The 48,534-nt window shown below is 43.0% G+C and carries 41 protein-coding genes, 1 tRNA gene and 1 other RNA gene (1 of these 43 running past the window's edge); 11 read left to right on the top strand and 32 right to left on the bottom strand.

Annotation, left to right across the window (positions count from 1 at the left end; all coding sequences use genetic code 11):
* Positions 1 to 152: 152 nt before the first annotated feature.
* From RLN88_RS04795 to RLN88_RS04770, 6 genes are all read right to left on the bottom strand, one after another.
* Positions 153 to 482, bottom strand: a complete 330-nt coding sequence (locus RLN88_RS04795) for a discoidin domain-containing protein (RefSeq protein ID WP_350220246.1) — start codon at positions 480 to 482, stop codon at positions 153 to 155.
* Positions 483 to 684: 202 nt separating this feature from the next.
* Positions 685 to 4,218: an FG-GAP-like repeat-containing protein gene (locus RLN88_RS04790; RefSeq protein ID WP_350220245.1), complete on the bottom strand. Its 3,534-nt coding sequence runs from the start codon at positions 4,216 to 4,218 to the stop codon at positions 685 to 687.
* Between the two features lie 28 nt (positions 4,219 to 4,246).
* Positions 4,247 to 9,088: an FG-GAP-like repeat-containing protein gene (locus tag RLN88_RS04785; RefSeq protein WP_350220244.1), complete on the bottom strand. Its 4,842-nt coding sequence runs from the start codon at positions 9,086 to 9,088 to the stop codon at positions 4,247 to 4,249.
* A gap of 29 nt (positions 9,089 to 9,117) precedes the next feature.
* Positions 9,118 to 11,301 (bottom strand): tetratricopeptide repeat protein, encoded by a 2,184-nt coding sequence (locus RLN88_RS04780; protein ID WP_350220243.1) that lies wholly within the window; start codon positions 11,299 to 11,301, stop codon positions 9,118 to 9,120.
* The gene (locus tag RLN88_RS04775; protein WP_350220242.1) at positions 11,273 to 13,687 is read right to left on the bottom strand and encodes an O-linked N-acetylglucosamine transferase family protein; all 2,415 of its coding nucleotides are present in this window, start codon (positions 13,685 to 13,687) and stop codon (positions 11,273 to 11,275) included. Before RLN88_RS04775 ends, RLN88_RS04780 begins: the two co-directional genes overlap by 29 nt.
* Positions 13,688 to 13,699: 12 nt before the next feature.
* Complete coding sequence (locus RLN88_RS04770; protein ID WP_350220241.1) at positions 13,700 to 14,854, bottom strand: TIGR03032 family protein; 1,155 nt, start codon at positions 14,852 to 14,854, stop codon at positions 13,700 to 13,702.
* A gap of 74 nt (positions 14,855 to 14,928) precedes the next feature.
* Here RLN88_RS04770 and RLN88_RS04765 point away from each other — a divergent pair, with 74 nt between their 5' ends.
* Complete coding sequence (locus RLN88_RS04765) at positions 14,929 to 15,429, top strand: GNAT family N-acetyltransferase (protein WP_350220240.1); 501 nt, start codon at positions 14,929 to 14,931, stop codon at positions 15,427 to 15,429.
* A 20-nt stretch (positions 15,430 to 15,449) separates the two neighbouring features.
* Here RLN88_RS04765 and RLN88_RS04760 read toward each other — a convergent pair whose 3' ends face one another.
* Positions 15,450 to 15,920: a hypothetical protein gene (locus RLN88_RS04760; protein ID WP_350220239.1), complete on the bottom strand. Its 471-nt coding sequence runs from the start codon at positions 15,918 to 15,920 to the stop codon at positions 15,450 to 15,452.
* A 211-nt stretch (positions 15,921 to 16,131) separates the two neighbouring features.
* Here RLN88_RS04760 and RLN88_RS04755 point away from each other — a divergent pair, with 211 nt between their 5' ends.
* A complete protein-coding gene (locus RLN88_RS04755) occupies positions 16,132 to 17,271 on the top strand; it encodes a cystathionine gamma-synthase (RefSeq protein ID WP_350220238.1) in 1,140 nt (379 codons plus the stop codon).
* Positions 17,272 to 17,372: 101 nt separating this feature from the next.
* On the top strand, positions 17,373 to 19,640 hold the full coding sequence (locus RLN88_RS04750) for a patatin-like phospholipase family protein (protein ID WP_350220237.1): 2,268 nt from the start codon (positions 17,373 to 17,375) through the stop codon (positions 19,638 to 19,640).
* Here the strand turns inward: RLN88_RS04750 and RLN88_RS04745 are convergent.
* The 3 genes from RLN88_RS04745 to ald form a co-directional block, all read right to left on the bottom strand.
* Positions 19,618 to 20,328, bottom strand: a complete 711-nt coding sequence (locus RLN88_RS04745; protein WP_350220236.1) for a LytR/AlgR family response regulator transcription factor — start codon at positions 20,326 to 20,328, stop codon at positions 19,618 to 19,620. The genes RLN88_RS04750 and RLN88_RS04745 overlap by 23 nt on opposite strands.
* Positions 20,325 to 21,356, bottom strand: coding sequence for a sensor histidine kinase (locus RLN88_RS04740; protein WP_350220235.1), 1,032 nt, complete (start codon positions 21,354 to 21,356; stop codon positions 20,325 to 20,327). Before RLN88_RS04740 ends, RLN88_RS04745 begins: the two co-directional genes overlap by 4 nt.
* 144 nt (positions 21,357 to 21,500) lie before the next feature.
* A complete protein-coding gene (ald, locus tag RLN88_RS04735) occupies positions 21,501 to 22,613 on the bottom strand; it encodes an alanine dehydrogenase (RefSeq protein WP_350220234.1) in 1,113 nt (370 codons plus the stop codon).
* 267 nt (positions 22,614 to 22,880) lie between these two features.
* Here ald and RLN88_RS04730 point away from each other — a divergent pair, with 267 nt between their 5' ends.
* Entirely contained in the window at positions 22,881 to 25,286 is a 2,406-nt protein-coding gene (locus RLN88_RS04730) for a thiamine pyrophosphate-dependent enzyme (RefSeq protein ID WP_350220233.1), read from the top strand.
* Here the strand turns inward: RLN88_RS04730 and RLN88_RS04725 are convergent.
* Positions 25,280 to 26,116, bottom strand: coding sequence for a hypothetical protein (locus RLN88_RS04725; RefSeq protein WP_350220232.1), 837 nt, complete (start codon positions 26,114 to 26,116; stop codon positions 25,280 to 25,282). The genes RLN88_RS04730 and RLN88_RS04725 overlap by 7 nt on opposite strands.
* 82 nt (positions 26,117 to 26,198) lie before the next feature.
* Here RLN88_RS04725 and RLN88_RS04720 point away from each other — a divergent pair, with 82 nt between their 5' ends.
* The gene (locus RLN88_RS04720; protein ID WP_350220231.1) at positions 26,199 to 27,155 is read left to right on the top strand and encodes a LuxE/PaaK family acyltransferase; all 957 of its coding nucleotides are present in this window, start codon (positions 26,199 to 26,201) and stop codon (positions 27,153 to 27,155) included.
* Between the two features lie 230 nt (positions 27,156 to 27,385).
* Here the strand turns inward: RLN88_RS04720 and RLN88_RS04715 are convergent, their stop codons facing one another.
* From RLN88_RS04715 to RLN88_RS04700, 4 genes are all read right to left on the bottom strand, one after another.
* Positions 27,386 to 28,543, bottom strand: a complete 1,158-nt coding sequence (locus tag RLN88_RS04715) for a sigma-54-dependent transcriptional regulator (protein WP_350220230.1) — start codon at positions 28,541 to 28,543, stop codon at positions 27,386 to 27,388.
* Between the two features lie 24 nt (positions 28,544 to 28,567).
* Positions 28,568 to 28,926, bottom strand: an RNA gene (gene rnpB, locus RLN88_RS04710) — RNase P RNA component class A.
* Between the two features lie 9 nt (positions 28,927 to 28,935).
* Positions 28,936 to 29,334 (bottom strand): hypothetical protein, encoded by a 399-nt coding sequence (locus RLN88_RS04705; protein WP_350220229.1) that lies wholly within the window; start codon positions 29,332 to 29,334, stop codon positions 28,936 to 28,938.
* Positions 29,335 to 29,394: 60 nt separating this feature from the next.
* Positions 29,395 to 33,801, bottom strand: coding sequence for a translocation/assembly module TamB domain-containing protein (locus RLN88_RS04700; protein WP_350220228.1), 4,407 nt, complete (start codon positions 33,799 to 33,801; stop codon positions 29,395 to 29,397).
* Between the two features lie 104 nt (positions 33,802 to 33,905).
* Between RLN88_RS04700 and tsaD the strand changes: the two genes are divergently transcribed.
* Genes tsaD through RLN88_RS04680 form a run of 4 tightly spaced genes read left to right on the top strand, consistent with a single transcriptional unit; the run spans position 33,906 to position 36,255 of the window.
* Entirely contained in the window at positions 33,906 to 34,907 is a 1,002-nt protein-coding gene (gene tsaD, locus RLN88_RS04695; protein ID WP_350220227.1) for a tRNA (adenosine(37)-N6)-threonylcarbamoyltransferase complex transferase subunit TsaD, read from the top strand.
* Between the two features lie 26 nt (positions 34,908 to 34,933).
* Entirely contained in the window at positions 34,934 to 35,401 is a 468-nt protein-coding gene (smpB, locus tag RLN88_RS04690) for an SsrA-binding protein SmpB (protein ID WP_350220226.1), read from the top strand.
* Positions 35,398 to 35,907, top strand: a complete 510-nt coding sequence (locus RLN88_RS04685; protein WP_350220225.1) for an HNH endonuclease — start codon at positions 35,398 to 35,400, stop codon at positions 35,905 to 35,907. The genes smpB and RLN88_RS04685 overlap by 4 nt, the downstream gene beginning before the upstream one ends.
* Positions 35,908 to 36,255 (top strand): hypothetical protein, encoded by a 348-nt coding sequence (locus tag RLN88_RS04680; protein ID WP_350220224.1) that lies wholly within the window; start codon positions 35,908 to 35,910, stop codon positions 36,253 to 36,255.
* A 58-nt stretch (positions 36,256 to 36,313) separates the two neighbouring features.
* On the opposite strand, the gene RLN88_RS04675 is transcribed toward RLN88_RS04680, so the two are convergent.
* From RLN88_RS04675 to RLN88_RS04620, 12 genes are all read right to left on the bottom strand, one after another.
* Positions 36,314 to 36,775 carry an ExbD/TolR family protein gene (locus tag RLN88_RS04675; protein WP_350220223.1) on the bottom strand — a complete coding sequence of 154 codons (462 nt, stop codon included), beginning with the start codon at positions 36,773 to 36,775 and terminating at the stop codon, positions 36,314 to 36,316.
* Positions 36,776 to 36,783: 8 nt separating this feature from the next.
* A complete protein-coding gene (locus tag RLN88_RS04670) occupies positions 36,784 to 37,404 on the bottom strand; it encodes an ExbD/TolR family protein (RefSeq protein WP_350220222.1) in 621 nt (206 codons plus the stop codon).
* The gene (locus RLN88_RS04665; protein WP_350220221.1) at positions 37,404 to 37,706 is read right to left on the bottom strand and encodes a hypothetical protein; all 303 of its coding nucleotides are present in this window, start codon (positions 37,704 to 37,706) and stop codon (positions 37,404 to 37,406) included. The genes RLN88_RS04670 and RLN88_RS04665 overlap by 1 nt, the downstream gene beginning before the upstream one ends.
* Before the next feature lie 21 nt (positions 37,707 to 37,727).
* Complete coding sequence (locus RLN88_RS04660) at positions 37,728 to 38,558, bottom strand: MotA/TolQ/ExbB proton channel family protein (RefSeq protein WP_350220220.1); 831 nt, start codon at positions 38,556 to 38,558, stop codon at positions 37,728 to 37,730.
* A 140-nt stretch (positions 38,559 to 38,698) separates the two neighbouring features.
* A tRNA-Ser gene (locus RLN88_RS04655) sits at positions 38,699 to 38,786 on the bottom strand.
* A gap of 92 nt (positions 38,787 to 38,878) precedes the next feature.
* Positions 38,879 to 39,943, bottom strand: a complete 1,065-nt coding sequence (locus RLN88_RS04650; RefSeq protein WP_350220219.1) for an asparaginase — start codon at positions 39,941 to 39,943, stop codon at positions 38,879 to 38,881.
* A 6-nt stretch (positions 39,944 to 39,949) separates the two neighbouring features.
* Positions 39,950 to 40,720 (bottom strand): TatD family hydrolase, encoded by a 771-nt coding sequence (locus RLN88_RS04645; protein ID WP_350220218.1) that lies wholly within the window; start codon positions 40,718 to 40,720, stop codon positions 39,950 to 39,952.
* Positions 40,717 to 41,334 (bottom strand): polysaccharide deacetylase family protein, encoded by a 618-nt coding sequence (locus RLN88_RS04640; RefSeq protein ID WP_350220217.1) that lies wholly within the window; start codon positions 41,332 to 41,334, stop codon positions 40,717 to 40,719. The genes RLN88_RS04645 and RLN88_RS04640 overlap by 4 nt, the downstream gene beginning before the upstream one ends.
* Positions 41,331 to 42,518: a PP2C family protein-serine/threonine phosphatase gene (locus RLN88_RS04635; RefSeq protein ID WP_350220216.1), complete on the bottom strand. Its 1,188-nt coding sequence runs from the start codon at positions 42,516 to 42,518 to the stop codon at positions 41,331 to 41,333. The genes RLN88_RS04640 and RLN88_RS04635 overlap by 4 nt, the downstream gene beginning before the upstream one ends.
* Positions 42,515 to 42,769, bottom strand: coding sequence for a hypothetical protein (locus RLN88_RS04630; protein WP_350220215.1), 255 nt, complete (start codon positions 42,767 to 42,769; stop codon positions 42,515 to 42,517). The genes RLN88_RS04635 and RLN88_RS04630 overlap by 4 nt, the downstream gene beginning before the upstream one ends.
* Positions 42,766 to 43,875, bottom strand: coding sequence for a glycosyltransferase (locus RLN88_RS04625; protein WP_350220214.1), 1,110 nt, complete (start codon positions 43,873 to 43,875; stop codon positions 42,766 to 42,768). Before RLN88_RS04625 ends, RLN88_RS04630 begins: the two co-directional genes overlap by 4 nt.
* Before the next feature lie 36 nt (positions 43,876 to 43,911).
* The gene (locus tag RLN88_RS04620) at positions 43,912 to 44,814 is read right to left on the bottom strand and encodes a hypothetical protein (protein ID WP_350220213.1); all 903 of its coding nucleotides are present in this window, start codon (positions 44,812 to 44,814) and stop codon (positions 43,912 to 43,914) included.
* Between the two features lie 2 nt (positions 44,815 to 44,816).
* Here RLN88_RS04620 and ruvC point away from each other — a divergent pair, with 2 nt between their 5' ends.
* Entirely contained in the window at positions 44,817 to 45,371 is a 555-nt protein-coding gene (gene ruvC / locus RLN88_RS04615) for a crossover junction endodeoxyribonuclease RuvC (protein ID WP_350220212.1), read from the top strand.
* A gap of 6 nt (positions 45,372 to 45,377) precedes the next feature.
* Here ruvC and RLN88_RS04610 read toward each other — a convergent pair whose 3' ends face one another.
* Entirely contained in the window at positions 45,378 to 45,686 is a 309-nt protein-coding gene (locus tag RLN88_RS04610) for a type II toxin-antitoxin system RelE/ParE family toxin (RefSeq protein ID WP_350220211.1), read from the bottom strand.
* On the bottom strand, positions 45,683 to 45,910 hold the full coding sequence (locus tag RLN88_RS04605) for a hypothetical protein (protein ID WP_350220210.1): 228 nt from the start codon (positions 45,908 to 45,910) through the stop codon (positions 45,683 to 45,685). Before RLN88_RS04605 ends, RLN88_RS04610 begins: the two co-directional genes overlap by 4 nt.
* A gap of 341 nt (positions 45,911 to 46,251) precedes the next feature.
* On the opposite strand from RLN88_RS04605, the gene RLN88_RS04600 reads away from it, so the two are divergent.
* Complete coding sequence (locus RLN88_RS04600) at positions 46,252 to 46,749, top strand: hypothetical protein (protein ID WP_350220209.1); 498 nt, start codon at positions 46,252 to 46,254, stop codon at positions 46,747 to 46,749.
* Between the two features lie 3 nt (positions 46,750 to 46,752).
* Here RLN88_RS04600 and RLN88_RS04595 read toward each other — a convergent pair whose 3' ends face one another.
* From RLN88_RS04595 to RLN88_RS04585, 3 genes are all read right to left on the bottom strand, one after another.
* On the bottom strand, positions 46,753 to 47,151 hold the full coding sequence (locus tag RLN88_RS04595; protein ID WP_350220208.1) for an HIT family protein: 399 nt from the start codon (positions 47,149 to 47,151) through the stop codon (positions 46,753 to 46,755).
* Positions 47,151 to 47,621, bottom strand: coding sequence for a transcription elongation factor GreA (greA, locus tag RLN88_RS04590; RefSeq protein WP_502880097.1), 471 nt, complete (start codon positions 47,619 to 47,621; stop codon positions 47,151 to 47,153). The genes RLN88_RS04595 and greA overlap by 1 nt, the downstream gene beginning before the upstream one ends.
* A gap of 115 nt (positions 47,622 to 47,736) precedes the next feature.
* Positions 47,737 to 48,534 carry the 3' portion of an NAD(P)-dependent oxidoreductase gene (locus RLN88_RS04585; protein ID WP_350220207.1) on the bottom strand. The gene runs 144 nt beyond the window's last position, so 798 of the gene's 942 nt are visible here — the last part of the coding sequence; the start codon falls outside the window, past its right edge; it ends in the stop codon at positions 47,737 to 47,739.

The raw sequence follows: 48,534 nt of genomic DNA, 5'->3' as shown, positions 1-48,534 counted from the left end.
GGCGAGTGCAATAACGCAAAAAGCGTTACCAGCTTAGTGAGTATCTTCATTAAGGGTTAGGTTATAAGTGGAATGATGCCTAGCTGAAAACATCAATCGGGTTCAAACCTAGTACCGCTTTATGATATTTACAAATTTCTTATTTTATTGAATTAAGAAATTTTCATTGTGAAAAAGAGAATACGACTGGCGATAAGGGATTTATTGTTGATTTCAGTCACAAGTGTGATCCAATTGTTCTCATCCCAATACTCCACATAAAAACCATTCGCAACAGAGAATGTATTTATAGTGATACTAGATACGGAGTAAATTCCCTGCAAATCCACCTCTATTGATTGAGGTGTCCCAACCTGAGAAACCCAGCGCGTATCGGCATCTCCATCTACGGCATTTGATGCCTGATGGCTACCGTGTGTGGAAGTAACAGTCACCGGCTTATTTAGCGCAAACGTTGGTTTGGGAGAAGGTAGTGGAAACAAAAAAATATGTGAAAAGCAATAGAAGTAGGGTCCGCAGGTAGTTCAAAGGTGAGTAACCAAAATGCTACAATAACAGATTTAAACTTAGCGAAAATAATATTTATCAACAACTGAAGTTAGTATCTACAAATAAAATAACAATAGGATAAAACAAAAAAGGGTGCTCATCTGAGCACCCTTTTTTGAATATGTCTGTTAGAAATTAATCTTGCTTGATCCAGCGCTGTTTGAGGGTCTTTCCTCCCACCTCAATCTCCACGATGTAGATTCCAGGTTCCTGATTGATCATCGATATGGATCGGGACCACTTACCGTTTCCTTTGGAATCAACTATTTCATGAATAGTCCTGCCTGAAAGGTCCGAAACCCGAATCTGCATATCTCCCTGAATATTGTTGTCAATTCTCAAGTTGATCACATTTTTACCCGGATTAGGATACAGTCTGATCAAATCCTCATCTCCTATTCCTGTCACTTCAGGCTCTACGTCATTGACGGTCAATGTAAAGGCTTGAGCAACAGAGGCTCCTTCATCATCAATAGCTTTTACATTGATCCTATATTCTGCTTGTGATTCGAAATCCGGAGATTCGAGTATCAGTAACCTATCTCCATCTATTACAAACTTGGAGTTGTCCACATCATTCTCTCCATCACCGGCCGTCATAAACAAAGTATGTGTATCGTTTAGATTCAAATCCTCTACACTTACTGTAGCTACCTGTGAGGCAATCTCCAGGTTCTCGTCAAACGAGGTTTCATCCAAAGAGATACCGGAAGGTGCTACGTTATCATTTTTGAATACCATCAACCCTGTTGGGAAATCTGCTTCAAAATTGTACTTACTACTAAATGCATATAAGAACTCAGAAGCATTGTTATTTACCACCACATCCAGATCATCATCACCATCTACATCGATAAGATCAAGGGTATATTTAGAATAAGAACTTGGAGCAAACGGCATAGCCGCTCCCCCAGTTTCAAAATCCTGAGCAAGTGTAAAATTACCATCACCATCATTCAGGTGAAGCTTCATCCTTAGGCTATGAGTAACATCCTCTGTTTCGAAAATAATATACTTACTGTAGTCAACGGAAACCAGATCCTGATCTCCATCTCCGTCCATGTCCGCTATGGCTAATGCAAAAGCGGCACCATACTCTCCATAGCTACCACCACTGCTGTAAGTGTTTTCTGTATTCAGAATTAACACCCCTGCACCAAAACCTCCAGAACCCCTCATGTATGAATAAATACCATCTTCTCTGGCTACAATCGCATCCAAATCACCATCTTCATCAAGATCACTTATTGCAATACTTAGGTTACCGCTGCTATCAGCTCCCGAAGAATAAAAGGCACCCACTGAAGCAATTGATGAATCAAAGAAATCATCTGCCCCATAAATAATTCCACTCTCTCCCGCATATGCAAGGAGCACCACATCTTCAAAACCATCTCCATCGATATCTCCTACTACTGCGTCCCTTACACCCGAAGTACCATTGTCTGGTAGAGATATGGAGCTGGCGGCTAAACCAAGGCCGGTGCCTTCAAAAGCATATGCATTACCGCTTCTCACAAGAACAGCATCGTCAATGCCATCTCCGTCAAAATCACCGGAAATCAATCGTTCATTATTGGAAAAGGAATTGTATGGGGCGGAAAGACTTGTATCGGAGGTGAATTCACCACCGATATTTTCAAGGATACGCATCTCCTCTCCACCGCAACACTCTCCACCTCTCACGATGGCTATCAAATCCACATCACCGTCTCCATCTACATCATTAAATTCAAATGCGGATGCGGTGTATCTACTAAGATCATAAATAGGCTGGGGAACGAACACCCCGTCAGACACCTGCTTATAAAGGATATTTGCGAAATAGCTATCGAGCGGGTCTATCTCAATCACCCCAGGGCCACCGCCGAAGTTGAGGTTGCTAACCACAAAATCATCATCTCCGTCATTATCAACATCTGCTACCGCAAATTTCGCAACTCCCTTATCGCCAAAAAGTTGTACGAAGGATTCATTCAGCGTTCCCTTTCCCGCCTCAGCCTGATTGACAATTGTAACAACCTGATCAACTGTTGTGGTTGATCCATCCAAAGTGATATCAAAGGAAATATTTAACGTGCTGCCAAGTGTTTCCCAGTCTAGCTGGCTTGCCGTGGTAAGCTCAAAGGTCGATGCGTTAAAGCTGAATAAGCCTGCATCGTCACCGCCAAGAGTGACTGTGATATCCTGACCAAAGGCCTCTATGAAGCCAACTTTGGTACCCGCAGGGCTATTTTCAGCTACTACTGCATTTCCTACAAATTTTGGAGATGGAGGCGCAAAATTATTGAGATAAATTCTGGAGGAGTATGTACCAGCAACAACAATATCATCTTGATCATCCCCATCAAAATCTCCCAGAACCATGTCGATTCCGTATGTGCTAAAATCACCGAAAGCACCATTGTTTCCATTATATTGATCTAGCAGGTAGTATGAAAACTGATTGTCCTCTACTCGAAGTAGTGCTGGGATCCTACTGTTTAAGGATACTAAAATATCCAAATCCCCATCCACATCCACATCTGATAATTCAAGATCTCGCAATGAATAATCATAGTCCATTTGAAAACTATCTTCCTGACTGGCAGTAAAATTGTTTTGACCTGAACTGGCACCCCTAAAAAGCCTTATTTCTGAATAGCCATCGTAACTATGTGAAGTAACAATATCTAAAGTTTCGTCACCATCTACATCAGCAACAGCGATTTCTTCAAAGTCAAAATACCGACCATTGACTAACTCTAACTCAATACCATATTTAGAATCAAAAACGGGATCTCCCTGAGAATCCAATGTATTTATGATTACCTTCAACTTGTCATAATCATACGGCCCATAAGGTCCATACCCACCACCTGGTGAATAAACATAAGCATAGTAATACTGGTAAAACTCAGAAACAATCAGGTCTTTATCCCCATCATCATCAATGTCAGCAATTACGATCTGATCGATATCATCAGAAGCGCCTGTGGGAATTGTAGTTGCACTAGAAAAACTACCACTTCCGCCATTTTTCACCACATATAGGCTAGTGCTATTGCCAGTTGTCCATACAACATCATTATCCCCGTCTGAATCAATATCAGCAACCACCATGTCGCTTATTGAGGTTGAAGCGAGATAGCTACTGGATGGGAAATTCCCATATCCATCATTAAGAGCTAGTCGAATTGTACTGCCATCGTAAAAAGCAATATCAGATATATCATCTCCATCAAAATCTCCTACCACAAAGTCACTGGTCATTCCAGTAAGCCCTGATTGATATGAGTTCGAAAATCCGGAAGAATAATTACCATCAAGGATGTATCCTCCTGAAGAGGTAGATAAGATAATCTCAAGATCTGAATCGGCATCCAGGTTGGCAGCCTCTCCCTGATTAGAATTCCCCGAAAAGGCATTAACTCCACTTTTCTTAAAAAACAAAGGATCTGTCTGGGCGGAAACTGCACTCGCTGCTAAAATCGAACCTGCGGCCAGGACTCCTTTTAAGCCAAATTTATCGAGCTTCAAACGATGCTTCTCCACATTGTAGATAAGGGCATCCTTTTTCCTTCTTGATAGTGTATCAAACCTTCCGGAGGAAATACTTTTCTCCAATCGGCTTTTCAATTTCAGGTATTTCTCCCTGGCTAGCTTAGCGGTAATTTGGTAGATATTCATTTTGTATAGTTTCTATTAAAATGCTCAATTATTCTTTAATCCATCTTTGCTTCATCGTGGCATCATTGACCTTGATCTCCACAATGTAGATCCCGGCTTCTGCATTGGCCATGTCCAGATTTGGGATAGACCATTTATTGGATCTTTTCTCATCCGACATAGCAAACACTGTTTTACCGGACAAATCAATTACCCTCAGTTCCAGCTTGCCTCGCTCCTGATTATCCAAAGAGATCGAAATGCGATCCTTGCCAGGGTTCGGGTAAACGATGAAGTTATGATTGGAATCTTCCAGGCCTAGCACCTCATTCACTGTGAGGGTGAAAGACTGGGTCACAGATGCCCCATCCTGATCAATCGCTTTGATGTTGATGTTAATAGTGGCCCCATCATTGAATTCAATGTTGCGGATCACTTTCAGCTTGTTGCCATCAACCACAAAATTGGAATTCCCGGTATCGTTTGTGCCATTTCCTGATGCCATGAATACAACATGTGTATCAGATATGTTCGGGTCTGTCACGGTCACTGTGGCCACTTCTGAGCCCAGGGCCAATCCTTCATCAATGGTGGTAGACGAGAGATCGATGGCTGTAGGTGCTGCATTTATGTTCTTGATTACATATAGAGCGTAAGTATCATAATCCTGATATACGATATCAAAATCATCATCACCATCTACGTCCATCAATTCAAGACTGCCATAAGGTGCGGCCATCAATGCAATTGACCCTTCAGTGAAATCACCATCTCCATCGTTCATCCAGTTGGAAACTATATCATAGGCCATGGAAGATGGCTCAGATATATAATAGAATTTGGAAAGGACCAAATCGATGGAACCGTCTCCATCCAAATCCCCGGCTTTCAATTCTCCGTGATATTCTCCTCCGGTAAGTGTAGAAGAAGCCAATGAAAAGTTGCCATCTCCATCATTTAGATGAATGTCCAAAGAAGAACTTCCATCTTCATCAGAAGTTATCATTGCAATATCGGGTGATCCGTCATCATCAAAATCACCTACTGCGATACCGCTCACACCATACTCCGTATCGGTGATTGCAGTAGCATACCCTGTTGAAACAAGCCCGGATGATGTACCGGAGAAGATGAGGTCATCTCCATTGCTCACTCCCAGGAATAGATCGTCAAAGCCATCCCCATCAAAGTCACCAACTGCAACCCCATCAATTGTCCCGGCAATGGCTCCTGATGAAAGTGAAATGGTGCTAATATTGAAAGGTCCTTCCTCTCCTCCAAAATCAGAATTTTTAGTTAAAATCTCCATTTCATAGCGACCTACCACAGCCACATCCTGCTGTCCGTCCCCGTCAAAGTCCCCGCTAACGATCCCTACCAGACTGGAGACGTATGACACTGTCCCATATTGACCTATGCCAAAATCGCCGTTTCCAAATAAATAAACATTATTCCTGTTTTCTTCTCCGCCGATGATATCCATATCTCCGTCATTGTCGAAATCAATGAATGCTGCTTCAGTAATCCTAAAGGAAGGGTTACCGCCAATTGGATTGTCTGCAAAGGTTCCCTGGCTTTGAATAAACACACTGTTTGCATATTTACTATCCAACACCACATCTTCACCCCCTGCTAGACGACCACCGCCCGAATTATCAGAGGTTGATTTTAGCAAATCCTGATCACCGTCCAGATCGATATCCGCAGCGAAGATTCCCCTTGGCTCCTGCAAGCCAAATAAAGGAAGCCCTTCACTGGCAAACGTTCCCTTTCCATTTTCAATCAGGTTTCGAACTTTCAATTCGCCAGCTTCTACCCGGGAGATTGTACCGTCAGATAGTGTGAATTCTACTTTCAGATCACTACCGGTTTTTTCCCAGTCAATCTCTCCTGCAACTGTAATTTTTCCTTGTGCATCTACTGAAAACAAATCATTGTCATTATCCCCATCATTGAATGCGATGGTGGCTTCATCACCAGGATTTGGATCTCCAAAATCCACTCTTCCAAGGTAGGTTCCTGCCGGGGTATTTTCATTTACGATTACCTCACCATCAAATCCGTAAAGGAATGGTGCGACATTTTGATTACTTGCCACAGTCAATGCATAGCTGTCTGTGCTTTCATTCCAATACCCAATTAAAATATCCAAATCGTCATCACCATCCAGATCTGCAGCTGCCATTGAGTAGAGATATCCCGTGGTGTCCACATTTATTCTTGGCCCAGGGGATAGGTTATTTTCTCCACCATTGACAAATAGCTGTGCTATGTAACCATGCTCATCACTATCAAAATTTAGGAGCACATCTACGTCCTCATCCCCATCAAAGTCACCCACCACATATGGGTTGTTATCGTCTACGTCACCATATAGGTAGATGTATTCATAACTATTGAACGATCCACCATCATTAGTATGAATACTTATATAACGCTCACCTACGGCCAATATATCATCATCTCCATCATTGTCTGTATCTGTAAAGGCAATGCCGTATTTATAATACAACTCTATTCCCCCTACGTAAGAAAATGTACCCCCGCTATTCCCGTCGAATAAATAAATGTAATCGCCATAGTCTGCTAAAACAGCCATATCCAAGATTCCATCACCGTCTCTATCACCAAGTGCGAATTGTTCACCTCCAGAAAATCCGGAGATTTCCAAATCGGCATCACGCGAAAACTCACCACCTTCATTCTTGAAAACCTGAACCATATATCTATCCTGGGAGAAGATGTCTATATCCCCATCCCCATCATAATCCACCAACTGTACACCATAGCTATAATTATCTGTATTCAGGTAAGCATCATAAGAGAATCCACCCTCGCCATCACCTAAGTATAGGTACAGGTAGCTATCTTCGGCGGTCACTATGTCCAAATTTCCGTCCCCATCTATATCCGCCACATCAAAGCGGTAGGCTTCACCGATGTAAGAGACACTGCTAAAGTCATTGTTCAAGAAGTCATCTACCAGGTAGAGATCACCGCCGGAATTGCTATCGATGTACAATAAATCCAGGTTTCCATCTCCATCTATGTCAATGATTTTCGAATGATAAATATCTTCTCCACCTTGACCCGAAAAAAGGTTTTCTCCCATCTCAAATGTTCCAAAGCCTACCTCTGGGGAGTTTTCCAAGTTTAGGGTCAAGGCTTTGTTGATAGGTGTAGAGCCGTCAGTAGCACTGACACGCACCCTGAATTTTTTCTGGGTTTCAAAATCAAGGGTTACCCCATCTGCAGCAATCAGTTGGTTTCCATTTACAATTTCAAATTTCGAATTGTCTGCATCGTTGGTGCCATTGCCTGCTACCAAAGAAAACGTCACAGAACCCGACACGTCGGTTCCACTGCTATTTACAGCGATTAACAGAGCGGCCGGTCTTCCGTTTTCCGCACTTAGCTCATTAAAGACCGCAGTGATTGCATTTATTGCTGCAGGGGAAGGATCGAAAACGTTCAGATATAACTGTGTTCCATCATAGCTTCCTTGTATCTCCGAGCCAACAATTAGATCATCTAACCCATCTCCATCAAAATCCCCAACACTAAAGTTGAAGTCTGAGGAAGAGAAGTATCCATAGTCTATTCCAAAATCCCCAAAGCCCTGACCATAGGACAGGTCGAATGCACTATTAATCTGTATCTCCTCTCCTACCTTATTGGTGCTAAGCAGGTATGGAGCTGAGTAATAGTTGGCATATAAAATGTCTTTGTCCCCATCACCATCAAAGTCTGTCAGTTGGAGGTCTGTAGAGCTGCCGGATGAAAACCTCATTTCATCGGTAGCAATAAAATATGGATTGTTAGTGCTGTGGTTTCCGGTCAGGATGTTTACGAATCCGTCATCATCGTATTCGCCCCCGATGATCCTCCTGGCTGTAACTAAATCTTCAAATCCATCCCCATCCAGGTCTTCAAGTATCAACTCCTGAACTTGTGAATATTTCTCACCAAATACTGTAAGTGTCTGGGCAACCGAGAATACAGGTGTGGCTCCTGCACCGGATCCATTGCCGGCTGTGTTATTGTGAACCTGAACAGTCTCAAAGTTTGGTCCATTTTCCCGCACCAAAACCAGGTCGGTATCCCCATCACCGTCCAAATCTGCGAAGGCAATATTTAAAATACTGTATGACGAACCAACGTTGGAAATCCCCTGACTTGCGCCAAAATTTCCACCACCGTCATTTAAGTTAAATCGTACATCATCATAGTAATAACCTCCTGAATCTACCCAGGCAATGTCATTATCTCCGTCTCCATCAATGTCTACAATTTCAAAATCCAGTAAACTTCCAGTGGCAGAAACGATGAAATCCGAGGCAGCACTAGAGAAATTTCCATAATCGTCATTTATTACCACGTAGAGTGAATTCCCATCTTTGAACAGAATATCTGGAATATCGTCACCATCCAGATCGCCAATTATAAATTCTTCGTTCATTGCGGAAATTCCCGCAATACACATAGAACCAGTTGTGAAGCCGCTCGATGCATCCCCCTCGAAAATCATCCCTCCGCTATAGGTGGACATTACTACTTCCAAGTCCGAATCGTTATCGATATCCACGACAACCGATTGGTTCGCTTTGATCGAAGCTACCTGAACACCCGCTTTTTCATATATACCAGCTTGCTGGGCAGAGGCGGCTGATACTGTAGCAAAGGAACCTGCAGCTGCCATGGCTCCTTTAACAGAAAAGCCAAGACCTTCCAGCCTTAGCTTATATTTTTCTACCCTGCTTATTAAAAGGTTTTTCTTTCTTCTATTCAGTTTGTGGAACTCACCTGAAGAAATATTTTTCTCTAAACGATTTCGAAATTTATAATATTTCTCTTTTGCTGCGTTTAGGGATTGAAGGTAAAAGTTATTCATGGTAGCAAGTTATTATTCGGTTGTTTTTTTCACATAAAAGATTTCAGTTCCAGGGCAGTACCTACATTAAAACTTTTAGGTGGTGACCCCTTTCTAAATTTTATCAGTGCTTTCAGATAAGCTTTCTCCAGATATCTAACCTGGAGCTCCGTATCAAAAAGAACCTGATTGTCAGCAGCTTGCAGTTTTAATCTTATCTCTTCTAAATCGGCGGTATTCACTGCAAGTTGTGAAGACAGTGTAATATAGTCAATCTTGGTACTACTTATCAAATTTCTCAGACCAGAATAATGAAGTAAACTGGAACATAATCTACTGTTATGATTATTTCCTTTTAGCGTAATAATTGGGACACCCATCCTTAATGCTTCAATGCCTGTAACATGGGCATTGTATTTGAAATTATCCAGGAATAGATCAGCATGTTTGAAACGCTCCCAATGCTGCTTTATGGGCAGGGGCTTTGCTATGATTATCCGCTGAGGGTCTACATTGTGCGTTTTGGCGGTCTTATGTAAAGAATCCTGAAAAGAATCATTGCCCCCATCATAAAGCCACAAGACTGAGTCTTCTGTTTTTTGAAGGATGTTCATCCATGTTTCAAAGGTTTCGGGATCAAGTTTTTTAGGATGGTTGAAGTTGGCAAATACAAATTTATCTATCGGAAGCCCATGCTCTTCTTTCGAGGTGTTTATTTCATCATCAAATGGAAAGGGACTATTGATCAACAACGAGCAAGGCAATGTGATGATTTTTTCCGTAAATGCTTTGCGCAATTCATCATCTATCATGTATTCATCAGTGAAGATGTAATCGACGAAGCTTGCGCCCGTTGTTTCATGGGATCCGATAAATACCATCTGAATAGGTGCGGGCTTCATGGCAAGAATATCAAATTTCATGGAGCTATTATATCCGGCCAATGCCACCAATATATCCACACCGGTCCTGTTTATCAGGTCGGCTATTTCTACGGAGGTCATCTTAGAAACGTCATGATAGAAATCCACCGAGTCCCTAATATCCTTATTGACAAAATCATCCGTGTGAACAAGCGAGAAGGCATGAACCTCAAATTTTTTGCTGTCGTGATGATCAAACAACGTGCGAACGAGTGTGCCCCCCGGATGAAGCCTCAGGTTTGGAGACAGATAGCCAATTTTCACTTTCTTACCTCCCCTAACTGAATGGTCATACTTTACATTAGGATATAACCTCTTGGTATTCCGTTCTAGCTTAGCGGCATACTTTTCCGCTACCCTCCGGTACTTCAAAGGATCTATTTTGAAATAGCTCAATGTATATGGAACAATGTCAAAGACGGGGTTTTCACTCGCTAAAAATTCATCAATGATCTCATTGAGATCGCTCAAATCCTTTCCATATTCAGACCAATCTGCAATACCCTGACGGGCAATAATCTGGTGTAACCGAATCCCACTTCGATAGGTAGAGTCTCCAAATTTGAGTCCCTTTTCATATACCTGAAGTGCCTTATGAAAATCCTTGAAATGAGAACTATAAATTTGTCCAAGGTTATAATAGGCTAAAGACAATGACGGGGACACATCGATAGCCTTCAGGTAAAATTCAACTGCTTTTTTCTTCTTTCCAGATTGCTCATACAGCCCCGCAAGATTGCTATAGGCATTCCCCTCCTTGGGATGGTATTTCAGTAGAGTTAAATAATACTTTTCGGCCTGTCCTCTTTCTTCCCTTTTGTAAAGAATATTGGCAAGGTTATTCAGGGCTGCTTTGTGATCCGGCTTCAGCGATATAGCCTTTTTATAATGTTGAATAGCCTCATCAACCTGCCCAAACTCAAACGCAGACCTGCCAAAGTGAAACCAATACTGTGGATTCTTGATTTGATCAGGGGGTAGATCAACTTGCTTAAATGTTTGATATGCAGATTTAAACTCACTAAGTCTGCTTTGAATAATGGCAAGGTTGAGGAGGAGGTCAGGAGCCTGACAATGGTTCATCCCCTCCTTTAGTACATTCTTTGCCTCTACCAATAGGCCCTGATGCACAAACACACGTACCTGTATAAGGTATGCTCCCCTCCGCTCCGGAAAAAGCTGAATAAGCTCCTTTGATCGCTCAACTACCTGATCATATTTCCCACCATCGACAAGTGCAGAAAGACGATTGATCTCTTGAATGTATTCTCCGGTATCCATTTTAGACTCTGAAGTCGTGAGGCTGCTCACCACTTTGGTGTATTTCCCACATCTTGAGGTAGGCTTTTTCCAAGTTACGGGTTGCTCCTGGAATATCAAACAATGGGGAGCTTGCTTTTGCAGATTGTAACCTCTCCCTAAAAACCCCAGTCTTCCCTCCTGAGCCAATTTCAATGGCTTTTTTCACATAGGCATCCAGATTATCAACCACAAGCTCAGGGAGACCAGCTGTTTGCACAAAGGAAGCACCCAGCCTGGCATTGACGGATTCACCAACAATTGTGAGCACAGGCACATTCATCCACAGAGCTTCCAGAACGGTGGTGTGACCATTGTAGATGGGTGTATCTAAAAATAAATCCATGAGCCCCATTCTACTGTAATGGTCTTTGTAGTGCTCTTTTCCGCAAAATTTAATTCGGTTACCCTCAATTCCTTTTTTTGCAAAATAGGCAATAAGATTGCTCTGCACGAGGGTTTGATCAGCATTATATAACCAGAGGTATGCCCCTGGAACATGAGATAGAATCTGAGCCCAGGCGTCCACCACCTGGCGACTCAGCTTTCTGGTATGATTTAAACACCCGAAAACAAAGGCATCTTCGGGTAGGTCATAGTCCTTACGGCTAACCACCTTTTCTCCAGGCTTCATCTCTGATCGCAGAAAATGTGAATCTGGAAGGTAGGCAATGGATTCACTAAAATACTTGCGGTGGCTTTCTGTGAGCACCATCTCATCTTTGAGAACGTAATCGAAGAAATCCCCCTGAAGGGACCCGTGCCAGTCCATGGTCAGTACCTGCACAGGGGCTGGTTTCAGGGCGGGAATCTCCATCTTCATCCCAAAATTGTACCCTGATAAGCTAACAAGTATATTGATGCCATCGTCATTGATTTTTTTGGCCGCATCTTCAATCTTCAGATCACTCAGGTCGGCAAAGTGATCCACCGTTTGCCTGATCTGCTGTGTCATGTCATCTTCTCTCATGGCCAGGTTGTAGGCATAGACTTCAAACTTTTCCCGATCATGATATTTAAACGTATCGATAATGAGGTGGGCAGAAGGGTGCATGACAAAAGATGGACAGATATATCCTACCTTTAGTTTACCCTCTGTTTCACTTTGATAAGTAAAATTCAACTCCTTCCTCAAGCCTGAAATACGCTCAATCAGATTTCCGGTATACTTTTTCAGCACTGCCGTTACCAGCTCATGACTAAAAGGGAAATACATGAGGTTATATGTTGGTATTTCCTCTTCCTTCTTTTCTCCTTTTACAAACCATTCCAACTGCTGAGCTACTGTCGCAAAAATCTCATCGTATTTATCTACCCTCCCAATTTTAGAATACAATAGCTGAAGTGTCATATTTGCCCGCAACGAATACTCCGGGTGCCTGTTTATTTCCAGCAAGCGCTCCTCCGCCAGCTCCAGCTTTTGAACAAAGTCAGCAACAATGCCGCACATGAAGATGGCTTCCCACGCGTATCGATTTTTCTCTGTGATCAATAGCAATATTTTTAAGGCCATGTCAAACCTTTGCTCCTGCATATAAATCTTTCCCAACTTCACATATGGTTCTTCACTTTTTGATCCGCTTTTTATCAGCTGATTAAGAATGCCAACCCCTTTATCCTTCTCTCCTTCACGATATAAGTTGTATGCCAGTGTACTTATATATTTAGGATTATTTGAATCTAAGCGAATTGATTTTTCAAGGAGCTCGATTGCTTTCTTATTGTTATGACGGGATGACTCTATTACACCTAAGTTGTAATAGGCCAGGTGGTTGTTAGGGTCAATTTCAAGGGTCCTTTTATAGAATTCTTCGGCACGGTTCTCATCACCCATTTTCTGAAGGAGTCCGGCCTTATTGCAATAAGCCATCGCAAATTGGGAATCCATTTCAATTAACTTCTCATAGACCTCCAGTGACTTTTTGTAATCAAAAAGCTGCTGATAGAGATTTGCCAGATTGTTGAGACCTTGTTTATGCCTGGGATCCAATTGCAACAGGTGCTGATACATAGATACAGCCTCCTGATATTTGCCGGTTTCTTTTAGAGCCCTGGCCGTATGAAATACTACTTTGGGGTTCCCTTTATTCTCTGAAACAAGGGCCTTTAATCCTTCAAGCGCTTCATCCAAATTCCCCATTTTAATAAGCGCCCTGTTTTTCTGAAGCCTCAACTCTATGGACTTTGGATTTATTTCCAGGCCTTTGTCGAAAAATTTTATTGCTAAATCAAATTTTCGCTCCTGATAATATGACTGGCCGATCATGTAAAAACTCTCCCAGTGCTTTGGGACAATTTTTAAGATTTCGTTATAAAGCTTCCGAGCTTCATTGAACTTACCGGAAGCATGAAGATCAACTGCGGTTTGGTAATAGGAATTAATGCTTACCCTTGACATCAATAATAATCATTATTTCGTCTCGCCACTTTGCTCCATGTTCTCATACGGTCCTGATGCCCGCTTGTCCTTCTGTGGGTCTTGCCAGAAAATTTTGCGCGGTGTTATGATGGCCCTGGTGTGCATGTCCCCCAAAGTGTTCAGGATGTTTGGCCGCTGTATTCCTGGTAATATGTGCACATCATAAAGTTCCTTGACGGCATTCTTGTATTCAAGAAGACCCTCTACTCGCCTGGTTCTCAGATTTACAATTGCCACTCCGGCAATCGGGTTTTTGGATGCGATGGGCATCTTACCAAAATCCTTGCTGTCCTCCCGGATCTTTGACAAACCAATAAACAAAAAGTTTTGATAGAAGGACATTCCCCTGGCAAAGCCCGGTACATCACATATCTTCTCATTGGATTTGGACGGCACATGATATTTCCAAAGTTCACCATCCGCTGATTGGAGATAGAAAATATCATCGCCCACCAAACGCGGACTATGAGGCATGGCAAGTCCTTCCAAAAGAATCTCCTGAGTATCCACATCCATGAGGATACCCCCCTTCAGCTTATTGTCTCGCCATCCGCCCGGCTTATCCGATTTGCCAAGTGCCGTTACATATTTCGGCAAGCCATTTTTCATGGTCATTCCATTGAGGTGGCACCTATCTCCAGGGGTCAATTCAGAAATGAAATCTGGTTTCCATTTGGGGAGAAAACTAAACCTGGCATCTAACTGAGCAATACACGAAAACTGGGTAATGACCGCCCATAGGCCACCCTTACCGTAGCTAATATCATGAGTATCCACTGTGCCGGTGAAGTGCGTAGATCTTGGCAAATAGATTGCGTCGTAGACGTTCTGCTTGTTCGGATAGGATTTTGCCGCATTTTGAGACCTGTGCGTCAATACTATTTCGTTCAAACAGGCAATCGCCAAATGTTTGTCATGAGATGCCACGCCCATTGGCTTTCTGAAATTGCGAGGCAGCTGAATTAACTGCTGCTCATTTTTAGGACTAAACATTACCACTTTGCCTGTTTGGTACGTGCTCAGTACCAGGCTGCTTTTAAGTGCATGGAGGATTTGGGCAAAAGATTTGGTATGCTGATAAACGAAGGGGTTTTCCTGATCAATTGATTGTGTATTGTCTAAAGGTGCAGATGAATTGTTATCCATTAAATATTTATTTGGTGATTACGAACGACGCAAACTAAAATGTTTTTTAATAATTTGGCTAAAACAAAAGGAAAATGGCTCAAGAAATTACACTGGAATTTGTCTGGAAAAATGTAAGTGAAGCAACTAAGAAGAAGGTGGTCAAATTTTGGATGGATGAAAAAGCCATTACTAAAAAGGAAGATGCTGAAACCCGGGCCAATGAGCTACTAACAGTGGCCTATTTTGACAAGAAGGTAGTAGGAGTAGCTACAGGTGTGGTCACTCCCCACCCTCAACTCAAAAGCAATATTGTATTCTACAGAACTTACATCAGTGAAAGTCACCGTGGCAAAAAAGTAGCACAGCAGCTGTTCATAGAGTCCTACAAACATCTAAACTCCAACAAAGAACTCAAAGAGAAGGGTGTTTTGGGAATTCTTATTGCTTTTCAGAGCCCAGTACTTGTCGGCAATTACATCAAAGACCAAAAACCGGTGTTGGAAGAATTCAATAATCTGACTTTTATAGGTGTCGACAAAAACGGCATTCCTCTACGAATTTCTTATTTTGATGACGTCAAAATAAAGATGTAATTCACTGCCAATTCAAAAAATTAATGACTCTCGCCATTTTCAATATGGTGGCCTTTGACCCAATCGAAGCGATTGAATTCCAATAGCCTCGTCTCTGAAGCATCATTAAATATCTCTTCGATCACGATGAAATGACGATGGCCATCTTCTTCAAGGTAGCCGAGCAGAATGTATTCCCATTCATTGCCGTCCCACATAAACTTCAGGAGGTGTGTGGAGATGATTTCCTCGCCATGATTATAGTCCGCAATCAGCTTTGCCTGCTTTGCCTCGTCTGTAACAGCATGGGCCGTCTGCTCCCACACCTCATTGTGAGCGATATACGCATGGATAGTCAGGTCGCCATCAAGCTTAGTGTGATCGTGCTTGTGCTTAATCTTGAAGTGATCGAAAGAATGAACCTGCGGTTCGCTCACATAATAGCCGCTGTAAAACTGGGCTAAAACAAAATGGGAAATGGAAAACAGTAATACGGTGGTGATTATTCTCATTGCTATTCAAATTTTAGACAATTATTGAATAGCTGGCTGATGGGGCAAGAATATAAATATTCAGAGAGATGCCACGACTTTATCTACATTTTCATATCTCTGTTTCGACAAAACCAAGAATTCATTCAATGAAACTTCCCACCAGATGGATTTTCTACCGCGGAACTTAATTCATAAATTCACCTTTCTCAGCAATCATACCATACACCTAATGAAATTCGGAACCAAAGTACTACACGCCGGTATAACACCAGACCCCTCTACCGGTGCTATCATGACTCCCATTTTCCAAACCTCCACCTACGTGCAGGATGGTGCCGGAAGGCACAAGGGCTATGAATATGCCCGCACAAAAAACCCTACCAGGAGTGTGCTTGAGAAAAATATCGCTGCGTTGGAAAATGCCACGTTTGGCAGATGCTTTGCCTCCGGAATGAGCGCCACAGAAACAATCATAAAAACACTAAGGCCAGGTGATGAGGTAGTAAGCACCGATGATTTGTATGGCGGCAGCTTTCGGTTGTTTACTAAGATTTTTCAGGAGTTTGGCATCAAGTTCACATTTGTGGACATGCGTGATTTGCAAAAAGTGCAAAATGCAATGACGGATAAAACCAGGCTTGTGTGGATTGAAACGCCAACAAACCCCATGCTCAACATCATCGATATTGAAAGGGTAAGTGAGATTGGCCACAGCCATGGAGCTAAAGTGGCTGTGGACAACACGTTTTCCTCCCCCTACCTGCAAAATCCTTTGGATCGTGGAGCGGATATTGTGATGCACTCTGTCACCAAATACATTTCAGGACACTCAGATGTGATCATGGGATTTCTGGGAACGAATGATCCTGAGATAGACGAAAAATTTGGGTTCATTCAAAACTCAAGTGGTGCCGTGCCAGGACCACAAGATTGTTTCCTTGTATTAAGAGGGATTAAAACCCTTCACCTGCGCATGCAGCGGCACTGTGAGAATGGTGAAAAAGTAGCCCACTACCTGAGAAGCCATCCAAATGTGGCTAAAGTTTTCTGGCCGGGTTTTGAGGATCATCCAAATCATGAAATTGCCAAAAGGCAAATGAGGGGCTTTGGAGGTATGATCTCTTTCATCCAAAAAGAGGATACCATGGAAAAAGCGAAAGAAACACTCAGTAAATTCAGACTGTTCAGTCTCGCCGAATCCCTGGGTGGTGTGGAGTCCCTGGTTGGGCATCCCGCCACTATGACTCATGCGAGCATCCCTAGGGAAAAAAGACTTGCAGGTGGCCTCACGGATTCGATGATCCGGTTGAGTGTTGGGATTGAGGATGTGGAAGACCTCATCGATGACCTGGAACATGCACTGAAATAAGGCATATGTAGAAAACACCCCGCAGATAGTAGCTATATTCGGCGTTTAAGATATAGTTTTAGATGAGGCTATCAGCCGCTTAAAGATTCGATAGACAAAATATGACCAGACTCAAGCAAGCACTAAATCAGATACTTCACTCGCTGATGGTTCAGCTTACTTTTCACCATTTTAAAAAGAACCTGGCCCTGCTTGCCGTTTGGATAATCATTATCGCTGCGTTTTCCGGTGGCCTGGGCAAAGTTTATGGCATTCATTATCTCTTTCTGGATCCGGAGTACCTGGGAAAAGTCAGCTTCTGGAGCTTTTTCATCGTCGGGGTTGCATTCGGAAACCTGATCATGGCCTGGCACATTACCACCTACATCCTGGATGGTCACCGTTTTAGATTCATCGGGGTGCTTCAGCGGCCGTTTACCAAATTTTCAATCAACAACAGTTTTATTCCCCTCCTCACCCTGATCGCCTACATCATCTTTTTGATTCTCTTCCAGGTAGACAATGGCCTGGCCGCTACATCAGACATTCTGCTATTCGTAGTAGGTCTGGTGGCAGGAATTGTGGCAATGCACCTCTTGATGATCCTGTATTTTCGATTTACCAACAAAGACATATTCATCTTTCTTGCCGGGTCTCTGGACAAAAGACTTAGAAAAAGTGCACTGAGCCGAGACCGGGTGATGAAGCGGCTAAGAGAAAATAAAGCAGACCGGTACAATGTGACCAACTACCTGGACCTTAAGCTTAAAGTGAGATCTACAGAGCACATTGTCCATTTCAAAAACAAGGAAGCGATCGTTCGGGTGTTTGACCAAAATCATTTCAATTCTGTGGTGGTAGAGCTCTGCATCATCGGCGTGATTCTCCTGCTGGGCTTCTTCATGAACATTGAGTTTCTGCAAATCCCGGCGGCAGCCAGCGCATTGTTGATATTTGCTATAGCTGTAATGCTCGTAGGCGCAATCAGCTATTGGTTTAAGGGGTGGGGCCTCACCTTTGCATTGGGAATCTTCATTTTGGTAAATACAGGGGTGAAGACCGGTCTAGGAAAGGGGATCAATGAAGCTACCGGCCTAAACTATGATGCCGTCAAAACTCAATATTCGATAGAGAATCTACAGGCCATACACTCTAAGGAGCAGTACATCCATGATCGGCTTCACATGCTGGAGACCCTGGAAAACTGGAAGGCAAAATGGAAAAACCCAAAGGATCAGAAGATGGTCTTCCTCTGCGTGAGTGGTGGAGGCCAAAGGGCCGCACTCTGGGCTGTCAACTCACTTTTGAATGCAGATAGTGCCCTAAATGGAACCCTGATGGATCAGACTTTTTTGATCACCGGGGCTTCCGGGGGAGTGATCGGGGCAGCATACTATCGGGAAATGGCCCGATTGAACAAACAAATTTCGCTTTCAGGAGAGGGTAAGCAGCTCCTTACCAATATGGGCAAAGACAATCTGAATCCGGTGATTTTCGGCTTGTTGGTCAATGACCTCTTTTTCAAAATCCGGACACATGACTATGCCGGACGAACCTATCCTATAGACAGGGGATATGTGTTTGAGCAAAACCTAAACAAGAATCTTGGCTACACACTTGACAAGCAGCTCGATGACTATCGACCATTGGAGGAATCGGCTGAAATCCCAACCCTGATCATGTCCCCTACCATTGCCAATGACGGAAGGAAACTGTATATATCCACTCAGCCCATATCATACATGAGCACCTCATCCAGGGTGCTGGAAGATAAGGCATCCAAGGTACGAGGCGTTGATTTTCAGGCATTATTCAAAGCGAACGAACCGGAAAAACTGAGCTTCCTGTCTGCATTGAGAATGTCTGCTTCATTCCCATACATCACGCCCAACATCAGCCTCCCCGCAGAACCACGGGTAGAAATCATGGATGCCGGGATTTCGGACAATTTCGGAGTGTCAGATGCGATCCGGTTCATCAATGTATTTGAAGATTGGATCACGGAAAATACAGGGGGTGTGGTGTTGCTGGTCGTTCGCGATACCAAGCCAAATGCCCCGGTGGAAAAACGCCCCAACCCATCCGTGATAGACCGACTTACTTATCCTATCGCAAGTGTTTACAACAACCTCACCAACATGCAGGATATTAATAACGACCTTAGACTAGAGCAAATGAGGGACTGGTTTGATGGTGAAATGGATGTGGTAGAAATCGCCTACGACTCATTTGAGAGAGACAAGGCCACCACGGATGTGGAACGTGCATCACTCAGCTGGCACCTTACCACCAAGGAGAAGCAGCACATTATAGAAAATATCAATATTGAGAGCAATAAAGCGGCAATAAAGCGGCTACAGGATTTACTCAAAAACTCATCAAATCCTTAAACCTTGAGGTCTGTCTCCTGCTTACCTCTACCTCCGTTCCGTCCTTGAGATATAGCCGAATGGTTCCACTAAACCATGGCTCAATTTTATCGATCCACTTCATGTTAATGATCTGTTGCCTGTTGGCCCTAAAGAATGTTTTCGGGTCAAGTCGGCTTTCCATATACTGGAGTGTCTTAGGGATCATAGGCTTGTGTTCATTGAAATATATGCGGGTATAATTGTCCCAGATTTCAAAAAGCCTTACATCTTTCAAGGTCACAAACCAGCATTTTTCGCCATCCTTTACAAAAACCTGGCTGTTCTCATTCAGCATATCCTTTGGCTCATCACTTTTCTCCAGGTTCTCACGCACTTTCTGCAGTGCCGTGGATAGTCGATCTTCAGTGATCGGTTTCTTTAGATAGTCGAGGGCATTGTATTCAAACGCCTTGATGGCGTACTCACTATATGCCGTGGTGAAGATGACCTGAGGAACCTCATCCAGCATTTCAAGCAATTCAAACCCATCTTTACCGGGCATTTGGATATCAAGAAATATCAAATCCGGTTTAAGCTCTTCAATCAATTTTTGGGCTTCATCCACATTCTCAGCCTCACCTATCACCTGCACGTCCTTGTAGTTTTTGAGCAAAAACTGTAGCTCCTGACGAGCCAATCTGGTATCATCAACGATTACTGCCTTCATTTTTCCATTGGTAATTTTAATCTTGAGCGAACCATATTTCCTTGCTGGGTAAGCTCCAAATCCGGTTCACTATCAAATAGTATTCTAATTCTTTCAGTTGCATTTCTCAACCCAATTCCATTCCCCAGATTCTTCTTCAGCTTTCCAGTATTGCTAACCTCCAGCACTAAATCCTGATCTTCCTGATCTACGGAAATCAGAATATCACCTCCATTTTTCACCTGTGAAATTCCGTGCTTCACAGCATTCTCAGCCATCAACTGGATGAGCATCGGGGGAATTTTGCAATTGTTTAGCGCTTCGTTTGTCAGTATTTCATAGTGCAGGCGTTTTTCATAATGGATGCTTTCAAGTTCCAGATATTTGTTCACAATTTCAAGCTCGTCCTTTACTGTAACCTTCTCATTATCATTGAACTGGATCGAATATCTCAGCAGTTCGGAAAGGTGTGAAACCATGTCCCTGGCCTTCATATGGTCTTCCAAAATCAGCGCCCTGATATTATTGAGCGCATTAAACAGGAAGTGGGGATTTATTTGGGCTTTCAGGGCGATTAGTTCAGCATCTTTCACGGCAGTCTGCAACCGCCACTTTTCTACTTCCTCCTTTTTATAATTTCTAAAAAAGTAGATGATCAGATAAACTGCCGTCCACAGACAGAAGTACACAAAGGTCTGAAAGGAGAAGAGAAGGAAAACCGTAATGCTGAATTTTTCAACCTGGATGAGTTCTGTGGTGAGCATGGTGTAGCCCACCACTATCCCATTTGCAAGAAGAGAGAGAATGATGAGTGTCGGGAGCAATCGGAGTATCAGCGTTTGAATTTTTAGCTTCAACCATCCGTCCAGCTTCATTTTGTACCTCAGCAAGTGAGTGGAAAAAAACATCACAATGGCACCAAAAAATTGTGCGACTATTACCCAGATATCCACCGTCTCATAGAATATCAGCGCAATGATGACACCAATCATTCCGTAGACAAACCATCCAATGGATTGAAAAAGCCAATATGTGGTATTTCGCGTCATTGCCAATATTTCTAAACACAAATAAAACAGGAAGAAGGTCATCCCACAGCTTCTTTGAAGCGAGTGGTCATAAGCTGCCCATGAATGGAAATAAAAAAGCCCACTCACCGATGATGAATGGGCCTTTTTGCGATTTTCTAGCTCTTACAAAAACCTCTCAACTGGAGTATATGGCATATCGAATGCATCCGATACTCCTTTGTAAACAATCTCTCCATTGATCACATTCAAGCCAAGTTTCAACTCCTCATTGTCAATGCAGGCTTGCTTCCATCCCTTGTTTGCCAATTGAATAGCATATGGAAGTGTGGCGTTGGTCAATGCCAATGTGGAAGTGTAAGGAACTGCTCCAGGCATGTTGGCCACACAGTAGTGAACCACATCATCTATGATATAGGTAGGATCCTGGTGAGTAGTTGGCTTGCAAGTCTCGATACATCCACCCTGATCCACTGCCACGTCTACAAGGACGGTTCCCGGCTGCATTTCCTTCAGCATATCTTTCGTAATCAGGTGAGGTGCCTTTGCTCCCGGGATCAGTACCGCCCCGATAATCAAATCGTGTGAAGAAATCAACTCCCTGATGTTGTACTCGCTGCTCATGAACGTGTTCACGTTGGCAGGCATTACATCGTCAAGGTACCTTAATCGTGATAGGTTGAGGTCCAGGATGGTGACATCTGCACCCATACCTGCCGCCATTTTCGCGGCATTCGTTCCTACCACACCACCTCCAAGTATCATCACTTTGGCAGGCCTTACTCCCGGCACTCCACCAAGAAGTATACCTCGTCCTTTCAGTGGTTTTTCAAGGTATTTCGCTCCTTCTTGCACGGCCATACGTCCCGCCACTTCAGACATTGGCACAAGCAGTGGAAGAGATCGATCTTCCTTTTCCACGGTTTCATATGCGAGGCAAACTGCACCACTTTCAATCATTGCCTTGGTAAGCGGCTCATAGGAAGCAAAGTGGAAATAGGTGAATATCAGTTGATCCTTTCTGCAAAGCTTGTACTCAGGCTCTATTGGCTCCTTCACCTTGATGATCATCTCAGCTATACCATAAACCTCCTCAATAGTAGGGAGAATTTTAGCTCCAGCCTCTGCATATTGATCATCTGTAAATCCACTACCTTCTCCGGCTGTAGCCTGGATGTATACTTCATGCCCTCTTTTGGTGAATTCTACTACTCCGGAAGGAGTAACTGCCACCCTGTTTTCGTTGTTTTTAATCTCTTTTGGAACGCCTATTATCATCTTGAATAAAGTTATGGGATGGCAAATATAGGTAGTGCTTTGTAGAGAAATCCAATCATTTAGAAATACGAAATATCAGCACTAGAATAACAAATTTTAAAAGAATTATATTCTATAAAACGCATAAAATAGAAATATTATTCCGATATAAAATCAATAATTGATTAATACTAGGATTTTATACGGAATCAAAAATTTCAAAAGTATGTTAGTTTTAGTATTTTTGAAGGCATTCAACGTCATTAAAAGATCAAACCCCATCTGAATATGAGCAACGAAAAAAGTAAAACCACGCTTCCCGTATCCAAAAAGGAAATACTTCAGGATTACAAGCTTGCTGTTGAAAGTAGGGAAGCGAGTCTCATAGGCAGAAAAGAGGTCTTTATGGGTAAGGCTAAATTCGGGATATTCGGTGATGGCAAAGAGGTTCCTCAGATTGCAATGGCCAAGTATTTTCAAAATGGCGATTGGCGTTCGGGATACTACAGGGATCAAACCTTCATGATGGCCATCGGCCAATTAAACACTCAGCAATTTTTCGCCCAGCTTTATGCCCATACTGACGTGCAGGCTGACCCAGCTTCGGCCGGAAGGATGATGAATGGTCACTTTGCCACGAGATACCTGAATGAAAAAGGTGAATGGCTCACTCAGACTGATAAGAAAAACAGTAGTGCAGACATCTCTCCCACCGCAGGACAGATGCCACGTCTTCTCGGGCTCGCCTATGCATCCAAGCTATATAGAGGCAACAAAGACCTTAGAGAGTTTGAAGATTTTTCTATCAACGGAAATGAAGTAGCGTTTGGGACGATCGGTAATGCATCAACGTCCGAAGGGCACTTTTGGGAGACTATGAATGCGGCCGGCGTACTGCAGGTTCCCATGGTTATGTCAGTTTGGGATGACGGGTATGGCATTTCCGTACCTCAGAAATACCACACTGTCAAAGAAAGTATTTCAGAAGCTTTAAGCGGCTTTCAAAAAACCAAGGATAAACCCGGATTTGAAATCCTGACCGTGAAAGCCTGGGATTATGTTGCACTCCTAGACACCTACAAAAAAGCTGTTGATATCTCAAGGAAAAATCACATCCCTTGCCTGATCCATGTAATAGAAGTAACACAGCCACAAGGTCACTCCACCTCGGGATCGCATGAGCGATATAAGCCGAAAGAAAGATTGGCCTGGGAGCAGGAATACGATTGCATACTGCAGATGAGAAAGTGGATGGAATCAGAAAAAATCGCCACCAGAGAGGAGCTGGACCAGCTTGAAAAAGAAGCAAAACAAGCTGCAAAACAAGCCAAAGATCAGGCATGGAAGGAGTACATAGGAGAGATAAAAAGGGATGTGGAAGAAGCCCTCAACCTCATAGATAAAGCAGGCATATCGTCAGCAAAAAAGGATCAAATACAGAAAATTACCAGTGAGCTACGAAAGGAATTGAATCCGGAAAAATCTCATTTAATAAGGGCAGCAAAGAAAGCACTAAGAATCCTCAAGAATGAGAACTCTACAGAAAAGCAAGCACTCGTCAGCTGGCTAAAAGATAAAAGTGAAATATACGCCCGGCAGTATAATTCTAAGCTATACAGTGAGTCAGCAGATTCTGCATTGAAAATCGAGACTATTCCTGCTCAGTATTCAGAGAACAGCGAATTGGTAGACGGCAGGGAAGTGCTAAATGCTTGCTTTGATCATCTACTAAAGACCGATCCTCGGATATTCGCCTTTGGAGAGGATGTTGGAAAAATTGGGGATGTAAACCAGGGCTTTGCCGGACTGCAGGAGAAATACGGAGAGTTGAAAGTGACTGATACAGGCATCAGGGAGACCACCATCATCGGCCAGGGAATAGGTGCAGCAATCAGAGGCCTTCGTCCTATCTCAGAGATCCAGTATCTGGATTACCTCCTTTATGCTATTCAAACGCTTTCGGATGACTTAGCAACACTCCAGTACAGAACTTACGGAGGTCAAAAAGCCCCATTAATTATCCGAACCAGAGGTCACAGGCTTGAGGGTGTTTGGCACTCAGGGTCACCCATGGGAATGATCCTCAACTCATTGAGAGGAATGTATGTGCTAACTCCAAGAAACATGACGCAGGCCGCTGGATTTTATAATACCCTTGTAAATTCTGATGACCCGGCATTAGTCATCGAATCACTCAATGGATATCGCCTTAAGGAGAGGGTTCCCGATAACCTGACGGATTTTAAACTTGCTCTTGGCGAGCCGGAGATCCTTCGGGCAGGAAACGATGCTACTGTGGTGACCTATGGATCTACCTGCAGAGTGGTAATGGAAGCAGCAAACCAGTTGGCTAATGAGGGAATTGAAGTAGAAGTGATCGATGCTCAGACATTGATCCCATTTGATAGGCCACAAACCATCGTGAAGTCGCTCGAAAAGACCAACCGTCTGGTAGTGGTGGATGAGGATGTAGAAGGCGGGGCTTCTGCTTATATTCTTCAGCAAGTACTGGAAAGGGATAATGGCTACTTCCACTTGGACTCTAAGCCGCTCACCATTGCCGGCAAGAATCACAGGCCGGCATATGGAAGTGACGGGGACTATTTCTCAAAACCAAGTGTAGAAGATGTGTTTGATAAAATCTACGAATTGATTTCAGAGGCTAATCCACATGATTATCCCCCGATTTATTGAGTGATATCTGCCAACACAAAGTCGGGAGTAAAAATCTCGTTGCTTTTGATTCCGGCTCTGTCATAAACGTAGAACTTGGCACGAATAACATCATCCTGAAAAGCCAACCTCAATACTGTTGACTGAATGGCATAGGTGATTGTTCCACTTTTTCCGTCAGGATCATACAGCGGTATTCTCCCATTAAAAACACCAATATCACAAAGCTCTGTACCAAAAATTTCCTGATAATTTAGGGGCAAGTAGGACTCGCCAACCTTCCTTTGAAATTCGATGATAAAATTGAAGTGAGTCTCATTCCGAATTACTGGTATAGTAGAAGTGATTACCTGAGGCCCGGTTGATGATGTTATTGTAGTTCCACTAGCAAATTGATAGGAAGTAAGCGTAGTACTACTTAAGAACGTACCATCCTGATTTGCTAGTCCCGGACATAGAAATGGAATGTCATTAACATCTTCAGAGAACATTTCTCTTGCGAAAGCCAAAATCGGATAATCAGAATCGGATGGCTCAACAGTCAGTGTATTGTTAGAGAGATTTCTTGGAATGAAATTTTGGGTGATCAATGGTGCCGTAAAAATCGGTGGCACCAAATCAGCAAGGTTTTCTATGTTAGCTACGGTATCCCGTGAATCTATATAAACATCAAATTCATTGAATGGAGGGAGTACATCTTGCCCCTCAATGATGCCTATATCACCATTGCCGTCTTCAAAAGAAAATGAAAGAATCAGAGAATCTGTCAAATTTCCATCATAAAAAACCAGATCTTCAAAAGTCAGTTTTGGAGTATCGGGGAAAACATCTTTTTCATAACATCCAGTCATGAAAATGATAATTATTAGAGGACTTAAAACCTTTAGAAATCGATTCATATACCTTTAAACAAAAAAAATCATTTTACCCCTAATGAACTTTGCGGAAGAATTCAAACGTAGGATTTTTGAGATAAACGAAAAAAACATAGTCGATAGTTCGTTAGATGCCTTTGAATTTCAATATAAGAAATGTGCCATTTATCAAGAGTACTGTAATTATCTAAAAATCAATCCCAAGAAAGTAAAAGCCATCAATGACATCCCTTTTCTCCCCATCGAATTCTTCAAAAGCCATACCATAAAAAGTGGGAGATGGAAAGAATCAAAAGTATTTAAAAGTAGCGGAACCACATCTACCGGAAGAAGCAAACATTTTGTTAAAGATTTGAATCACTACCAAACTTCTTCCATTCAAAACTTTGAAGAAATTTTTGGTTCAATTTCCGCTTTTAAAATTGTGGCCTTGCTCCCATCCTATCAAGAGCAAGGAGACTCATCTCTCATTAGTATGGTTGATTATTTCATAAAAAATGCTGCCGATGGGTCGGGATATTTTCTTGATTCAGAAATCTCTGATCTACTAGAAAACAAAGAAAAGAAATTATTGATCGGGGTTTCTTACGCACTCTTAGACCTTGCTGAAAAAAAGATACCAGCACACAATGCGGTAGTAATGGAGACCGGAGGAATGAAAGGACGTAGAAAGGAAATGACCCGGACTGAACTGCATCAGGTCCTTAGAGATTCTTTTGGTGTAGAAGAAGTCTGGTCTGAATATGGAATGACAGAACTACTCACTCAGGCTTATGGAAGGAATGGATATTTTCAATTCCCAAAGTGGGCTAAATGTCTGATTAGAGATATCAATGATCCGCTTTCTTACCTGGAAGATGGCAAAACCGGCGGGATCAATGTGATTGATCTGGCCAATATTGATACGTGTTGTTTCATTGAAACCAAAGATTTGGGACGAATTGTAGACAATACTTTTGAAGTCCTGGGTCGTTTCGATAATAGTGATATTCGTGGATGCAACTTGCTGATTTAGCGAAAAGGATGAAATATTTTAGCAAAATCCATGTTGTATAGTAGATTATTTCTTCTATTTTTGAAATAGTTAGAGTAATAGAAGAGCTCGCTCACGAAAAATCCGCTTATGAAACTAAAACTTACAATTCTGGCAGTAATTATCTTAGCAATGAGTGCATGTACTCAAAGAACATGCCCTACATATGCTCAGGAAGATACCAAAGAAGTAAAAACTGAGCAGGCTAACGCTTAAGCTTCTACGTATTTTGTTACATCTTCCTTAGTTATTGTGTCTTGAGACATAATAACTAACCTCTCCACTACATTCCGAAGTTCACGAATATTTCCGGTCCAGTTATACTCCTGTAGTTGGCTGATTGCCTCACTATCTATTTTCTTCTTGGCAGCCCCGTAATCTTCGGCAACTTGTTCCAGAAAATAATCAGTCAGCAGTTCAATATCATCTTTTCTATCACGCAATGAAGGAACCGTAATCACCATTACACTCAGCCTATGATAAAGGTCTTCTCTAAAATTCCCCAACTCTATTTCCTTCTTTAGGTTCTTGTTGGTAGCAGCCAGCACCCTCACATCCACATTTATCGACTTATCACCCCCGACCCTGGTTATTTTCTTATCCTGAAGAGCTCTGAGAACCTTAGCTTGCGCAGAAAGGCTCATATCCCCAATTTCATCAAGAAAGAGCGTTCCGCCATGTGCTTGTTCAAATTTTCCGATTCGCTGCTTATGAGCAGAGGTAAACGATCCCTTTTCATGACCGAACAGCTCACTTTCAATCAGCTCTGAAGGAATGGCAGCACAATTGACCTCTACAAGTGGCGCCTTAGACCGTGCACTTTTCTCATGCAACCATCTTGCCACCAGTTCCTTGCCTGTTCCATTTTCACCATTGATTAGTACCCTGGCTTCCGTAGGAGCTACTTTTTCTATTGTTTCCTTTACCTCATGTATCCCCTTTGACTCTCCAATGATTTCATAGCCTTTGCTTACCTTTTTGCGCAGAACTTTCGTCTCACTAGTTAGCTTAGAACTCTCCAGGGCGTTTCGCACAGTCAGTAATATCCTGTTCAGATCAGGTGGTTTTTGGATAAAGTCATAGGCTCCCTTCTTTGTAGCTTCTACTGCTGTGTCTATGGTGCCATGAGCGGAGATCATCACAAATGGAATATCCAGACCCTCTCCTGAAACTTTACTCAAAAGCTCCATGCCATCCATTTTTGGCATTTTTATATCACAGAGTACGAGATCGATCTTTTCATTTTCCAGTTTTTCCCATCCTGCCTCTCCGTCCTCTGCGGTGAGTACCTCATAATTTTCCTCGGTAAGGATATCGCTTAGTGCATCCCTGATACTCTTTTCATCGTCCACTACAAGAATTTTTGCCATTTTAGAATTTTTGAAGCTTTGTAAACAAAAAGCAAGCCAGTAAGCCGGGTTCTGTTTTATCCCATCATTTATCTAGCCTTACCGTCACCGATAAGATCTAACGACCTACCCAATTCTGCTTGGACGAGCTACCCTCAAGTGCAGAACCTATTTGGTCTTTCAGCGCGCAAGGTTTACCGTGCGACTATTGTCACCAATAGCCCGGTGAGCTCTTACCTCACCTTTTCACCTTTTCCCCGCAAGCGAGGTAGTTTGTTTTCTGTGGCACTGTCTCTATCCCGCGTGTAGGCGGAACGCTTCCCGTTAGGAAGTGCGCTGCTCTATGCTGCCCGGACTTTCCTTTCTCCACCTAACAGGTGGGGAACGATGAGTCGGCTTGCGTTGCAAAAATATCAATGAATATCCTTACCAGTGATTTTTAATTCCCAATCATCCGCATGTTCAGCGATCTCGGTAATCATTTCCTTGACCATGTCTTCCTTAAGATTGACCAGAAAATTGATGGCTTCTACTTTCAAAAATCCATCCTCGACTACAAACTTGGTATATGGATAATCTTTGGATGCCTCCAGGCACTCTTGAAATGGGATATCGTAGGTGAGTTCACAAACTTTGGATTTAAGGTGGATGACCTCCCTATTGTAGCCGGGATGCTTTACAATGTGACCGGTCACCGTCTGAAACCTTCCTCGCTTAAGTGGTACAATAATCACTGACTGAGTATCGTCATACTCTCTATATTCCCCTCCAATTTCTTTGGCGTAGTTTTGACTAAACTTTCTATAATTCATGGCTTATGAGTTTTCACTTATAAGTTAGCGAATTCCAATTGAATTATTTTCAAATCTCATTTAATAGCTACTGGATGGGTCTTTTTGAGATGTGGAATCATTCTCAACCTTTGGCTCGGTCTCTTCTTCCCTTCTTCGCAATATTGCTTCGTCCCTCTTCAAAGTAAGAAGTTCGGTCAAATCATTGAAGGAATGTACAAACCTCAGACTTATGCCTGTTTCCTGATTTTGTTGATTTTCGTTAATCAGAATTCTTTGATTGGTGTTTCTGAATACCTTGGCCCTTAGTCTTCCATCTTTGGTCAGACTGTATTCCACAGACCAATCCCCTACGATATCATTCAGCACATTGTCATTGTTGTCATTTTGATTTCCAAAAGTTCCTCCTCTTGTGACCTTCAGTCTGCCATTGAGGAAGGTGTAAGCGAATCTAAGCTGGAAGGTATTGAAGGCATCTCGGTTCAAGTCTGCGAGGTTAACTTCCACTTCCAAATTCTCATCAATCTGGCTCACCAGGTAGCTTACTTGGCTTGACAGGAATTCGCTTACACTATTACCAACACTACCGCCCCCACTCAGGGTGAAACTCTGACGAGGCGAGAATCTCTTCAAAAAAAGGAGACTTATGACTTGCCTTTTTAACTCCTGCTCATCATTGCGAATCTGTGAAAGAAGCGGAATGTTATGTTGATTGGCATCTGCTTGATTCTGTAGTTCTAAATCAAAATCAATTTGCGGTGAAAGCATGCCACCTTCGATTCGAAGAAATACTAAAATAGGAACCTTATTTGCCAAATCCGTCGGATCCTGATCTGTCGGATTTTCAAGCTCCTCAAAAGATGCCCGTTGTAAATATGTCGCATCTAAATCCAGAGTTGCGTTGTATGGGTCCCCATACCAGGTGATTCGACTCCCCGGAACTACGTCAAATTCCTTATTGATGAAATTAGGAACGGTGAAATTGTAAGCACCTTCCGTAATTTCGAGAGGACCGAACATATTGAAGTCCCCATCTGTGTCGAGCCTAAGTTTTAGGTTACCTCGCCCTCGCCCACGAATGATATCTCCTGTTTTTATGTCAAAAATCAGCTCACAGTAAGCATCAGGTGTGACCTCAATATCAAAATCTAGTGTGAGGCCTGATATATTGAAGTTCTCTTCAATCTCTACTCTTGTGGTATCAGTAAAATCCACAAAAGAGATATACTCTTCCTGCCCTACACTGGTGCCGTCTGAGATCGGTACAAAAAATCTGGTATCTGACTCTGTCCGAATGCTTGCGCCAATGTGTAAGTCCTTGAGTGGTCCGGTAACATTTATGGTGCCCGTTCCATACGCTGAACCATAGTATAGTTTGTTATCCAGAGAGGTGGTATTTAGAAACTCAAAATTATTTGCCCTGATCTGCACATCTGTAGTAAGGTTGGTAAAGCCCGAATGTCTTATTGATCCTGAAACCACAGCCCGGGATCCCTTACGGTCTGTCAAATCAAAATTCGTCAATCGAATACTTTTGGGATCAAAGTCGATCCGTCCTTCAAAGCCATAGGTAGTGTTGAGGTAGTTGACGGTGACGTTCCCGTTTTGAACCCTGCAATTCCCTATCACATTTGGGTTCTTTATGCTCCCAGTAAGTTTTAGTGAACCACTGGCTGATCCGGCAATGTTTGAAAAATTAGTCTCAAGAAACGGCTGTCCCATCACCAAATCCGCATCATCAAATTTCACATCAAAATTGAGTTGCTCCTTTTCACTGAGCGGGTAATAGTAACCTTCGATCTGGACCGCATTTACATTTTCACGTTCTATCTCGACCTTTGAAAAAACGCTCTGCTCGAGTGGATTCCACCTGGAAGATCCACTCACATCGCCCACATTGAGTTCGTCATATGTGAGATTCTTTAGCAAAAACCCACCATCAAATTTGAATGACTCGGTACTTGTTTCCCTAAACATCCTAAAGTTTCCATTTAAAAATCCTCCTATAGACGCCTCAGAAAAAAGCCCTGCTTTGTTCATGTTTAAGTCTTCCGAAGTTATTGTAATGGAGGTTGGGATTGAATCGGCATATACTCCCTCCACTGAAATTGATTCGCTGGAATCATAGATTTCAAAATTTGAAATAGTGGTCTTTGTCGATTTGATGACTATCTGATTGGTGGGATTGAACGTCCAATCATCATCCAACAACTTGATCTCTGATGGTAGCATTTTCAAGATGATTGAGTCTTCCATAAGATCTAAGCTACTCTGAAGCCTGAGTGCGCTGGCTGTTCCCGGCTGGCTCACAATAGTTGTCAGGTCAATGTTATCATTATACCATACACCTTCTAGAAGCAAATCCTGAGTGTTTGGCATACCTGAAATTACCTGCTCACTGGATTCGAAGATGAAATTGGTAAGTATTCCATCAGAATCCAGCTCTTGGGAACCGTTTATTTCGAGGATGGGATGATGAAATTCATTTCTTCCGATAAAAAGTGTGTCAGCTTCCAAGTAGAAGGAAATATTGGCATTTTTACTCTGTCTAAAACTACCCTCCACAAAGGTTTTTCCCCCAATCGAAATAGGAAGCTTCAATGAGTCTATATAAGGCGAAATGTCGTCAATCCTTGCATTTAGATTGATCTTGTAGCTTTGACCACTTCCTTCCAATTCGGTTGTGTCCCCTCTCAGTCTTAGCTCCGATGCATAGCTAGCCGCCATTGCAGGTATGTCCTTTATCGCATCCGACACTTTAAAATTACCCTTCACGGTCGACTTAAAGCCTGGAAATGCTAATTCAATTGTTCTGGAGCTATCCTCATCGATCTGAGCATTGAACCGGATTGAGTCCAATACTATCTGTTTTCCATCCAGGACAAATAACCCAGAATCTATTTCCAGTTTTGCAGTGAAATCATCGATATCCAAATTATGCACCTCAAGCTGAATTTTTCCTTTTGATTCAATTTGCCTGCCAGTAAGATTGAGATCATCAGCATTGAATACATCCACATTCATATCCACTTCAAGAATTTCATCCTTTTGTTTTAGGTCGATCTGCGCTGTGCCATTGAGCCTGCAATTGGGATCGTATACTGAAAATGTACCGTTGAAATAGTTCTTTGCAAACTTTCCATTGGCTTTGATGGTGTCATAAACATAGCCCTTCAAGCCACTCTGGTAGATGAGTGCATCCAAGTCAAAATCTGCATTATCAGGCCTGATCCCCTTTCCATTGATGGAAGCTTTCAAATTTATTTTTTGAATAACCTGGTTCCTGAAAAAAGCCCCCACGTTCACATCCTTAAACTCGAGATTTCCGGCATAAGACATTTGTGTGGGATCATCGGGGATTTTGAGGTTGATGTCCGTGTGCACAGAACCCTGGTCCGTCACAAAATCTCCACGGGCGACAAAGTCCTTTACAAATCCGGCAAAGCTCCCAGTGAAGTCAATCTTACCCATGCGCTCCAGGTTGCTGGAGTATTTACCAATGTAGGGTTGAAGGTCTGAAGATAGCACGTGGGAATCAGTAAGGTCTGCCAGGATGAAAGTTTGCGAAATATCCGGTAATCCAAAACAGCTCACCCCTCCTACAAAATAAGAATTGCCATATCCAAAGCGCGTATCCTCAATATTAAAGTCCCCCACCGTGCCCCATATGACTCCATCGATGGTTATGTCAGATTTAATTTGATCCAGGCCTGTCACGGTTTTAAAATCCTTTTGTGAGATTTTAGATTTTTTGAAATGAAGAATGAATGAGACACTATCCACAAAACTTCCAAAATCATCCAATCCATTGTAGAAGAACTCAAGACTATCTGAAATGTGACTCGTTGGGGTGATAAAGTTCAGATCATCCACACTAAGCGATTGATTGCTGAGCCTCATTTTGGTATTGAAATCAGAGATGCTAAATCCAGAATACTGCTCCACCCCTCTCATTTGAAGAATGTTGGCCAGGATGGTATCTGATTTCAGCTCCAGCTCCGAAACAAGTAGATCGGGGATATCAAATTTCAGATTGCCAAAATCGAGCTTGCTACTATCTGTCCGTTTGGTCATGTCCCTCAGGCTTAAGTCAAGGTCTGTCAACGAAATCTGACCGATATGAAGCGGCTTTGATTGCTTCTTTACAGTATCCTTCTTAAGAGCATTGAGAAATTCCGATAGGTTGAGTTTAGACATAGAGTCATATTTCACCAGCTTCAATCTAAGCCCACTGGATTCGATCTCCTGCACATTCAAATAATCCCCATTGATCAAATCCATTAGCCGGTAATTAACCGTTAGACTTTTGGTAAAAATCAGGGTGTCCATTTCCCTATCCCGAATAAGAATCTCCTCCATGCTGGCCTGATCCAGCCATGAAACTTTAACCCTGCTTAGAGAAATCTCGTGATCAGTTTTTTCTGAAAGAATCTCCAGAACTTTTTGCGCCAGAAATGTTTGAACCGGGCGAAGCTGCAGGAGCAACATCACTAAAAGAAAAAATATCAAAGAATAGAATAAAACACCTGAAATAACCTTCCAGAGTACCCTGCGAACTTGCGATATCGTTATCTTGGCCTTCAAAAAAAGCGGTGGCGGTTATTCTTGGTATCGAGTCTTCTTGTGACGAAACTTCAGCATCAATCTGTATAAACGGCAAAGTAATCAATAATGAAATTGCCAGCCAAGCTATCCATGAGCAGTACGGCGGTGTAGTGCCCGAACTTGCCTCACGGGAACATCAGAGAAATATCGTGCCAGTTGTAGATCATGTGCTCACTCACGCTAGTATAAACGCAAAAGACCTGGATGGGATTGCCTATACTCGGGGACCCGGGCTGCTTGGTGCCCTGCTGATTGGTTCGAGCTTTGCAAAATCCATGGCTGCCTCATTGGATATCCCCCTGATCCCTGTCCACCACATGAAGGCCCACGTGCTTGCACACTTTATCGACGATCCAAAACCCGACTATCCGTTTCTTTGCCTGACAGTGAGCGGTGGTCATACCCAAATTTTACGGGTGAATGGCGCTACAGATATGGTCATCCTCGGACAGACTCAGGATGATGCTGTAGGAGAGGCTTTTGATAAAGCCGCCAAGTTGCTGGGGCTTCCCTATCCTGGCGGACCAATGATTGACCAGCTGGCAAGAGATGGCGATCCTGGTGCTTTTCAATTCGCCGAATCGGAGATGCCTTACCTGGACTACTCGTTTAGCGGCATCAAAACTTCTATTCTCTATTTCCTCAGGAAAGAGGTGCAGCAAGACAAGGATTTTATCCATAAAAATATCCACAACCTGGCCGCAAGCATACAGCACACACTTATTTCAATGCTCATGACTAAACTCATAAAAGCTTCAGAACAAGAAGGAATCCATCAGATGGCCATTGCCGGTGGCGTATCTGCCAATAGCGGTTTGCGACAGAGGCTGGAACAAGAAGCAAATAAACGGGGCTGGAATGTATTTATCCCTGACTTCCAATATTGCACCGACAATGCGGGCATGATCGCAATCAGTGGACATCTGCTGTATGAGCATGGGGCTTTCGGCTCAATTACTGACAGTCCCCTGCCACGAATGCCCTTTTAACAAGCTGATATTTATATATTTAACCCATGAGTAAGGATAAGAGCAGATTTTCCAACAATATTCAAATCAAGAATCGCAAAGCGAGCTATGAGTATGAATTTGTGGAAAAGGTGGAAGCAGGCATTATGCTGAAGGGCACAGAGATAAAATCCTTGCGTGAAGGGAAGGCGAGTATACAGGAGGCTTATTGTTTTTTTAAAAAAGATGAACTCTTCATTAAAGGTATGAACATCTCCCCTTACTCCCAGGCAAGCTTTGAAAGTCATGACATGACCCGTGATAGAAAACTTCTTTTGAAAAAGCGGGAGCTGGAAAAATTCAAATCCAAAATGGAAGAAAAAGGGTTAACAATCATTCCCGTCCGGATTTACATAAACAGCCGGGGGCTTGCCAAGCTGGAAATTGCTTTGGCGAAAGGGAAGAAAATCTACGACAAGCGAGACAGCATTAAGAAAAAGGATCAAAAACGTGAACTGGATCGAATGAAGCTATGAACGCCGTGCTGGTACTTAATCAGGATTACACTCCGCTCACCGTTTGTTCCGTGCAGCGTGCGTTTATGCTTGTCTTCCTGAAAAAGGCTGACCTTGTTACTGAAATGAAAAACAAGAAGCTTCGATCAATCAGTCAGACCTTTCCATTCCCATCTGTGATCAAAGTAAAGTATTATGTCAGCATACCTTACAAAGGGGTGGTGATGAGCCGTCATAATATTTTTAAAAGAGACGGTGGAAAGTGTCAATACTGTGGTACCAACAAAGACCTGACCATTGATCATGTGATCCCGCGATCCAAGGGAGGAAAATCCACGTGGACCAATTTGGTGACTGCATGCAAGAATTGTAACTCCAGAAAAAGTGATTATGCCCTGGAAAAAGTGGGAATGAAGTTGCTAAAGCAGCCTGTAAAACCTTCCTATCTTACCTTCCTGCGAATGAATAAAAGCATCTACAGGGAGGATTGGGCTCCTTATTTAAACCCTAAAAAAGTAAGTGCATAAATGAAGTATTTAGCCCTTTTCCTGATCACCGTACTTGCCTTTGGATGCAACCCGGGAAGTGAAGAAGAATCTGAACGGGATGAGACCCTCGAAAAGTTTGAAGAGCAAAAGCGTGAGCTTGAAGAAGAAATACAGCAACTCAAGGAAGACTCCAAAGAGGCCGCTGATGATGCGAAAAGGGAAATTGAAACGTCCCTGAAAAACCTTGAACGCCAAAGAGAGAAAGTAATCAAGGAAGCAGACAAACTCCGGAAAGCAACGAGCAAAGAACTGGAAAATGCACTTGATGAAGCCAGAAAAGAGTACGAGAAATGGTTGAAAGAGAAGAAAAAGCAGCTCAAAGACTGAAACAAAAAAGAACCTGATCAAATGATCAGGTTCTTTACTTATCTGTAGAAAAAGTTATTTATTTATCAAGACCTTTAAGTGACTTATAAAGGATTTTTCGCGCATTAGACTTTCTTAGTGTCTGCTCCACATCGGAGACAATCCCCATTTTTACTTCAGAGTCAATATTCAGTGCCATGGTGATGCGATCTCTCTCTGCTTCAGAAAGCTTATCCTTTTCCTGATTTACAAAAAGAGTTAATTCTTCCGGCTCCATGAATACATCGTTTGTTTGAATCCTTGGTTCTTCACCATAAGTTCCAATATTCTTAGGCTCACCAATGTAAATGTGGCTCACCAACGATTTCTTCTGAATCTTAGAAAGCTGCTGCGCCTGAGGTAATACCTGCTTTACAAGTATCTCCTGCTCTCTCATCACAGTAGTTACCATGAAGAAGAATAGCAGCATGAAGATAATATCTGGCAATGCTGCCGTAGGTATATCCTGTGATGCTTTAGAATTTTTCTTAAACTTCGACATAGTATCTCTTATTTATCTGGTTCTGCAATTGAGATTGCCTTAGGAATCCCCTGTCTCGCCTGCTGATACATTCGCTTCTCTACATCCTTGCTTTGATCAAGCTGTAGAAATTCATCAGCGGTAATACCCACTCGCTCGCCATAAATTTCATTGTATGCCGCTTGCACCGCATCCAATACATCTATATAAAGTTCGTAGCTGGTACCTCTGTTTGCTTTAAATGAAACAACCGCCTTGCCTGGGTGATCTGAAGAACTCGGGCTTTGTCCAGCTCGGGCTTTCATCTGAGAAGGGAGGCTGTTGTATGTATCAATACCTTCCTGATCAGGATTCCCAAAGTTTAAGACGAAAGCTTTCACTTCCTCTTTCAACTCCGACATGGGCTTGTTATAAGGCTCATTCTCAACCAAAAGTTGATCATTCGAATTTGCCAATATCTTAAAGATATTTCGCTCCTGAAATTCAATTTCAGGCTGATCTGGTTCTGGTGGAGGAGGTAGCTGCATCAAAATTCCTTTGTCATTCGCAATCGTGGTTGTAACCAGGAAGAAAATGAGCAAAAGGAAGGCAATGTCTGCCATAGAGCCTGAACTCACTTCCGGAGTGCCTCTATCTTTATTCCTCGCCATTATTCAGCTGCTTTTTTAATTTCTGTATAAACAATTCCTCCAATAGCTGCAATCGCCAAAATATAAAAAGTGGTCAATCCTGCACCTACCATTTTCGTTGCACTCACAGAAGCATCACCCATGGCTTCTCCACTCGCAGTAAGATACGATACAAGAAAAACCACAACAAGTGCTCCCACTCCGATCCCCATTTTCTTTAAAGAATCCGGGTCGCCAAACGCCTTCACTAACGGCATTCCCACTGCTGTGAGAACACATACGCCAATGAGTATATACGATATAAATAATCCTACATCTACCATAGTCTACTCTATTTTAGATGATTACTTAGAAAGATTGTGCTTCACAAGAAGGTCTACCAAAGAGATAGATGCATCTTCCATGCTGTTCACGATTGAGTCAACTTTTGACACCAGGTAGTTGTAGAAAAGCTGAAGAATAACAGCCACGATCAAACCACCTACAGTAGTCAAAAGTGCTACTTTAATACCACTAGCCACAAGTGCCGGAGATACGTCACCAGCTTCTGCAATCGCATCGAAAGCTTCGATCATACCAATTACCGTACCCATGAAACCAAGCATCGGTGCAAGAGAGATGAAAAGTGAGATCCAGATCATTCCTCTTTCCAGCTTGCCCATCTCTACTGATCCGTATGCGATAATTGATTTCTCAACCATTTCAATACCTTCAGACATTCTCATCAATCCCTGCACGAAAATAGAAGCCACAGGACCTCTTGTGTTTCTGCAAACTTCTTTAGCTGCATCAGGACCACCTGCACTTAGTGCATCTTCCACGTCAGCAAGAAGCTTCTTCGTGTTGGTAGAAGCCATATTAAGGTGAATAATTCTTTCTATTGCGATAGCCAAACCAAGGATCAAACATGCAAGAACGATACCCATGAAAGTTGGTCCTCCATCGATGAATTGTTCTTTTACTACTTGGTGAAATCCTTTGGATGGTGCTTCTTCTTCTACAGGAGCAACGATCTCTGCAATTTCTTCTACAGGCTCTTCGTAGGCCTCTTCTGCCTGAGCTGAGTCAGCAGCAGCTACTTCAGTGGAATCTGCTTCAGAGTCAGAAAAACCTTGTGCTGAAGCACTGAAGGTGAATACACCTGCCAACATTAAGAGAGTCAATAACTTTTTCATAATTCAGTCTTGTAAGTTAAGTCTTCGGTTTAGTTAAATATTTAAGTTTTAGTAAATCCAAATTTGCATGTTCATTCCCACAAAATTCGCACCATTCATCAAAAATGTCGAACTCTGCAGGCCTGGCTCTGCAAAAATCGCAGAGAGGAAGGGATTCGAACCCTCGATACCCTTTTGGGGTATACACACTTTCCAGGCGTGCGCCTTCGACCACTCGGCCACCTCTCTGTAGGTCGTCACTTTTTGACGGGCTACAAATAAATCACGAAAAATACCTTTATGCAAGTTTTATCTTAAACATAAAGGCTATTTCGGAGCAATCAGTCAAGCTCATGATCCATCTCACCAGCTAATGAATGGGTTAGTCGTTGTTTTCTCAAATTTTCATCTTTTTCTTCTCCCAGCAAAAACATCAGTTTGGTGATTGCAGCCTCCGTAGTAATGTCCCCGCCACTCAAAACCCCTATCCTAGTCAGGTTTTTACTTGTTTCATATTTGCCCTGCTCTACTTGCCCACCTACACATTGGCTCACATTCAGGATGATTTTGCCTGCCGCTATCGCATCTTTCAGGCAATTGATAAACCAGTCAAACTTCATGATGTTTCCTGAGCCAAATGACTCCAAGACAATTCCTTTCACGCTGGGTTCCAGAATAGTGGCCCGGACAGCCGCCTCTGTGATGCCAGGGAATATTTTAAGGATGGTGACATGCGGATCAAGTTGATTCCTAACCACCAGATTCGCGTCAGGATTAAAGGGTTTCAGAGCCGCATAGTTGTATTCGATTTCAATTCCCGCCTCTGCCAGCACCGGATAGTTTTCTGACTCGAAAGCGGCAAAAGTGCTGCTCCGCAATTTCTGCGCTCGTGACCCCCTGAGGAGCAGATGATTGAAATACACACAGACTTCACTTATGATTGGTCTGCCTTCATTGTGGGCAGCTGCGATCTCCAGCGCCGTGATCAAATTCTCCCTGGCATCCGACCGAATGGATCCGATGGGCATTTGTGCTCCTGTGAAAATTACCGGTTTGTTGAGGCCATCCAGCATATAGCTCAGCATGGAAGATGAATAGGCCATGGTGTCGGTTCCGTGCAAGATCACAAAAGCATCGTATTGAGCATAATTTTCCTCAATGATGTAGGCCATGTCCTTCCAGTCTTGCACGAGGATATTGGAGGAATCGATGGGTTTGGGAAAGGAAATGACGGTGAGTTTAATTCCTAACTGGCGCAACTCCGGCACCCTGTCCACCACTTTTCCAAAATTGAACGGAGCGAGCGCTCCGGTAGCATCCTGAACCATCCCGAACGTGCCGCCGGTGTAGATGATCAGCACCGACCGATCCCCCGTCTCATTGATGTTTACAATCTTGTATTTCAATGCCTGTTACTTTTGAGTCGGGAAAAATAGCGCATTTGCATTAGCTGTGGTCAATTCATCCAGCGCTTCTTTTGTGATGGCGAGATATTCAGCCACCTTGTCTGCTACCAGAGACACGTATGCAGGCTCATTTCGCTTTCCCCGGTGTGGTGCAGGCGTCAGATACGGACTGTCCGTTTCGAGAATTATCCTGGATCGGTCCAGGTGAGGGATGACCTGATCCATACCTCCATTTTTGAAAGTACTCACACCTCCCAGGCCAAGATAAAAATTAAGTTCTGTGATTTGCCTGGCCTGCTCCACGGTACCGGTAAAGCAATGAAAGACTCCTCGCAAACCTCTTCCTTCATAGTTTCTTACCAATTCAATGGTCTCATCGATGGTCTCCCTGCAATGAATCACGATTGGCAGATCATGCTTCAATGCCAGTTCGCATTGAAAATGGAAGGCTTCCTTTTGCTGCTCCCAGAAGGTTTTGTCCCAATACAAGTCTGTGCCCATTTCCCCTATTGCTAAAAATGGTCGCTTTTCCAGCCATTCTTCCACCAGTTTAAGTTCCTTTTTAAAGTCTTCCTTTACGGAACATGGATGCAACCCCATCATGGCATGGCAGACACCTGGGTACTTTTCCTCCAATTTCAACATAGAGTCAATGGAGGTGCTGTCAATATTGGGGAGGAGGATTTTTTTAACCCCGGCATCCATTGCTCTTTGGATTACTTCTTCCATGTCTTCCTGAAAATGCTCCAGATATATGTGGGCGTGGGTGTCAATCATGGTATTATTTCGAATTTGAACCCTTTGTCTCGAAAGTGCAAAAGGATTTCGGGAAGAATCTTCTTCAGGTTCTTGAAAGCTCTGGAAGAATCGTGAAAAACGAGGATGCTCCCCGAACCGGCTTTTTTAAGCTGACGGATCGATTTTTCAACATTCAGTTTTTGATCAAAATCCCACGAAAGGTGGCTCCACATGATGATTTTCCTATCCAATATTTTGATCTGGCGTTTCCGAATTCTCCCATAAGGAGGCCTGAATAAGTTGGACTTCATCCCTAATTCCGCCATGACCTCTTCTCCCAGCTTCACATCCTCCAAATATTGCAGGTCCTTTGTTTTCCATCCTTCCAGGTGACTGTAGGTATGATTCCCGATCTGATGCCCTTCATCCATGATTCGCTTCCCCATTTCAGGATTTGCCTCCAGATTTTTCCCTAAACAAAAGAAGGTTGCTTTTGCATCAAATTGCCCAAGTATCTCTAATACCCAGGGGGTCACCTCTGCATCCGGCCCATCATCGAAAGTCAGGTAAATCGCATCTTCTGACCGAATACGCCAGGTTAATTCAGGATATAAGAGAGATATGAATCGGGGTGTTCTGTAGAACCGCATCATTTATTATGAACCCGACAGGTGAGCATGGTGATGTCATCATGAAAGGGCTCATTTCCCCTGAAGTCATTTAACCGCTGCAGGATTTCGCTGTGATGCTCGGACAAATCCTCCGGGCAATCTTCCTTCAGCAACTCAATGAGCCTATCAAACTCAAAGGCCTCATCCTTTTCATTAAAAGTTTCTGTCAAACCATCCGTGTACATAAAGAGGAAAAAATCCTCCAGACTGGCAATGCGCTGGGTCTCTATGAAGGGCAATGGGTCAAACATACCAAGCACCGTGGTTCCATCATTCAGGAGGTCAATGCCACCTCCATGCTTTAAGACTATCTCATTATGACCACAATTGATATACTCCAGCTCTTTGGTCTTGAAGTCGTAAATCCCCGCAAAAAAAGTGATGAAATTCTCCGCATTTCCGCTCACATAGGTGGTATGATTGAGCTCCGTGACTATCTCATAAAGGTCTTTCGTCTGTCTAACCAATGCCCTTAAGGACGCCTGAAAATTGGACATTAACAAAGCGGCAGGTACCCCTTTTCCCGAAACATCCGCAATGCATGCAAGGAAGCGATTTTCATTAATCTGGATGTAATCGTAGTAGTCTCCGCCTACATCATGGTGAGGAAGGTAGAAAGCCTCAATTTGCAATCGCTCTATTTTGGGCAACTCCTTCGGAAACAAGAAATTCTGAACCTTCTTGGCTATTTCCAGTTCCCTGCGATACGCCTCCTGCTCCATCTGCTGACGGGCCAGTCGCTTGTTTTCAATGGCCACCAGGATGATATTGGTCAAGGCGTTCAAGAAGCGATTTTGAACACCCAGTTTAGTATCCGACTCCATAAAAACTACTGCCAGTAATTTGCTTTTATGAAACACGGGGAATACCGAATCAAACTCATCAAAGGAAGTCTCCACCATGCCCATTTGATTTTTTAGCTCCTTATACTCCTCCGGCAGGGTGCTGCCTATCAGATTATTCGTTGTGCCAAAATTTACCCTACACATCCACTGATCCTGCTGCTGCGTGTAAAGTGCCAACTTATTGATTTTCAAGTCGGCTAGAAGTGTGAATTTGTAGATCTTGAGGAGATCATCCTCAGGCAAATTATTATTTACCGCCTGGGTCACTTCCAGCAGCGCATTGAGTTGCAAATCCTTTATGTCCAGTGAAGTTTCCTTCATTGAGTGTTGTGTTCAAATAATCCCTTCTTAGATGCCAGGTAAAAGAACGATTGGAAGTCCTTATCCAAATCCAGCTTCTCCAGCTCCGATTGCTCATCGACGGACTTATACACCCTCACCCATCCCTTTTTTGTCATTTCCATTAAGTTCTTCTTTAATTGATCGTCAGAAAACCCGGTAGCTTCTTTCAGATCATTGTAGGCAGTAACGAAATATAATTCGTCTATAATATCAAATTCCTCGTCGGTCATCCGTATTTCCTTCCTTTCCAGGTGTATGAACCAAAGATAGAATTCATCCCCATGAATAAGACATGCAATGGATAAATAAATTGAAAGATGAGCAATGGCAAAAAGGCGTTTTTCCCCAGAACAAACCGATTGACGGGTGCCACAAAAGTCAACATAGCAATGAACCGCAGCAGCACAATTCCACTCATCCAGAGCGGATTGAACCAACCAACAATAGCTCCAAAGATGCCCACATAAAAGAAGAGGTAATCTAAAAAGAAAAGCACGGCACTCACGCGCACTTTCCGGTTTCTGTTGTGCTTCCACTTGCTTGTCCAGCGAGTACGCTGATTGATGAACCCTCGCAAACTGGGATGGGCAGCAGTGCTCACCACTGCTTCTGGGTTTTTCAAGAAGTGCGTGGAGTGCGGGAATTTTCTCATAATGTTGAAGAGCAAAAACTCATCGTCACCGGAAGGTGTGAAGAGGTTATTGGTATATCCGCCTACCTCCTCGAATGCTCGTTTGCGAAAGCCCAGGTTTGCCCCGCTACACATGCTGGGGTTTTCATCGGAGATGGTGACTGCCCCAAAACCCATCAATCCTGAAAACTCTACCTGCTGCAATCGGGCAAACAAGCCCTTTCCCCTGATCGCCACAGGCCCGGCGACCATATTGGTGGATTCGTCAAATGCATCATTATATGATCGAATCCAGTTTTTCCCAAACCAGCAATCCGCATCAGTGGTGAGGATGGTTTCGTGAGTGGCTTCCAAGATACCTTTAGTCAGAGCGTGTTTCTTCCCCTGCTTTTCCCGATCCTCCAACTGTACTGACCGAACAGCAATATCCAATGCGTCAGTTGCCTGAATCACTTTTTGTACCGTGTGATCCTCGGAAAAATCATCCACTATAATGACTTCAAAAAGATCCTTAGGATAGTCCTGCTTTGCCAGGTGACTTAAAATCCGATCGATTGTTTGCTCTTCGTTTCGAACCGGGATGATCACCGAAAAAGGAATCATTTTTTCATGCGCCGAAACGGAGGGAATTCTGCTCCATCCCTGAGCCAGTCTCAGGTAGAAAAGCACATTAAGTAAAGTGAATCCGCCAATCAAAAAGATCATCGCGCAATGTTAACCCGAATAATCCGACAATCATACCTAAGCAGATAGGGTCTTATAGCGAAGTATGAAGATCAGCCCGATGAATGAGGGGATGACGGTATTAATGATCCAAATGAAAAAGATCGGGACAATCACCAACTGTAGGTTCGCAACATGCGGCTCAAAAAACAAAATACCAGAGGCCTCCCTCACTCCTACACCTCCGAAAAACAAGGGTAGCATCGAACGAATCAGAAAAATCCAACCGATACCGGCAAATAGTAGCTCAGCTGATAAATCCGGCAAAAATGTCGACAACAGCAAATAAAACTGCAAGACGAAAACCGCATAACGGATGAAGGAGATCAAAGTGATTTGAAGAAAGGTCGATGGCTTCAATTTTCGGAAGTAGATGAGAAATTTTCGGAGAGGTTTCTTGAAAGCAAATACACCCGCTGACATCACAAGAAAACCCAGGCCGGTCAGCCAGCCTTTCCATTCGTAGCTGACAGCTAATTTACTCACGCCATAAAGCCCAAGCACCGCGGTGAAGCACAACATGATTCCCCGATTCATCATAGCGGCGGCAGTGGATTGATGCCTGTCCTTTTGTGGTTCTATTCTGGCTATCAAATCACCCGAGGTGAAAGGCAGAACCCAATTAAGCGCAAGTCCGCCAAGGATAGCTCTCCAGGCTCCATTCATGGAGATGGATTCAAAAGTTTTTACAGACATTCTCCATCGCAGAGCCTCCAGATACCAATTAAAAACCATCAGGAAAAGAACAAGTGCAACGATAAATTCGAACGAACCGGGCCATACAAAATCAGTGAGTCTGATTGATTGGTCTTGAAGCTTTGAGAGAATGAAGTAGAGGCAGCCAGCTAATACTACCACTTTGATCGCTCCAATGAGCCATGCGTTTTGAAGGTAGTTTGAATGGTTGTTCTTAATTTGCATCTGTGGCGATAAAAGAGCGAATCATTTTAGGCATAGACCCGGGTACGAATGTAATGGGATATGGGCTGATCCACTGCAAAGGTGAGAAAATGAATGTAATCCAGTTTGGGGTGATCCATCTCAATAAATACAAAAACCACGAAATCAAACTAAAGAAAATCTTTGAGCGGGTAACTGAGCTCCTCAAAGAATACCTTCCCGATGAAGTAGCACTGGAGGCTCCATTCTTTGGAAAAAATGTGCAGTCTATGCTAAAGCTGGGTCGTGCGCAGGGCGTGGCGATGGCTGCAGCCCTCAATCGTAATATGCCCATTCATGAGTACGCTCCGAAAAAGGTGAAGCAATCGGTAACCGGAAATGGCAATGCTAGTAAAGAGCAAGTTGCAAACATGATCCAGATGCTCCTGAAGTTCGAAGACGCTCCTAAACTCATGGATGCTACAGATGCACTTGCGGTTGCGATTTGTCATCACTATTCCTCCAAATCAGGAATCCCCAACGCAGGAAAGAAAAGCTGGAAATCGTTTATTGCAGATAATCCGGGTAGGGTGAAGTAAAAATACTTACAGAGTTAAATCTTTATTAGGCTCTTGACTCGTGTGGATGACATTCAATATATCAATTGTCTCATCACTTACCTGATAAACAATCCTGTAACTCCACTTAAAATATCTTCGGATGTTTCCGGGATTATTGGTGTAATATTCATCTAGCTGATACTTCTCAGGATGTTCATTTAGTGATTTGGAAGCGTCTATGATTTCTTTTTTGACTCTTTGTGCTGCCACCTTGGAATCTTGCTTTATAAAGTCATGATGATACTTTAGAGACTTTTTAGCTCTTTCAGACCATATTACTTTTTTCTTTCTCACCAATTGTCAGATTCCTTTTCCAAATCTTCAACAGAGGTGAATCTCCCCGCTCTTATTTGGTCTCTTGATTCGTCAATAAAATTGATATACTCATCCATGGTCATTGATGAGAATGGGCCTGATGAACCTTTTAAAATTGTGTGTATAGCCATCAGTTTTTCTTCATCCTGTATGCTATCAATAACTTGATGTAGTTGTACTTGTAAATCAGAGACACTGTTCATCCTTAAAAGTTTTTTACAAAATAACGATTTTCTGTGAGAATAGATTTTCAAGATGGAATAAAACAAAAAAACTACTTCCGGTATATCTAATTAATATCCAACCGCCAATTTTTCAGATTTGAAATCTGAAAACCATGGTTTCGGAAGGTCAAGGAGGTTGTTTTTCTTTTCCTTTTGTTTGGATTCCCCATGCATCGAGCAAAATACCCCCAATTAGGTATTTACTTTCGTTACCTGATAAAGCAATTTAGGGATCAAAAACCGCCGGGTTGGTTTCCCCGCAAAATGGATTTGAGGGATATTATATAAATTAGACAAGTACGAAAAATCACCTATGTCCAATGAGATACCTAACCATTCTACTCCTGCTCCCCCTCACCCTGCCGGCACAAACCGAAGACCCCAATGCCAAAGTAAAAGCCCTGGGAGTGCCAGAAGAGGAAATAAGGAATTTATGTGAAGCTGCCCGGGGACAACTTCCTGCGTTTTACGATTGGAACATCCCGGCAGTGATGGAAATAATTTGCGATATCGAAGGCAAACCCTACCCCGACTTCCCCATCAAGGCTGAAGCCCACGAGTGGCTGGCCAAAATCTGGGATGAGAAATATTCCTGCGTCTATTGCAAGATTACGCAAAGTATCACGGGCTCCCTGGATATGATGGCGCTTTATCATGAAGAACAAAACTGGGTTTATGCACTTAATATGCCTGAAGGGGTTTTTAATGCGGACATTAACAAAATACGCGTGATCGTCGAAGGACGACTTTTCAAACAAAAAACCCACCTTCCGGTGGATCCAATATCTAACATCCAACTACCAACTACTTGCTACTAACTCCTACTTCCCGTAAGCCTCATTAATCCTCTTAGCCGTCTTAGCGAGTTCTTCTTTGGTTGGGGAGAGTTTCATTCGGCTAAAGTTCATGTCATCAACTGAATTGATTGGGATCAGATGAACGTGTGCATGGGGCACTTCCAGGCCAATCACCGACACACCGATTCGCTCGCATGGCACTACCTTTTCGATTGCCTTAGCCACTCCCTTGGAAAAAGAGAATAAGCCAGCCAAGGTTTGATGATCCAGGTCAAACACGTAATCCACCTCTTTTTTGGGAATCACCAATGTATGCCCCTCTACCAGTGGATTAATATCTAAAAATGCGAGGTAGTTGTCGTCCTCTGCTACGATATGCGCAGGAATTTCACGATCTACGATCTTGCTGAAAATACTTGCCATCAGATGGAAATGTCCAGAATTTCAAACTCAATATCCCCGGCCGGTACTTTGATCATGGCCTTCTCACCTTTTTTCTTTCCTAGCAGCCCTTTACCGATTGGCGACTGTACAGAGATCTTGCCACTTTTCAGATCAGCCTCTTCCTCTGCCACCAGCTGGTAGGTCACTTCCATGTTTGTTTTCTTGTTCTTGATTTTCACCGTAGAAAGGATGGAAACCTTGGAGGTATCAATCGATGACTCATCAATTACACGAGCATCTCCCACCACTTTTTCCAGTTTGGAAATCTTCAATTCAAGTAGCCCCTGAGCTTCTTTTGCTGCATCGTACTCAGCATTTTCACTCAAATCTCCCTTGTCACGAGCCTCGGCAATTTGCTTTGCCATATCCGCTCTCCCTTTGGTCTTAAGCTCGTTCAACTCTGCTTTGAGTTTGTCCAGACCTTCTTTTGTGTAGTAATTAACTGCCATAATGGTATTACCCCTTTAAACAAAAAATAACGGCCTCACATTGAAGCCGTTTTCTCGTCTTTTGATATTTTGATGATGCAAATATATATAGAATTTGCCCCTCAAACACAAAATCTCATGAAAGCTCGTCTTTGATTTTTTGTGCGATTACCTCGCTTATACGCCGATAAGACTCATAGGTCCACCCCCCAATGTGTGGCGTAATGAGCACATTGGGTTGGGATGTCAGTTTGTCCAACAGAGCCTTTTCCTTATCAGTATAGCTCTCCAATTTCTCATTTTCCAAAACATCCAGTCCTGCGCCATAGAGTGTCCCATCTTCCAAAAGCTTGATAAGTGCCGAGGTGTCCAACACCTCACCTCTCGCTGTGTTGAGCAACACTTTGAGACTTTTAAATTTTCGAAGGTAAGTCTCATTAAAAAGTTGTCGGGTTTCATCATTGAGCGGAATGTGTAAACTTAATATTTCCGTCCGCTCCATCAACTCATCCAACTCCACATTCTTAATGAAACCTCCATCAAATTCTCCTTTGTATTTATCAAATCCTATGATCTCACATTCAAATCCCTTGAGTTTTTGGGCAAATGACATCCCCATATTTCCCACACCATAAATACCTACCACCTTGCCCTTGAGCTCAATGCCCCGATTGCCTTCTCTATCCCAAACATGATTCTTGATTTCCTGATGCGCTGAAGATATCTTGTGTAGCAATGAGAGCAACATCCCCAGCGTATGTTCCCCAAGAGAATCTCTGTTTCCCTCCGGAGCGTTGATTGCCTTAATGCCCCTCACAATGAGATAATCCTTGTCCACCTTGTCCATTCCGGCCCCTGCCCTTGCCACAAACTTTAGATTTTTTCCTGCATCAATCAACTCACGATCTACTGCAGCCTTGCTACGAATGATCAG

The sequence above is a fragment of the Ekhidna sp. genome, from assembly GCF_040223195.1.
GTDB lineage: Bacteria > Bacteroidota > Bacteroidia > Cytophagales > Cyclobacteriaceae > Ekhidna.
The sequence above is the reverse complement of the archived record's forward strand: the minus strand, read 5'-3'. Positions and strand labels throughout refer to the sequence as shown.

Bases quoted from the DNA above. Each gene is read 5' to 3' on its own strand.
- RLN88_RS04625 (WP_350220214.1), bottom strand. From the start codon at position 43,875: ATGATCTTTTTGATTGGCGGATTCACTTTACTTAATGTGCTTTTCTAC.
- RLN88_RS04630 (WP_350220215.1), bottom strand. From the start codon at position 42,769: ATGACCGACGAGGAATTTGATATTATAGACGAATTATATTTCGTTACT.
- RLN88_RS04740 (WP_350220235.1), bottom strand. From the start codon at position 21,356: ATGACGCGAAATACCACATATTGGCTTTTTCAATCCATTGGATGGTTT.
- RLN88_RS04620 (WP_350220213.1), bottom strand. From the start codon at position 44,814: ATGCAAATTAAGAACAACCATTCAAACTACCTTCAAAACGCATGGCTC.
- RLN88_RS04685 (WP_350220225.1), top strand. From the start codon at position 35,398: ATGAACGCCGTGCTGGTACTTAATCAGGATTACACTCCGCTCACCGTT.
- RLN88_RS04605 (WP_350220210.1), bottom strand. From the start codon at position 45,910: ATGAACAGTGTCTCTGATTTACAAGTACAACTACATCAAGTTATTGAT.
- RLN88_RS04705 (WP_350220229.1), bottom strand. From the start codon at position 29,334: ATGAATTATAGAAAGTTTAGTCAAAACTACGCCAAAGAAATTGGAGGG.
- RLN88_RS04750 (WP_350220237.1), top strand. From the start codon at position 17,373: ATGACCAGACTCAAGCAAGCACTAAATCAGATACTTCACTCGCTGATG.
- RLN88_RS04670 (WP_350220222.1), bottom strand. From the start codon at position 37,404: ATGGCGAGGAATAAAGATAGAGGCACTCCGGAAGTGAGTTCAGGCTCT.
- RLN88_RS04745 (WP_350220236.1), bottom strand. From the start codon at position 20,328: ATGAAGGCAGTAATCGTTGATGATACCAGATTGGCTCGTCAGGAGCTA.
- RLN88_RS04715 (WP_350220230.1), bottom strand. From the start codon at position 28,543: ATGGCAAAAATTCTTGTAGTGGACGATGAAAAGAGTATCAGGGATGCA.
- RLN88_RS04600 (WP_350220209.1), top strand. From the start codon at position 46,252: ATGAGATACCTAACCATTCTACTCCTGCTCCCCCTCACCCTGCCGGCA.
- RLN88_RS04720 (WP_350220231.1), top strand. From the start codon at position 26,199: ATGAACTTTGCGGAAGAATTCAAACGTAGGATTTTTGAGATAAACGAA.
- RLN88_RS04755 (WP_350220238.1), top strand. From the start codon at position 16,132: ATGAAATTCGGAACCAAAGTACTACACGCCGGTATAACACCAGACCCC.
- RLN88_RS04640 (WP_350220217.1), bottom strand. From the start codon at position 41,334: ATGATGCGGTTCTACAGAACACCCCGATTCATATCTCTCTTATATCCT.
- RLN88_RS04645 (WP_350220218.1), bottom strand. From the start codon at position 40,720: ATGATTGACACCCACGCCCACATATATCTGGAGCATTTTCAGGAAGAC.
- RLN88_RS04730 (WP_350220233.1), top strand. From the start codon at position 22,881: ATGAGCAACGAAAAAAGTAAAACCACGCTTCCCGTATCCAAAAAGGAA.
- RLN88_RS04775 (WP_350220242.1), bottom strand. From the start codon at position 13,687: ATGTCAAGGGTAAGCATTAATTCCTATTACCAAACCGCAGTTGATCTT.
- RLN88_RS04790 (WP_350220245.1), bottom strand. From the start codon at position 4,218: ATGAATATCTACCAAATTACCGCTAAGCTAGCCAGGGAGAAATACCTG.
- RLN88_RS04765 (WP_350220240.1), top strand. From the start codon at position 14,929: ATGGCTCAAGAAATTACACTGGAATTTGTCTGGAAAAATGTAAGTGAA.
- RLN88_RS04660 (WP_350220220.1), bottom strand. From the start codon at position 38,558: ATGAAAAAGTTATTGACTCTCTTAATGTTGGCAGGTGTATTCACCTTC.
- RLN88_RS04595 (WP_350220208.1), bottom strand. From the start codon at position 47,151: ATGGCAAGTATTTTCAGCAAGATCGTAGATCGTGAAATTCCTGCGCAT.
- RLN88_RS04725 (WP_350220232.1), bottom strand. From the start codon at position 26,116: ATGACTGGATGTTATGAAAAAGATGTTTTCCCCGATACTCCAAAACTG.
- RLN88_RS04680 (WP_350220224.1), top strand. From the start codon at position 35,908: ATGAAGTATTTAGCCCTTTTCCTGATCACCGTACTTGCCTTTGGATGC.
- greA (WP_502880097.1), bottom strand. From the start codon at position 47,621: ATGGCAGTTAATTACTACACAAAAGAAGGTCTGGACAAACTCAAAGCA.
- RLN88_RS04665 (WP_350220221.1), bottom strand. From the start codon at position 37,706: ATGGTAGATGTAGGATTATTTATATCGTATATACTCATTGGCGTATGT.
- RLN88_RS04760 (WP_350220239.1), bottom strand. From the start codon at position 15,920: ATGAGAATAATCACCACCGTATTACTGTTTTCCATTTCCCATTTTGTT.
- RLN88_RS04770 (WP_350220241.1), bottom strand. From the start codon at position 14,854: ATGGATAACAATTCATCTGCACCTTTAGACAATACACAATCAATTGAT.
- RLN88_RS04700 (WP_350220228.1), bottom strand. From the start codon at position 33,801: ATGTTGCTCCTGCAGCTTCGCCCGGTTCAAACATTTCTGGCGCAAAAA.
- RLN88_RS04675 (WP_350220223.1), bottom strand. From the start codon at position 36,775: ATGTCGAAGTTTAAGAAAAATTCTAAAGCATCACAGGATATACCTACG.
- RLN88_RS04785 (WP_350220244.1), bottom strand. From the start codon at position 9,088: ATGAATAACTTTTACCTTCAATCCCTAAACGCAGCAAAAGAGAAATAT.
- RLN88_RS04635 (WP_350220216.1), bottom strand. From the start codon at position 42,518: ATGAAGGAAACTTCACTGGACATAAAGGATTTGCAACTCAATGCGCTG.
- smpB (WP_350220226.1), top strand. From the start codon at position 34,934: ATGAGTAAGGATAAGAGCAGATTTTCCAACAATATTCAAATCAAGAAT.
- ald (WP_350220234.1), bottom strand. From the start codon at position 22,613: ATGATAATAGGCGTTCCAAAAGAGATTAAAAACAACGAAAACAGGGTG.